This window comes from Martelella mangrovi (assembly GCF_040545495.1).
Lineage (GTDB): Bacteria > Pseudomonadota > Alphaproteobacteria > Rhizobiales > Rhizobiaceae > Martelella > Martelella mangrovi.
Genome location: NZ_JBEPLY010000012.1, coordinates 114,191 through 168,275 on the forward strand (window position 1 = coordinate 114,191; position 54,085 = coordinate 168,275).

General features: G+C 60.4%; 52 protein-coding genes, 1 tRNA gene and 1 riboswitch (1 of these 54 only partly in view). Of the genes, 33 read left to right on the top strand and 20 right to left on the bottom strand.

Translation table 11 applies throughout. From position 1 onward, the window contains the following. Positions 1-2,116: the 3' portion of a GH36-type glycosyl hydrolase domain-containing protein gene (locus ABID12_RS16065; RefSeq protein WP_354435094.1), read on the top strand. It extends 245 nt beyond the left edge of the window; only the last 2,116 of its 2,361 coding nucleotides appear in the window; the start codon falls outside the window, past its left edge; it ends in the stop codon at positions 2,114-2,116. Positions 2,117-2,271: 155 nt separating this feature from the next. Here ABID12_RS16065 and ABID12_RS16070 read toward each other — a convergent pair whose 3' ends face one another. The 3 genes from ABID12_RS16070 to ABID12_RS16080 are packed head-to-tail and all read right to left on the bottom strand — an operon-like array spanning position 2,272 to position 5,898. Continuing rightward, on the bottom strand, positions 2,272-3,984 hold the full coding sequence (locus ABID12_RS16070) for a putative bifunctional diguanylate cyclase/phosphodiesterase (protein ID WP_354435095.1): 1,713 nt from the start codon (positions 3,982-3,984) through the stop codon (positions 2,272-2,274). Continuing rightward, positions 3,981-4,454: a response regulator gene (locus ABID12_RS16075; protein WP_354435096.1), complete on the bottom strand. Its 474-nt coding sequence runs from the start codon at positions 4,452-4,454 to the stop codon at positions 3,981-3,983. The genes ABID12_RS16070 and ABID12_RS16075 overlap by 4 nt, the downstream gene beginning before the upstream one ends. Then, the gene (locus ABID12_RS16080) at positions 4,444-5,898 is read right to left on the bottom strand and encodes a PAS domain S-box protein (protein ID WP_354435097.1); all 1,455 of its coding nucleotides are present in this window, start codon (positions 5,896-5,898) and stop codon (positions 4,444-4,446) included. Before ABID12_RS16080 ends, ABID12_RS16075 begins: the two co-directional genes overlap by 11 nt. A gap of 352 nt (positions 5,899-6,250) precedes the next feature. Here ABID12_RS16080 and ABID12_RS16085 point away from each other — a divergent pair, with 352 nt between their 5' ends. The 4 genes from ABID12_RS16085 to ABID12_RS16100 all read left to right on the top strand — a co-directional run bounded on the left by ABID12_RS16085 (position 6,251) and on the right by ABID12_RS16100 (position 9,508). Next, positions 6,251-7,165 (top strand): sulfurtransferase, encoded by a 915-nt coding sequence (locus ABID12_RS16085; protein ID WP_354435098.1) that lies wholly within the window; start codon positions 6,251-6,253, stop codon positions 7,163-7,165. 98 nt (positions 7,166-7,263) lie between these two features. Then, on the top strand, positions 7,264-8,475 hold the full coding sequence (locus tag ABID12_RS16090; RefSeq protein ID WP_354435099.1) for a YeeE/YedE family protein: 1,212 nt from the start codon (positions 7,264-7,266) through the stop codon (positions 8,473-8,475). Continuing rightward, a complete protein-coding gene (locus tag ABID12_RS16095) occupies positions 8,472-8,879 on the top strand; it encodes a hypothetical protein (RefSeq protein WP_354435100.1) in 408 nt (135 codons plus the stop codon). Before ABID12_RS16090 ends, ABID12_RS16095 begins: the two co-directional genes overlap by 4 nt. An 11-nt stretch (positions 8,880-8,890) precedes the next feature. After that, positions 8,891-9,508: a DUF6969 family protein gene (locus tag ABID12_RS16100; RefSeq protein ID WP_354435101.1), complete on the top strand. Its 618-nt coding sequence runs from the start codon at positions 8,891-8,893 to the stop codon at positions 9,506-9,508. An 8-nt stretch (positions 9,509-9,516) separates the two neighbouring features. Here the strand turns inward: ABID12_RS16100 and ABID12_RS16105 are convergent, their stop codons facing one another. Further along, on the bottom strand, positions 9,517-10,812 hold the full coding sequence (locus tag ABID12_RS16105) for an alpha/beta fold hydrolase (protein ID WP_354435139.1): 1,296 nt from the start codon (positions 10,810-10,812) through the stop codon (positions 9,517-9,519). 165 nt (positions 10,813-10,977) lie between these two features. Beyond that, on the bottom strand, positions 10,978-11,364 hold the full coding sequence (locus ABID12_RS16110) for a DoxX family protein (protein ID WP_106302656.1): 387 nt from the start codon (positions 11,362-11,364) through the stop codon (positions 10,978-10,980). 270 nt (positions 11,365-11,634) lie between these two features. On the opposite strand from ABID12_RS16110, the gene ABID12_RS16115 reads away from it, so the two are divergent. After that, a complete protein-coding gene (locus ABID12_RS16115; protein WP_354435102.1) occupies positions 11,635-13,953 on the top strand; it encodes an NADP-dependent malic enzyme in 2,319 nt (772 codons plus the stop codon). A 454-nt stretch (positions 13,954-14,407) separates the two neighbouring features. Beyond that, positions 14,408-15,064, top strand: a complete 657-nt coding sequence (locus ABID12_RS16120) for a helix-turn-helix transcriptional regulator (RefSeq protein WP_354435103.1) — start codon at positions 14,408-14,410, stop codon at positions 15,062-15,064. Between the two features lie 179 nt (positions 15,065-15,243). Here the strand turns inward: ABID12_RS16120 and ABID12_RS16125 are convergent. After that, positions 15,244-15,318, bottom strand: a tRNA-Thr gene (locus ABID12_RS16125). Positions 15,319-15,470: 152 nt separating this feature from the next. Between ABID12_RS16125 and ABID12_RS16130 the strand changes: the two genes are divergently transcribed. The 9 genes from ABID12_RS16130 to ABID12_RS16170 all read left to right on the top strand — a co-directional run bounded on the left by ABID12_RS16130 (position 15,471) and on the right by ABID12_RS16170 (position 21,357). Continuing rightward, positions 15,471-15,650: a hypothetical protein gene (locus ABID12_RS16130; RefSeq protein WP_319519041.1), complete on the top strand. Its 180-nt coding sequence runs from the start codon at positions 15,471-15,473 to the stop codon at positions 15,648-15,650. 214 nt (positions 15,651-15,864) lie between these two features. Beyond that, positions 15,865-17,157, top strand: a complete 1,293-nt coding sequence (gene murA, locus ABID12_RS16135; protein ID WP_354435104.1) for a UDP-N-acetylglucosamine 1-carboxyvinyltransferase — start codon at positions 15,865-15,867, stop codon at positions 17,155-17,157. 118 nt (positions 17,158-17,275) lie between these two features. Then, positions 17,276-17,716 carry a DUF2948 family protein gene (locus ABID12_RS16140; protein WP_354435105.1) on the top strand — a complete coding sequence of 147 codons (441 nt, stop codon included), beginning with the start codon at positions 17,276-17,278 and terminating at the stop codon, positions 17,714-17,716. Between the two features lie 53 nt (positions 17,717-17,769). Then, positions 17,770-19,074: a histidinol dehydrogenase gene (hisD, locus tag ABID12_RS16145; RefSeq protein ID WP_354435106.1), complete on the top strand. Its 1,305-nt coding sequence runs from the start codon at positions 17,770-17,772 to the stop codon at positions 19,072-19,074. Positions 19,075-19,076: 2 nt separating this feature from the next. After that, the gene (locus ABID12_RS16150) at positions 19,077-19,550 is read left to right on the top strand and encodes a UPF0262 family protein (protein WP_354435107.1); all 474 of its coding nucleotides are present in this window, start codon (positions 19,077-19,079) and stop codon (positions 19,548-19,550) included. A gap of 263 nt (positions 19,551-19,813) precedes the next feature. Beyond that, on the top strand, positions 19,814-20,032 hold the full coding sequence (infA, locus tag ABID12_RS16155; protein ID WP_024708546.1) for a translation initiation factor IF-1: 219 nt from the start codon (positions 19,814-19,816) through the stop codon (positions 20,030-20,032). Between the two features lie 36 nt (positions 20,033-20,068). Continuing rightward, entirely contained in the window at positions 20,069-20,701 is a 633-nt protein-coding gene (locus tag ABID12_RS16160; protein ID WP_354435108.1) for a Maf family nucleotide pyrophosphatase, read from the top strand. Next, positions 20,691-20,891 carry a DNA gyrase inhibitor YacG gene (gene yacG / locus ABID12_RS16165; RefSeq protein WP_354435109.1) on the top strand — a complete coding sequence of 67 codons (201 nt, stop codon included), beginning with the start codon at positions 20,691-20,693 and terminating at the stop codon, positions 20,889-20,891. The genes ABID12_RS16160 and yacG overlap by 11 nt, the downstream gene beginning before the upstream one ends. A 196-nt stretch (positions 20,892-21,087) precedes the next feature. Continuing rightward, the gene (locus tag ABID12_RS16170) at positions 21,088-21,357 is read left to right on the top strand and encodes a hypothetical protein (protein ID WP_354435110.1); all 270 of its coding nucleotides are present in this window, start codon (positions 21,088-21,090) and stop codon (positions 21,355-21,357) included. Between the two features lie 37 nt (positions 21,358-21,394). On the opposite strand, the gene ABID12_RS16175 is transcribed toward ABID12_RS16170, so the two are convergent. After that, positions 21,395-22,192, bottom strand: a complete 798-nt coding sequence (locus ABID12_RS16175) for a tetratricopeptide repeat protein (protein ID WP_354435111.1) — start codon at positions 22,190-22,192, stop codon at positions 21,395-21,397. Positions 22,193-22,320: 128 nt separating this feature from the next. Between ABID12_RS16175 and ABID12_RS16180 the strand changes: the two genes are divergently transcribed. Further along, positions 22,321-23,709, top strand: a complete 1,389-nt coding sequence (locus ABID12_RS16180) for a leucyl aminopeptidase family protein (protein WP_354435112.1) — start codon at positions 22,321-22,323, stop codon at positions 23,707-23,709. A gap of 5 nt (positions 23,710-23,714) precedes the next feature. Next, the gene (locus ABID12_RS16185; protein WP_435528246.1) at positions 23,715-24,572 is read left to right on the top strand and encodes a C40 family peptidase; all 858 of its coding nucleotides are present in this window, start codon (positions 23,715-23,717) and stop codon (positions 24,570-24,572) included. 81 nt (positions 24,573-24,653) lie between these two features. On the opposite strand, the gene adhE is transcribed toward ABID12_RS16185, so the two are convergent. Further along, positions 24,654-27,320 (bottom strand): bifunctional acetaldehyde-CoA/alcohol dehydrogenase, encoded by a 2,667-nt coding sequence (gene adhE / locus ABID12_RS16190; RefSeq protein ID WP_354435114.1) that lies wholly within the window; start codon positions 27,318-27,320, stop codon positions 24,654-24,656. Positions 27,321-27,353: 33 nt separating this feature from the next. Between adhE and ABID12_RS16195 the strand changes: the two genes are divergently transcribed. Then, positions 27,354-27,662, top strand: coding sequence for a hypothetical protein (locus ABID12_RS16195; protein ID WP_354435115.1), 309 nt, complete (start codon positions 27,354-27,356; stop codon positions 27,660-27,662). A gap of 73 nt (positions 27,663-27,735) precedes the next feature. Here the strand turns inward: ABID12_RS16195 and ABID12_RS16200 are convergent, their stop codons facing one another. Then, complete coding sequence (locus tag ABID12_RS16200) at positions 27,736-30,225, bottom strand: heavy metal translocating P-type ATPase (RefSeq protein WP_354435116.1); 2,490 nt, start codon at positions 30,223-30,225, stop codon at positions 27,736-27,738. A gap of 342 nt (positions 30,226-30,567) precedes the next feature. Beyond that, complete coding sequence (locus ABID12_RS16205) at positions 30,568-30,777, bottom strand: copper ion binding protein (RefSeq protein ID WP_354435117.1); 210 nt, start codon at positions 30,775-30,777, stop codon at positions 30,568-30,570. 4 nt (positions 30,778-30,781) lie between these two features. On the opposite strand from ABID12_RS16205, the gene ABID12_RS16210 reads away from it, so the two are divergent. From ABID12_RS16210 to ABID12_RS16225, 4 genes are all read left to right on the top strand, one after another. After that, positions 30,782-31,372, top strand: coding sequence for an NUDIX hydrolase (locus ABID12_RS16210; protein WP_354435118.1), 591 nt, complete (start codon positions 30,782-30,784; stop codon positions 31,370-31,372). A gap of 67 nt (positions 31,373-31,439) precedes the next feature. Further along, a riboswitch (SAM riboswitch) is annotated at positions 31,440-31,517 on the top strand. Positions 31,518-31,584: 67 nt separating this feature from the next. Beyond that, positions 31,585-32,517 (top strand): homoserine O-succinyltransferase, encoded by a 933-nt coding sequence (locus tag ABID12_RS16215; protein ID WP_106303273.1) that lies wholly within the window; start codon positions 31,585-31,587, stop codon positions 32,515-32,517. A gap of 67 nt (positions 32,518-32,584) precedes the next feature. Further along, positions 32,585-33,607 (top strand): aldose epimerase family protein, encoded by a 1,023-nt coding sequence (locus ABID12_RS16220; RefSeq protein WP_354435119.1) that lies wholly within the window; start codon positions 32,585-32,587, stop codon positions 33,605-33,607. 45 nt (positions 33,608-33,652) lie between these two features. Continuing rightward, positions 33,653-34,450: a YdcF family protein gene (locus ABID12_RS16225; protein ID WP_354435120.1), complete on the top strand. Its 798-nt coding sequence runs from the start codon at positions 33,653-33,655 to the stop codon at positions 34,448-34,450. 37 nt (positions 34,451-34,487) lie between these two features. Here the strand turns inward: ABID12_RS16225 and irrA are convergent, their stop codons facing one another. Continuing rightward, positions 34,488-34,904: an iron response transcriptional regulator IrrA gene (irrA, locus tag ABID12_RS16230; RefSeq protein ID WP_354435121.1), complete on the bottom strand. Its 417-nt coding sequence runs from the start codon at positions 34,902-34,904 to the stop codon at positions 34,488-34,490. 302 nt (positions 34,905-35,206) lie between these two features. On the opposite strand from irrA, the gene fabA reads away from it, so the two are divergent. From fabA to ABID12_RS16250, 4 genes are all read left to right on the top strand, one after another. Beyond that, complete coding sequence (gene fabA / locus ABID12_RS16235) at positions 35,207-35,716, top strand: 3-hydroxyacyl-[acyl-carrier-protein] dehydratase FabA (RefSeq protein WP_106302784.1); 510 nt, start codon at positions 35,207-35,209, stop codon at positions 35,714-35,716. A 62-nt stretch (positions 35,717-35,778) separates the two neighbouring features. Beyond that, entirely contained in the window at positions 35,779-37,002 is a 1,224-nt protein-coding gene (gene fabB, locus ABID12_RS16240) for a beta-ketoacyl-ACP synthase I (RefSeq protein ID WP_354435122.1), read from the top strand. A gap of 7 nt (positions 37,003-37,009) precedes the next feature. Next, a complete protein-coding gene (gene fabI, locus ABID12_RS16245; protein ID WP_354435123.1) occupies positions 37,010-37,819 on the top strand; it encodes an enoyl-ACP reductase FabI in 810 nt (269 codons plus the stop codon). A 478-nt stretch (positions 37,820-38,297) separates the two neighbouring features. Continuing rightward, a complete protein-coding gene (locus ABID12_RS16250; RefSeq protein ID WP_354435124.1) occupies positions 38,298-39,368 on the top strand; it encodes a porin in 1,071 nt (356 codons plus the stop codon). A 102-nt stretch (positions 39,369-39,470) separates the two neighbouring features. On the opposite strand, the gene ABID12_RS16255 is transcribed toward ABID12_RS16250, so the two are convergent. Genes ABID12_RS16255 through ABID12_RS16270 form a run of 4 tightly spaced genes read right to left on the bottom strand, consistent with a single transcriptional unit; the run spans position 39,471 to position 43,742 of the window. Beyond that, on the bottom strand, positions 39,471-41,057 hold the full coding sequence (locus ABID12_RS16255) for a 5-guanidino-2-oxopentanoate decarboxylase (RefSeq protein ID WP_354435125.1): 1,587 nt from the start codon (positions 41,055-41,057) through the stop codon (positions 39,471-39,473). Then, positions 41,054-42,250 (bottom strand): pyridoxal phosphate-dependent aminotransferase, encoded by a 1,197-nt coding sequence (locus ABID12_RS16260; RefSeq protein ID WP_354435126.1) that lies wholly within the window; start codon positions 42,248-42,250, stop codon positions 41,054-41,056. The genes ABID12_RS16255 and ABID12_RS16260 overlap by 4 nt, the downstream gene beginning before the upstream one ends. A 6-nt stretch (positions 42,251-42,256) precedes the next feature. Beyond that, entirely contained in the window at positions 42,257-42,892 is a 636-nt protein-coding gene (locus tag ABID12_RS16265; protein ID WP_354435127.1) for a TetR/AcrR family transcriptional regulator, read from the bottom strand. A 1-nt stretch (position 42,893) separates the two neighbouring features. Continuing rightward, on the bottom strand, positions 42,894-43,742 hold the full coding sequence (locus ABID12_RS16270) for a dimethylarginine dimethylaminohydrolase family protein (protein ID WP_319519017.1): 849 nt from the start codon (positions 43,740-43,742) through the stop codon (positions 42,894-42,896). Positions 43,743-43,924: 182 nt separating this feature from the next. On the opposite strand from ABID12_RS16270, the gene ABID12_RS16275 reads away from it, so the two are divergent. From ABID12_RS16275 to ABID12_RS16290, 4 genes are all read left to right on the top strand, one after another. Further along, entirely contained in the window at positions 43,925-44,722 is a 798-nt protein-coding gene (locus ABID12_RS16275; protein ID WP_354435128.1) for an ABC transporter ATP-binding protein, read from the top strand. Positions 44,723-44,787: 65 nt separating this feature from the next. Beyond that, the gene (locus ABID12_RS16280) at positions 44,788-45,564 is read left to right on the top strand and encodes a transporter substrate-binding domain-containing protein (RefSeq protein ID WP_354435129.1); all 777 of its coding nucleotides are present in this window, start codon (positions 44,788-44,790) and stop codon (positions 45,562-45,564) included. Positions 45,565-45,809: 245 nt separating this feature from the next. After that, positions 45,810-46,532, top strand: coding sequence for an ABC transporter permease (locus ABID12_RS16285; RefSeq protein WP_106302811.1), 723 nt, complete (start codon positions 45,810-45,812; stop codon positions 46,530-46,532). A gap of 89 nt (positions 46,533-46,621) precedes the next feature. Further along, positions 46,622-47,356: an ABC transporter permease gene (locus ABID12_RS16290; RefSeq protein WP_354435140.1), complete on the top strand. Its 735-nt coding sequence runs from the start codon at positions 46,622-46,624 to the stop codon at positions 47,354-47,356. 36 nt (positions 47,357-47,392) lie between these two features. Here the strand turns inward: ABID12_RS16290 and ABID12_RS16295 are convergent, their stop codons facing one another. Further along, a complete protein-coding gene (locus ABID12_RS16295) occupies positions 47,393-48,424 on the bottom strand; it encodes an alpha/beta hydrolase family protein (protein ID WP_354435130.1) in 1,032 nt (343 codons plus the stop codon). 132 nt (positions 48,425-48,556) lie between these two features. Between ABID12_RS16295 and ABID12_RS16300 the strand changes: the two genes are divergently transcribed. Next, the gene (locus ABID12_RS16300; protein WP_354435131.1) at positions 48,557-49,558 is read left to right on the top strand and encodes a helix-turn-helix domain-containing protein; all 1,002 of its coding nucleotides are present in this window, start codon (positions 48,557-48,559) and stop codon (positions 49,556-49,558) included. Between the two features lie 18 nt (positions 49,559-49,576). On the opposite strand, the gene modC is transcribed toward ABID12_RS16300, so the two are convergent. The 4 genes from modC to ABID12_RS16320 are packed head-to-tail and all read right to left on the bottom strand — an operon-like array spanning position 49,577 to position 52,967. Then, positions 49,577-50,671, bottom strand: coding sequence for a molybdenum ABC transporter ATP-binding protein (gene modC / locus ABID12_RS16305; protein ID WP_354435132.1), 1,095 nt, complete (start codon positions 50,669-50,671; stop codon positions 49,577-49,579). After that, a complete protein-coding gene (gene modB, locus ABID12_RS16310; protein ID WP_106302820.1) occupies positions 50,668-51,333 on the bottom strand; it encodes a molybdate ABC transporter permease subunit in 666 nt (221 codons plus the stop codon). The genes modC and modB overlap by 4 nt, the downstream gene beginning before the upstream one ends. Positions 51,334-51,377: 44 nt before the next feature. Then, entirely contained in the window at positions 51,378-52,127 is a 750-nt protein-coding gene (gene modA, locus ABID12_RS16315; RefSeq protein WP_354435133.1) for a molybdate ABC transporter substrate-binding protein, read from the bottom strand. 36 nt (positions 52,128-52,163) lie between these two features. Beyond that, positions 52,164-52,967 carry a TOBE domain-containing protein gene (locus tag ABID12_RS16320; protein ID WP_354435134.1) on the bottom strand — a complete coding sequence of 268 codons (804 nt, stop codon included), beginning with the start codon at positions 52,965-52,967 and terminating at the stop codon, positions 52,164-52,166. 352 nt (positions 52,968-53,319) lie between these two features. Between ABID12_RS16320 and ABID12_RS16325 the strand changes: the two genes are divergently transcribed. After that, positions 53,320-53,994, top strand: a complete 675-nt coding sequence (locus tag ABID12_RS16325; protein ID WP_435528244.1) for a DUF1254 domain-containing protein — start codon at positions 53,320-53,322, stop codon at positions 53,992-53,994. Positions 53,995-54,085: the final 91 nt, after the last annotated feature.

Genomic DNA, 54,085 nt, shown 5'->3' on the forward strand with positions numbered 1-54,085 from the left:
CCGCGACAATGAGACCGGCGATCTGTTTTCCGCCCCCTACGAGCCGGTGCGCGCGAAACTCGACCGCTTCAGTTTCGAGCCCGGCGTTTCAGATATTCGCTGGGTGATCGAAAAGGACGGCGTGCGCGTTGAACTGCGCCTCGACCTGCCGGTCGATGATGTCGCCGAGATCTGGTCGGTGCGGATCACCAATCTGACCGACACGAAAAAGTCGCTCTCCTTCGTTCCGTTCTTCCCGATCGGCTATTCCTCATGGATGAACCGCGGCGGCCATTTCGATGCGGCGCTGAACACCATCGTCTGCACCAGCGTGACGCCCTATCAGAAGGTCGAGCAATATTTCAAAAACAAGGGCCTGAAGGATATCACCTTCTTCGCCGCTGACCGGACGCCCGATTATTTCGAGGTCGCACAGGTGGCATTCGAGGGTGAAGGCGGATTGCATAACCCGTCCGCCCTGCAGGATGGCGGGCACCTTGGCGGCGGCGACGCCAGCTACGAGAACCCGGCCGGCATCATGCAGTGGGACCTTACGCTGGGTGCCGGCGCATCGGAGGATTTTCGCTTCCTGTTCGGCCCGGCCTTCGACAAGGCCGAGATCGCAGCGCTTACGGAGAGATACATCAAGGGTGCCCTCGAGCCGGTGCGGCAGGATTACGACAACTATATCCGCTCCGGCCTCGGCAGTCTGGAACTGCATTCGCCTGACGAAGACCTCGACCACTTCGTCAATTACTGGCTGCCCCGTCAGGTCTTTTATCACGGCGACACCCATCGGCTGACCACCGACCCGCAGACCCGCAACTATCTGCAGGACGGGCTCGGCATGATCTTCATTGCGCCGGAGAAGACGCGCACCGCGATCCTGAAGACCGCCAGCCAGCAATTCTTCACCGGAAAGGTGCCGGACGGCATTCTGCTGCGGCCGGACACCGAGCTGAAATACATCAACCAGATCCCGCATACCGACCATGCCGTCTGGCTGGTGATCGCCACCAAGGCCTATATCGACGAGACCGGCGACCGCGAGATCCTCGAAGAAAAGATCGCCTGGACCGACAGCAACGAAGAGGCCACGCTCTACGAGCATGTGACGCGGGCGCTGCGTTTTCTCGCCGGTGAAGTCGACGACCGCAACCTGCCCTATATCGCCCAGGGCGACTGGTGCGATCCGATGAACATGGTCGGTTACAAGGGCAAGGGCGTTTCCGGCTGGCTGGCCGAAGCCTCAAGCTATGCGATGACGACGTGGGCGGATATCTGCCGCACGGAAAACGACAGCGAAACCGCCGACTGGCTGGCGCAACAGGCCGGCAAGCTCAACGACAGCATCAATCGCTATCTCTGGGACGGTGCATGGTATGCCCGCGGCATCACCGATGACGGTGTGGCCTTCGGCGTTCAGGCCGACAAGGAAGGCCGGATTTACCTGAACACCCAAAGCTGGGCATTTCTCGCCGGCGCTGCTGATGACGCTCAAAAGGCCAGCATGCTGCAGGCGATCGACGACCAGCTCGACACGCCCTATGGCGCGACCATGTTTGCGCCGGCCTATACGGCGATGCGCGACGATGTCGGCCGGGTCACGCAGAAATGGCCCGGCAATGGCGAAAACGGTGCAGTCTACAACCACGCCGCCGCCTTTTATGCGGCATCGCTCTACCATATCGGCGAAAAGGAACGCGGCTTCTCCGTTCTCTCCAAGATGCTGACGCGACCGGACGCACAGGACATCAAGACCCGCGGGCAATTACCGCTTTACGTCCCGAATTATTATCGCGGCGCCTATTATCAGTATCCGCGCACGGCCGGCCGCTCCAGCAACCTGTTCAACACCGGAACCGCCTCCTGGTACTACCGGCTGGTGATCGAACAGCTTTGCGGCCTGCGCGGCGATGGCGAGGGTGTGATCATCGCGCCGCAACCACCGGCCGACTGGGAGACCTTCCGCTTCACCCGCATTTTCCGGGGCGCGACGTTCGAGGTCCGCGTCGACAGGGATGCAGAAGCGGAAACCCCGACTGTGACGGTCGATGGCCGGCAGTTGGAGAGCAACAGGCTCGATCGGATCGAAACCGGCAAGCGCTACGACGTTCTGGTCCGTCTGCCGAAATAGGAAGATAATCCTTGCGGTCGGTCATACGCCGGCCGCAAGTTCCGTCTTGTACATACCCGTCACGCTCAACGCGCGCTATGGCAGAAGGGCGGCGGATGGCTCTTGCCGAACCGGGTTTGCCGGCCGACAGGTCTGCAGCCAGTACCGTCAGTACGTCACGCCCCGACAGGCAGGAAACCATCGGCGAACGCCGGGGCGGGTCTCGGGCGTCCAAAGAAATATCCCTGCAATGTATCGGCATTGTAGGATTGGCAGAGCGTGCCTTGTTCCTCGGTTTCTATGCCTTCGGCCGTGACATTGAGGTCGAGGCTGTGAGCCAGCATGATCAGCGTTCTCAAAAGCCGGCAGTCATCTTCGTTTCCCGGCGTATTCGCGATGAAGGTCCGATCGAGCTTGACCGTATCCGCCGGCAGCTGCCGGAGGTAGGAGAGCGATGAGTATCCGGTTCCGAAGTCGTCAATGGCTATGCCGACACCGTGATTGCGCAGCTCCAGCAATTGCCGTGCGGCATGGTCGAAATCGGCAATGAGGTCGCTTTCGGTAACCTCGAGCTCCATCGAGGTCGGCGGCACCCCGGTTTCGGCGATAACCTTGAGAAGGTGAGCGGCAAAATCCTTCTGCCGCAAGGTGGCCGCACAGATGTTGAACGACATCCGGAACTCCGCCCCCACGCGCCCGTCCCTGAACCATGCAGCCGTCTGCAGGCACGCAGCCCGACGGCCCCAGAGATCGATTGTCGTCATCATGCCGGTCTCCCGCGCAACCGGCAGAAATGCCCCCGGCTCCAGAAGTCCGTGGTCGGGATGGTGCCAGCGCACCAGCGCCTCGGCGCCCTGAAGTGTCAGCAGGGCGGCACTCACCAGCGGCTGGAAAAACAGTTCAAGCTGTTCGAGAAAACCGGGGCTTTGCATGTCGCGCGCCAGTTCCGCGCGCAGTTGCGCCTGTTTCTGCATATCGGCAGAAAAGCACCGAAAGGTGTTCTTGCCGCTTTTCTTGGCAATCTCCAGAGCCACACCTGCGGCCTTCAGCAGGTCTTCGGCAGAGGAGTCGACCGTCGACAACAGCGCTATGCCGCTTGAGATGTTGACCATGATGGAATTGGGGCCAAGCGTGAGCGGCACACCGAAAGCCTGCCGGAGCTTTCCGGTGAAATCCGTCAGCCTGTCGGGCGACCAGTTGCCGGGCGCGATGATGGCAAATTCATCGCCGCCGAGACGGCACAGAACATGCGAAGGCGCGATCTGGGTCGAAAGCCGCGCCGCCGTCTGCACCAGCAGTTCGTCACCCGCGTGGTGGCCCATGCTGTCATTGACGAGTTTGAAATTGTCGATATCGATCAGCAACAGCGCGATATCATCCGCACCGCCCTTCCGGCACCGTTCCGTCTCACTGGCCAGAACCTGTTCAAAACGATACCGGTTGCTGATGCCGGTCAGCGCGTCTGTTTCTGCCATGCGCTGCAGCCGGGCGCGGCTTTCCCGCAGGTTTTCCTCCAGCGTGTGGCGAACGCGGCTGTGCATCAGCGCCCGGCGCAGGCGCCTGTCGCTGATGTCGCTTTTGAGAACGAAATCCTGCGCGCCGGCCTCGATGCAACGGCGCTCCTCTTCCTCGCTGGCCATTCCCGTCAATATGATGACGGCAACGCTTTGCTCCGGATCGGCGTTGATTGTCTTCAAAACATCGATGCCATCCATGTCGGGAAGGCGATAGTCAAGCAGAACCACATCGAAACTGTCCTGCCGGAGGCATTCAAACGCCTCTGCCGCGGTCGTCGCAGCAGAAATTTCAAGGTCCTGCGGGCCTGCGGCCAACAGGCGCGTCACCGTCATCCGGTCAACTTCGTCGTCATCGACAAGCAGAAGTTTCATGACGTACTGTCCCTCGGCGAGGGTAATTCCACCAGCCGCCAATAATGCTCGATCAGTCCTATGAGGTTCAGAAAGTCATCGCCGACACGCTGTTTCAGCATATAGCCCGCAACATGGTCGCGGTATGCCGCGGTAATGTCCTCATCCGCCTGCGACGTGGTCAGTACGAAAACGATCGCGTTTGTCAGCACCGGGTCACCGCGCAGGATGCGCAGGAATTCCAGCCCGCCAAGCCGCGGCATATTGAGATCGAGCAGAATGATATAAGGGGCCGGCACCTGACCGCCGCGCAGCATATCAAGTGCTTCCTGCCCGTCGCGCGCCCTGACAACCGGGTTGAGCAGGCGCAGTTTCTTCAGATTGCGCTGGATTGAAATCACATCGACATCGTCATCATCCACGACAAATATTGTTGCCTGGCGCAGGAGTGATGGATCAGCCGACTGGTTCACATTCCGATTATTGCTCATTGACGTCCTCGCTTTCTATGACCCGTGGCCATGTGAAATGAATTGCACAGCCCCGGCCCTCTCCTGAGCCGATCCATATTCTCCCCCCGAACGTCGTGACGATCTTGCGTACCAGCGCGAGCCCGATACCGCTGCCTTCGACCTCGTCGCGCGGACGCAAGGTCTGAAACATGCCGAAAACCCGGTCGTGATATTGTGGTGCGATCCCCGGTCCGTCATCGATAACGGTGAATTCGAAAAAAAACGGAGACACGTGCCGACAGCTAAGCGTGATCGTGCCTTCGGCCGGCCTGTCGTGATGCTTGATCGCGTTGGAAAAAAGATTGTGCAGGATCTGTTCGAGCGGCGTTCGCAGCGTCTCGAAGGTGGGCATCTCTCCTTCAAGCTGCAGCGTCATGCCGGCGGGCGGCGCAAGCAGTTCGAAGATATCGCGCGCCATCGCCTGAACATCCACCCGGCCGCGCCCGCCGGCGCCGCGGCCGGCGCGGGAATAGGCCAGCAGATCATTGAGCAGCCGCTCCATCCGCCCGATGCGATTGCGCAGCAGGTTCAGGTGGCCGGTGACGGTTTCCCGATCGGCAATATCCTCCTCGATCCACTGCGCAATCTGGATAACGCCGCGCAACGGCGATTTCAGATCATGCGAGGCGACATAGGCGAAGGTGGACAGTTCCTCGACGGAGCGCTCGAGTTCGGCCTGCTGCCGGCTCATCCGGCGCTCGGTTTCCACCCGCTGCGAAATATCGGTGACGAGGGCGAGCACCTGTTTGCCGGATGGCACCGCAAGTGCGCTCAGACCGATTTCAACGGGAATTTCAGTGCCATCGGCGCGGCGCAGCTTCAGATCCCGGCCATTGCCCATCAGCCGCGGAACAGGATTCTCATTGTATCTTGTTCTGTATCCGGCATGGGCCGCGCGGTGGCTGTCCGGCACCAGCCGCTCGACCTTCATCCCCTTCAGTTCATCGCGGGCGTAACCGGAAAGATACTCGAAATGGCGGTTGACCATATCGACGCTCCCCGCCTCATCCACGACAAGCACACCTGTGGGCATTGCCTCGATGATCGCGACAAGCCTGTCCGCATATCCGCTGCGTATCGCGGTGTCTTCCACCATCATGGTGAAGCCGTCAATCGTGCCGCCTGCACCGACGATCGGCGCAATAACGGCAGAAACGTCAATCACGCGGTTGTCACGATGTACGCAGGAAAAGCCGACGCTGACAGCGTCCATCCCGGGCGCGGCCCCTTCAACATGCTTGCGAAGCGCGGAAGCGTGTTCCGGCGCGACAAGCCGGTCGAACAATGAACAGTCGACGATTTCGGCTGCCGTGTAGCCGAACAGCCGTTGCGCGCCGTGGCTCCAGTATGAAATGCGACCATCCGGCAGGATGTTGAGAGCAGCTTCGCCGAAAGAACCGGTTTCGGCCGTCCTGGATTTCATCATGCTTCCCGTTCATCCCAAAAATGTGCCTATGGACTTATATACGAAAATACTTAAGTTACCCGATGGGCGTCATTCAAGCAATTTTTCGCGTAAAAATTGCTTGCACATAGAATAGTCTGCTTTGCACATCATCGCCCCGACTCCAAGCCCCGCCGGCGATTGTGACGGAACGGAATAAAGAAAACCTTCCGAAACGGCTTTCTCCGCTGCAAATGCAGTTTCGTTCCATCAGGCAAACTCTGCAAAGAACCGATTTTCTTCATAAGGCTCTAATTTAAAACGCCCGGGCACGCACTTGGCGCGAATATGTCGCATAACACCGCGAGTTTACAACAAAGCGGAGTCTCTCATGCGCCTCTCCATCATTTCCGTAGCGTTTGCGATTGTCGCCGCATTCGCCGTCCCGGCATCGGCCGAACGGCTGACCGATGCCCCTCTCGTTGACGCGGCATGGCTTCAGGATCATCTCGGCAGCGACGGGCTGATCGTCCTTGACACCCGCGCCCCGACGGATGACGCCAATCCCTATACTGCGGGCCACATTCCCGGCGCGATCTGGGCGCCCTATGGCAAGTTCGGCTGGCGGGCGACCGTGGACGGTGTTCCCGGCCAGCTTCCGGAAATCCCGGAAATCGAAGGCCGGATCAAGAGCCTCGGCATCAATGACGATACGCAGGTCATTATCGTGCCGGCAGGCGCATCGTCTTCAGAGTTCGGTGCTGCAACCCGCGTTTACTGGACCTTCAAGGTGCTGGGTCATGACAATGTCACCATCCTGGACGGCGGCATGCGGGACTGGCAGGCTGCCGACGGCGCGCTTGAAACCGAAATGGTCATTCCCCAGCAGGCCGGCAATTTCACCGCTGATTTCCGTCCGCAATACTACGCCTCGACGGAAGAGGTCGCCGCGGCTGAAGACAACGGTGTCCGGTTGGTCGATGGCCGTCCCGTCGATCAGTTCGAAGGCAAGGCGAAAAGCCCCGTTGTCCGCGCCCCCGGCACGATCCCCGGCGCGATCAACCTTCCGCAGAGCCGGTTCTACAATGCCGAGACCGCCAGCTTCGTAAACCAGAGCGAGGCACAGTCGCTTGCATCCGATGCCGGCCTTTCCGAGGATGACGAAACAATCGCATTCTGCAATACCGGCCACTGGGCCTCGATTGCCTGGTTCGGTCTTTCCGAAGTCGACGGCAAGGAAAACGTCAAGATGTATGACGGCTCGCTGGCCGAATGGGCTTCCGACGAAAGCCGCCCTCTGGAATAAGCGGCAACGCCCGCGCGGCGCACCGGATGATCCTTTAAGCAACAGGCCTCCCGCTTTTTTTGGCGAGAGGCCGCCGGTATTTTTCAGGACCTGAATTCATGGCTATTGCCCAACCGACCGCTTCCGACACACTGAAAAGCCCGGCGCCCGACCGGGGGACGGCGCTGGTTCTCGTTCTCATCTTCGTTCTCGGCGAGGTTCTGATTGCCGCCGCCGCAGGCGCGCGTCAGTCGGCGCTATTCCTGATCGGCGGGGTTATGGGCGTGACGCTCTTTCATGCCGCATTCGGATTTACCGGCGGCTGGCGGCGGTTTTCGGTGCAGCGGCGCGGCCGCGCCATTCGTGCGCAAATGCTGATGATTGCGGTTGCGGCCCTGTTTTTCATTCCGCTTTTGAAGCTGGGCACATTCGCAGGTCATCCGCTAGCGGGGGCGTTTGCGCCGGTCGGCGTTTCCGTTCTGGTGGGCGCGGCCATGTTCGGCTTTGGCATGCAACTCGGCGGCGGCTGCGGTTCGGGCACACTGTTTACCGTCGGTGGTGGTTCGGCGCGCATGCTGGTCACGCTTGCGGGTTTCGTTGCCGGTGCGCTGATCGGCACCGCGCACCTGCCGTGGTGGCTCTCGCTGCCATCGCTGCCGCCGGTCAATCTCGGCGCTTCACTGGGCGCGGCCGGCGGACTAGCGGTGACGCTTGCCGGCCTCGGGCTCGTCGCCCTGCTGACCGTCCTGATCGAACGGCGCGCGCATGGCAATCTCGAACAGGCCCCGCGCCCGGATACCGCCGGGATCGCGCGGCTGCTTCATGGTCCGTGGCCGCTGATCGGCGCCGGGATCGTGCTGGCGCTTGCCAATGTCGCAACCCTGCTGGTTGCGGGGCATACATGGTCGATCACCTTCGGTTTCGGCCTTTGGGGCGCGAAGATCGCCGAGGCCGTTGGCGTGCCGGTCTCCGACTGGGCCTTCTGGCAATGGCCCGGCCCGGCAAAGGCGCTGTCGGCCAGCGTTCTCGATGATACGGTTTCGGTGATGAATTTCGGCATTCTGGTCGGATCGGCGGTCGCAGCCAGCCTTGCGGGCAAGTTCGCGCCCAAGGCGGGCCTGCCGCTGCTGTCGCTGACAGCCGCCATTCTCGGCGGCCTGCTGATGGGCTATGGCGCGCGGCTTTCATTCGGCTGCAATATCGGCGCCCTGTTTTCCGGCATCGCCTCGGGCAGCCTGCATGGCTGGCTATGGTTTGCGGCAGCCTTTGGCGGATCGCTGGCCGGTATCGCGATCAGACCCCTTTTCGGACTGGATGGCTTCAGGAAATGAGCGACCGCAACACCTTTCTTTTCGGCACGGCGCTGACCGTCGCCGTCGTCGGCATCACGGCGGATTATGTCACCCATCGCACAGCGCCTGCAGCCGCGCCGCAGGCGGGATACAGCGCCGCCTCGCCCTGCGCTGCGGGTAGCCCGTGCGCGGCAGGCGCGTCGGTTGCGGCAAGCCCGTGCGCTGCAGCACCTGCGCCTTCCGCCAGCCCCTGCGCAGCAGCCCCCGCCCCTTCGGCCAGCGGCTACTCGCCGTTTGCGGGGCAGCAGAGCAAACCCGCCATGCCGGCCAAACCATCAGCATCGGGCTATGCACCATTTGCCGATGACCAGAAAGCACCGGACGCAACCAAGACGACAGGCTATGCTCCCTTCGCGGAAGATCAGGAGCCTTCGGACAGGTAAGGGAGCGTTTCATGACGGAAGACCATCAGCGGGCGGCAGCCGAAGCCCTGTTTTGCGAGCGGGTCCTTGCAAAAACCGGAGACAGCGTGCTTCTCGAAACGCTTGCCGGCGTCGACACCCCGACAAGCTGGGAACACTACCCGAAGGGCGAAGTTTACGACCCGGAGACCGGCGCTCAATGGTACTATCACTGCCACGAGCCGGCGCATGAAAGCGGCGAGCACGGTCATTTCCATTGTTTCCTGCGCCCCCTCGGCCCCGACGGCCCCATCCACCATCTCATTGCAGTCGGCGTCGATGCGCATGGCAGGCTGAAGCGGCTTTTTACCGTCAACCAATGGGTTGTCGGTGATGACTGGCTCAATGCGGAGGACACGATCGCACTTCTGCCGCGTTTCGATGTCCACCTCGGCCGCCCGTCCTACCTCGTCAATCGCTGGCTGACGGCCGTCATCCGTCTGTATGACGACGAAATCGCCAGCCTTATCCGCTCCCGGGACGATGTCATCGCCCACCATCAGCCGACCGACCCGTCTGTCTCGACCCACGAAGACCGGGCACTGGAGCTGACATCCGAGTTTTATGCAAACCTTCAGGACAAGGCCGAAAACCTGGACGTTTCGGCCTGACGCCGTGGCTACAGCAGCGGCCCGCCCTGCTCCTCGATCAATCCACGCAGGCGGCGGAAGACGTCGACATCCTGGCGCAGCCCGTCATGCTCGTATTCATTGGTGACCCATGTCTGGCAATTGCCAAGCCGCGCCGCCGTCTCCAGTGACAGTCCGGCATCGACATACATGTCATCGTGATAAACGGCCGCGGCGACGGGGATGTCATTGGCAAAGAGCCGGGTCGCATCATAAAGCGGCGGATAAGCCTCCCGCGCAGCCAGCGCCTCGACGGCGGGTCGGAACGGCCGCAGCGAGCGAATTTCCTCGAACATCCATGGATAGATCATTTCCCCGGTCAGCATCAGCGGCCGTTCGCCGGGATCGAACTTCGAAAACTCGGCACGCACCCGCTCGGCGGCCCAGTTCGTCGGCGCGCTGCCCTGCCCGTATATGCTCTCATGCAGAACGGCAAAAAGCGGATTGGTATCAAAACCGGTCTCGGCCATGACCGAAAACAGAAAACTGTCGGAAAGCCGTGTCTCGTCGGGATCGGCGAAAGCCTCGTCCATCAGCCAGTGCACATTCTCGAAGCCCGGCGCCATGCCGAAGGCAAGACCCAGTGACTGCAACCGGCGCACACTCAGCCGGTCACCATCGGGAAGGCGAACGTCATTGGCGGCGATATGATCGGCGATCCGCGAGACGAGCGCCGCATCATGGGGATAACGCCGGTGATATTTTCGGTTCTTGGCCAAAACACGCGGATAGGTGCGCCGGTAGACATCCTCGGCGGACGCGGAAAGACCGGACAATCCACCCGTCACATAGCAGGCCGAAAGCCCTTCCGGCGCCATCGAAAGATAGGTCAGCGTGATGAACCCGCCAAAACTCTGACCGAGCGTCTCCCACCTGCCGTCGCCCAGCAGGTTTTTGCGCACATGCTCACAATCGGCAACGATGCTGTCGGCACGGAAATGCATCAGATAGTCCGCCGCCGCCTCGCCGGTATCGAAACGGGACATGGTTCCGGCCTCGATCCGGTGGCTGCGCCCCGTGCCGCGCTGGTCGATCAGGATCACGCGATGGGTCTTCAGCGCCTCGGTGAGCCAGGCCGGTCCGCCGCCGGTAGGCCGCGGCGACTTGCCGCCGGGCCCGCCCTGCAGGAAGGCCAGTGTCGGCAGGTCATCCCGTCGGCGTGCCGGGTCCACGATTTCGCGCACGAAGATCTGGATGATCGCACCGTCCGGATTTGACCAGTCAAGCGGCACCGGCACCAGCATGTCCCGGATCATCATGCCGGGAATGATATATTGCTTTGGCATCATCGCGCTTCATCCTGGTTCGTTCACATGGCCTGCCGGCCCGTCTTCGCAGGACTATCCGCTTTTGCGGCTTGCGGAAAGGGCAGTCGGGTGAAACGCACCAAAAGAAAAAGACGGGCCCCGAAGCGCCCGCCTTTGCGATCATCTGCAGCTTGAGAGCAGTGTTCAGCGCTTGATCTTGCCGTCGAGGCTGAAAGCGCCGGGGCCGGCAAAGACAAGATACAGGAAGACGAAGCAGAACAGGATTGCAGCATCACCGCCGTTGAGCACCGGGAAAAAGCTCTGGGGCGCATGCACCATGAAATAGGCAACCGCCATTGCGCCTGAAAGCACAAAGGCCGAAATGCGGGTGTAAAGGCCGACGATGATCAGCACGCCGCCGACAAGTTCCAGAATACCGGCGACCCAGAATATCGAGAACATCGGCGGATGCATTTCGGAAATCGGAAAGTGGAGGATTTTCTGGGTGCCGTGCTCCAGATAGAGAAGGCCCGTGACCACCCGAAGCAGGGCCAGGAAATAAGGCGCCAGCGGCTGCAGCATTTTATTCATCGTCTTTGACTCCATACGGTCTTTGTAAGCAATCGGCGTCTGCAAGAGACCGCCCGGTGTGATCGGCACAATACCCAAAAACGCGCCAAGTGAAATATACACCTTTGTGAACAGACCGTCGACGGAACGTTGCCCACATCACCCGCAATACCGGTGCGAGACAAACACGGCCCTGCATGACAGCGGCGGATTGCAGTTCCCGGATTCCGACCATATAGTCGCCGGCACTGGGGAGACCGGATAGCCGGCGCCGGACAAGGAGACGAAACAATGAGCGAACCCAACGAAACCAAGGGCGCCGGAGAAGACCTGCAGCAGCAGGCTCTGTTCTATCACCGCTATCCGCGGGCCGGAAAACTGGAAATTCAGGCGATAAAACCGCTGGGCAACCAGCGCGACCTGGCACTGGCCTATTCGCCGGGTGTCGGCGCACCCTGTCTCGCCATCCACGACAACCCTTCCGATGCGGCGAAATATACATCGCGCAGCAACCTCGTTGCCGTCGTTTCAAACGGCACGGCCGTGCTCGGCCTCGGCAATATCGGGCCGCTCGCGTCCAAACCGGTCATGGAAGGCAAGGCCGTCCTGTTCAAGAAGTTCGCCGGCGTCGACGTCTTCGATATCGAAATCGACGCGCCGACCATCGATGAAATGGTGTCCACGATCTCCGCCCTCGAGCCGACATTCGGCGGCGTCAATCTGGAAGACATCAAGGCCCCGGAATGTTTCGAGGTCGAGCGTATCCTGCGCGAGAAGATGCAGATCCCGGTATTCCACGATGACCAGCACGGCACCGCCATCATCGTCGCCGCGGCAATCCTCAACGGCCTGGAACTGGCCGGAAAATCAATCGAAAACGTCAAGATCGTCGCTTCCGGCGCCGGTGCGGCAGCACTTGCCTGCCTCAATCTTCTGGTCTCTCTGGGTGCGCAGCGCGAAAACATCTGGGTGTTCGATATCGATGGCCTCGTTCATCCCGATCGCACCACCAATATGGACCGGTGGAAGGCAGTCTACGCCCAGAAAAGCGACGCGCATGCGCTCGCCGACCATATTGAGGGCGCGGATGTGTTCCTCGGCCTGTCCGTTGCCGGTGCGCTGAAGCCGTCACTGCTGGAAAAGATGGCGGACAAGCCGATGATCATGGCGCTCGCCAATCCCGTGCCGGAGATCATGCCGGATCTGGCCCGCGCCGAACGCGCGGATGCGATGATCTGTACCGGCCGGTCGGACTTCCCGAACCAGGTCAACAACGTCCTGTGTTTCCCGTATATTTTCCGCGGCGCACTCGATTGCGGCGCCCGCACCATCAATGAAGAAATGAAGATGGCCGCCGTCAGGGCGATTGCCGGGCTTGCCAGAGAGGAAGTCTGGGAAGTGCCGCATTCGTCCTCGGGCGAGCCGCTGATCTTCGGGCCGGACTACCTGATCCCCTCCCCCTTCGATCCGCGCCTGATCCTGCGCATTGCCCCGGCCGTGGCGAAGGCCGCCGCCGACAGTGGCGTCGCAGAGCGCCCGATCGAGGATTACGAAGCCTATTTCGACCAGTTGAACCGCTTCGCCTTCCGCTCCGGTCTTGTCATGAAACCGGTATTCGCCGCAGCCAAGGCAGCAGAGCCGAAACGGGTGATCTTCTCCGACGGCGAGGACGAACGCGTGATGCGCGCCGCCCAGGTGCTGATTGAGGAGGGTATTTCCCGGCCGATCCTGATCGGCCGTCCGAATGTGCTCGAAACCCGCCGCAAGCGCTATGGCCTCCGTATGCGCCCGCAGGAAGACTTCGAGATCATCAACCCGGAAAGCGATTCGCGTTTCAGGGAATATGTCGACGAATATCTCGCCTTTGTCGCCCGCAAGGGCGTCACGCCGGATCGCGCGCGCACCATCGTGCGCACCAACACCACCGTGATCGGGGCGCTGGCCGTCAAGCGCGGCGACGCCGATGCCCTGCTGTGCGGTGTGGAAGGCCGTTTCGAACGGCATCTGCGCGACATCGGCAACATTATCGGCAAGCATGAAAACGTACGGGACTTTTCGAGCCTCGGACTCCTGATTTCCAACCGTGGTGCAACGTTCTTTGCCGATACCCACGTCACCTACTGCCCGTCTGCCGAGGAAATCGCCGAAACGACGATCCAGTCCGCTCGCGCGGTTTCGCGTTTCGGCATGACGGCCAAGGCCGCACTGGTCTCGCATTCGAATTTCGGTTCGCGCGATTCCGAAACGGCCGCGCGCATGCGTGCCGCGCTGGCCATTATCCGCGAGCGCATGCCGGACCTGGAAGTCGACGGCGAAATGCACGGCGACACCGCGATTTCCGAAACGCTCAGAAACCGTGTCATGCCCAACAGCACGCTTTCCGGCGAGGCCAACCTGCTGGTTTTCCCCTCGCTCGATTCCGCCCATATCACCATGACCGTGGTGCAGGGCATGCTCGATGCGCTTCACGTCGGGCCGATCCTGCTCGGCAGTGCGCTCCCCGCCCATATTCTCTCGCCCTCCGTCACCTCGCGCGGTATCGTCAACATGGCAACGCTGGCCGTGGTAGAGGCCAATCTGGCGCAAAAAGAACCGCGCGGCACGGATTAACGGCACTCAGGGCATAAGCCCGCAACGCCATCGACACCCGAAAGCAGCCCCGCTTGCAGCAGATGCAGGCGGGGCTGCGGCGTTTTGCCCGATGGCAAGCCCCAATCCCGGACAATTGCTGCTGTAAACGCCTGCCCCAGCGTGAGCCGTTGCGGTCATTTCAGCTTCAGGCTTTCGCCAGCACGCATGGCTGCGACCAATGCTCGCATTAAGAGATACTTACTCAATATACAACTCGACTTTACCTAGGGTTTATGTATATTACAGGTTGAAATCATGAATTGACTGACTGGCTCTTAGCCACTTCACCCTTCTCTCCGGTCGCTGAAACAGTCGGATGATTTATATGAGATATCAATAAAATAAGGCTTGGTGGGAAGAGCTTATGAATTTATCTGACGAAGACAGATTGCTTCAGTTTTCGCACGATATAGACCGAGCAGCACAACCTGAAATGTTTGCAAAAATACTCGCATCGATTGCATCACATTTCGGACTGGTCCAGTTCACCCTCATGGATATTCCCGGGTCAAAAGAGGCGCCGATTTCCTCATTGATTCACTTCACGACCCTGCCGCGACCATTCGTCGAATCCCGTGACCTGACCGGCCTGTTTCATATCGCGCCCTGTCGGGACAGGCACCGGCCGGCAGGCGCACCATTGCAGTGGGCGCTGGAAGACATCGAGGCCCGCGATGACCGCAGCCGCACCGACTTTGCCCAGCGCATGCGCGCACTCAGGATCAGCATGGGCATCGTGTTCACCTGCACCACCAGCAGCCAGCAACAGATGGGCCTGCTGTTTTTCGGAGATCGGGAGCCACTCGGCAGCAAGGAAGAGGCAGCGCTTAACAACCTCGCACGGCGCGCATTGCGGCGCTACGCTGAACTGAAAGACCATCCCGGCACGCAGCTCGGAAGCCTCTCGGCACGCGAGATGGAGGTCATCCGCTGGACGGCCGAGGGCAAGACATCGCATGAAATCGGCGGGATTCTCGGTCTTTCGGATCACACGGTCAATGCCTACCTCGCAAATGCGATCCGCAAGATGGATTGCGTCAACAGAACGCAGCTCGTGGCGAAAACCATCCGACTCAGCATTATCGATTAAAACAAGCCGTTACGGCTATGCACAGCATTGCCATACTCCGCGCATCGATCCTTCACGCGTTCGGCGGCAGGCCGGGTAGCGACGATGATGGCCGACTCAGAGATATCAACTTCGCGAAGACAAACGATCTTCAGTCACGCAGTGCTGAATGGGAACATTTTGGAAAACAATGACATAACTGGTGCTGCCGGAGAGATTTGAACTCTCGGCCTCTCCCTTACCAAGGGAGTGCTCTACCCCTGAGCTACGGCAGCCCGTTTCCGTTTGACGGAAATTACCCGGCACCGTTCGGTGCAGGCAAGCGGCCTATTGCCATAGCTCCGCTTCGAGTGCAAGACGGTAAAAACAATTCTTTTCCGATATCCGCCGTTTCGGCGACCAGAATGCTTCAGGAGGGTATGGCAGCATGGACGACGCCAAACCGAAGAACAGACAACCCGACGCAGCGGAACTGCGCAGGGAACGTGCGGCACAGAAGCTGCGCGAAAACCTGGCACGCCGCAAACAGCAGTCCCGTGCGCGCCGCAAGGGCGCCGAAGATGAAACAGACGGCCTTCCCGCCGCGAAAGGCAACGGCGAACACTGAAAACGCCCCGATACCCCTGTCCGACCTTAGGCGGGTATCTGCGGACAAGCGCCATCTTTTGCCGGCGCCGAACACGCCCCTGCCATTTTTCGCTGGTTTGTGCGGCCCCGTTCAACAACTTGTCAACCATTGCAATTGATCATGGCGGGCGTTTCGTTTAATGCGACGCGCCTAAGCTTCAAGGAGAGGCCGGGTTTTGCCCGGAAAATGTGGAATGGATCAAATCAGAGTCGTCGGCGGCAACCCTTTGAAGGGTGTCATTCCCATTTCCGGCGCGAAAAATGCAGCACTGCCGCTGATCATTTCCTCGCTTCTGACCAGCGACACGCTGACGCTGGAAAACGTGCCGCATCTGGCCGATGTCGAGCTCTTGATGCGCATCCTCGGCAATCACGGCGTCGATATCTCCGTCAACGGCCGGCGCGAGCGCCAGCAGGACGGCTATGCGCGCACCATCCATTTCAACTGCCCGACGATTACCGACACCACCGCTTCCTATGAGCTTGTGCGCAAGATGCGCGCCTCGTTCTGGGTCATCGGTCCGCTTCTGGCGCGCGAGGGCATTGCCCGGGTTTCGCTGCCGGGCGGTTGCGCCATCGGCACGCGCCCCGTCGACCTTTTCATTGATGGACTGAAGGCGCTGGGCGCCGAAATCGAGATCGAACAAGGCTATGTCGAGGCCAAGGCGCCGAAGGGCGGGCTTGTCGGCCGTCACTACGTGTTCCCCAAGGTTTCCGTCGGCGCAACCCACACGCTGATGATGGCGGCAACGCTTGCCAACGGCACGACGGTGCTTGAAAACGCCGCGCGCGAGCCGGAAGTGGTCGACCTTGCCAATTGCCTGAAGGCCATGGGCGCGAAGATCGAGGGCGCCGGCTCACCGACGATCACGATCGACGGTGTCACCTCGCTTTCCGGCGCGCGCCACACCGTTCTGCCGGACCGGATCGAAACCGGCACCTATGCCATGGCCGTTGCCATGGCCGGCGGCGAGGTTACGCTGGAAAACACCGATGCCGCGCTTTTGAGCTCCGCAATCGAGGCGATCCGCGCGGCAGGCGCCGAAATCACCCCGACGGAAACCGGCATCCATATCATCGGTCACGGTGACGATATCCGCCCGGTCGATGTTACCACAGAACCCTATCCGGGTTTTCCGACAGACCTGCAGGCGCAGTTCATGGGTCTGATGACCCGGGCCAAGGGCACTGCACGCATTGTCGAGACGATTTTCGAAAACCGGTTCATGCATGTGCAGGAACTGGCCCGCCTCGGCGCCGACATTTCGCTTTCCGGCCAGACGGCAACGATCAAGGGCGTTCCCGAACTCCATGGCGCTCCGGTCATGGCGACCGATCTGCGCGCCTCGGTCTCGCTCGTCATCGCAGGCCTTGCCGCCAAGGGCGAAACCACCGTGTCGCGGGTCTACCACCTCGATCGCGGTTTCGAGCGGCTGGAAGAAAAGCTCACCCGCTGCGGCGCGATTGTCGAGCGGATCGGCGGCTGACGCGGTCCCGGACATCATTTTCCTGTCGACCCCAGGCATTCCCGGCACAACAATGGTTGCGAAACGGCCACGACCGCCTTATTTCGGTTAAAACCACAAACCCGCCGGGAATTTTGTCATGTCCACCGATCAACTGAAGCTTATGGCGCTGGATGAAGAAGACCTCGCCATCATCTCTGCGCATGTGCAGGATGCCGTGTTTCTGTCGCGGGACGTCACCTTTTCCAGGGTTGCGGGTCAGTTTCAGCTTCTGTGCAACCGCTTTGTCTGGGAAAAGAAACGCGGCTTCTTCAAGAAACCGGAGCGCCGCCGCGCAGCTCTGGTGTTCAAGCGCGTGAATGCGGTGCGCAGCATCGGGCTTGATCGCAAGGCCGATGACGAGGTTTCCAACCTGCTGTCGGTACAGTTCGAAAAAAGCGGAGATGGTCCGGAAGGCTCTGTGATCGTCACACTTTCAGGCGGCGGTGAAATCGTTGCGGATGTGGAGTGTATCGAAGTGCTTCTGACCGACCTTTCGGAAAGCTGGGAAGCACGCGGCAAGCCGCACCATCCACGGTGAGACGATCCGCAGACGAGGACAGAGTTTTCCCGAATCATTTGAGTGAGGCAAATATGGCCATCTGGCTTGACGCAGCCGACGATCGCTTCGAAAGCGCTTTCAGATCACTGCTTTCGATGAAGCGCGAAGTCTCCAAGGACGTTGGCGACACGGTTGATGAAATTCTTGCCGATGTCCGTGCAAACGGCGATGCGGCCCTTGCCACCTATTCCGCCCGCTTCGACGGCGTCGATTTTTCCGATCCGGCAACACCGATGAAGGTCGACGCGCAGGCGATTGACGAAGCCATGGCCGCCGTCGATCCGAAGGTTGTCGATGCCCTCAGGCTGGCAGAGGAGCGGATCCGCAAACACCATGCGCGCCAGCTGCCGCCCGATGATTTCTACAAGGACGAAATCGGTGTCGGCCTTGGCCATCGCTGGACGGCGGTGGAAGCCGTCGGACTTTACGTGCCGGGCGGCACGGCGAGCTATCCCAGTTCCGTTCTGATGAACGCCGTCCCGGCAAAAGTCGCGGGCGTCGAGCGCATCGTCATGGTGGTGCCGACGATGAAGGGCCAGATCAATCCAGCCGTGCTGGCGGCGGCCAGGATTGCCGGCGTTACGGAAATCTACCGGATCGGGGGTGCACAGGCCGTGGCGGCCCTTGCCTATGGCACCGAAACGATTGCACCCGTTTCCAAGATCGTCGGCCCCGGCAACGCCTATGTCGCCGCGGCCAAGCGCGCCGTGTTCGGCACGGTCGGCATCGACATGATCGCAGGCCCCTCGGAAGTTCTGGTGATTGCCGACGGTGAAAACAACCCGGACTGGATCGCGGCTGACCTTCTTGCCCAGGCCGAGCACGACACGGCCGCACAGTCGATCCTGATCACCACCGACCGCGCCCTTGGCGAGGCGGTTGAACAGGCCGTGGAACGGCAGCTGAAAACCCTGCCGCGCGGTGAAATTGCCGGTGCAAGCTGGCGCGACTATGGCGCAATCATCACCGTTTCCGACCTCGACACGGCGCTGACACTTGCCAATCGCGTCGCCCCGGAACATCTGGAACTGGCCGTTGACGATCCCGACGCCCTGATCCCGAAAGTGCGCAATGCCGGTGCGATCTTCGCAGGGCATTATACGCCGGAAGCGATCGGCGATTATGTCGGCGGTTCGAATCACGTTTTGCCGACCGCGCGTTCGGCGCGTTTTTCCTCGGGCCTGGGTGTTCTGGACTTCATGAAGCGCACATCCATCCTAAGTCTGGGGCCGGAGCAGCTGAATACACTTGCACAGCCGGCCATTGACCTTGCAGAATGCGAAGGGCTGGGCGCCCATGCGCGCTCGGTTGCCATCCGCCTCAACCGCAAGGAATAGACATGACCACGGGCGAATACAGGCTGATCGATGTTGTTCTCGACGAGAGCATCGGCCGCGCCTCGCCCGATGTCGAGCACGAGCGCGCCGTCGCCATATTCGATCTTCTCGAGGAGAATTTTTTCAAGCCGGTCGGTCATGAGGGCGGCCCCTACAAGCTCACGCTTTCGATCCTGGAAAAACGCCTGATCTTCGACATCACGCTGGAAAACGGCGACAAGGTCGCGACCCACATCCTGTCGCTGACGCCGTTCAGGCGGATCGTGAAGGACTATTTCATGATCTGCGAGAGTTATTACGAGGCGATCAAGACGGCGACACCGAACAGGATCGAAGCGATCGACATGGGCCGGCGCGGCGTCCACAACGAAGGATCGCAAACCCTGCAGGACCGGCTGAAAGGCAAGATCGAGGTGGATTTCGATACCGCGCGGCGCCTTTTCACGCTGTTCTGCGTCCTCTACTGGCGCGGTTGAGGGCGGCCACCGCCGCCATTTCGAACGTCACGTGAACAAAAAACGGCGACGGGAGCAAACATGGTTCACAAACGTTGAACTATTGTGTAGGTTCCGCCGCAATTGGGCAGCGCCGCGCGTTTTCAACGCAGCCGCCACGCTGCCGACAAGTAAAGCAACTGCATCCCCGTCTGTCTTGCCGGCAACGGCCTGACGGGGAGAGCGGCGTTTGGGCAGTTCCAGGATATGGGCCCCGAGCGCATGGAAGAAAAGAAACGACATAGATGGCTAAAGAAGAAGTACTGGAATTTCCGGGCGTCGTCGTCGAGCTTCTGCCGAACGCGACATTCCGGGTGAAACTTGAAAACGACCACGAGATCATCGCCCACACGGCAGGCCGCATGCGCAAGAACCGTATTCGCGTTCTGGCCGGCGACAAGGTGCTTGTGGAAATGACCCCTTACGACCTGACCAAGGGCCGGATTACATATCGCTTCAAATAGAAGCGCACGATCCCTTATGACCGATCGGGAACGGGCTTGACCGTGGCAAAGACAAAACTTGTCCTGGCGTCGGCATCGCCGCGGCGTGTGGACCTTCTGGCCCAGATCGGCGTGACGCCCGACCGGATACTCCCGGCGGACATCGACGAGACCCCGGTGGCAAGGGAAACGCCAAGGCTTCTGGCCGGACGTCTGGCCCGTGGCAAGGCTGGCGCCGTTGCCGAAATGCTAGATGCGGACAATGCCTGGCGCGGCTCCCTTATCCTTGCAGCCGATACCGTGGTTGCTGTCGGACGGCGCATCCTGCCCAAGGCAGAGACCGAAAACGAGGCCATCGAATGCCTCTCGCTGCTTTCGGGACGCAATCACCGGGTCTTCACCGGTCTTTGTGTCAGAACGGCCGGCGAGAGCACGGACAGCCTCCGTGTGGTTGAAACCCGCGTAACCTTCAAGCATCTTTCAAAAACAGATATCGAAGCCTATCTCGCAGCAGGCGAATGGCACGGCAAGGCCGGCGCCTACGCCATCCAGGGGCGTGCAGCAGCGTTTATCGAGCGGCTTGTCGGGTCCTATTCCGCCGTCGTCGGCCTGCCGCTCTATGAAACGCAGTCCCTGCTGTCGGGCCGTGGCTACGATATAGCAGCACAATGGAGCGAACATGGGCAATGAAAGCAAACCCCGCGTCGAGCCTTTGAGAAAACCGCGCGAGTGCCCGGAATGCGGCCGTCCCTCGACACGGGAAAACTACCCGTTCTGCAGCGACCGTTGTCGTCAGCTCGACCTTTCCCGATGGCTGACGGGTTCTTATGCCATTCCCGTGGCCGAAGACGAATCGAAGCCCGACAGCGAAGAATATTGACGCTTGGTGCGGCTACGCTAACCTACTCAAATGATTAAATAAATCGAAATCCATGTCCCTTTTTCGCCGGATTTCGGCTCTATTTGCGCGTCCTTGTTGCAATCAACGTTGGTTTTGTGAAATAATCCCCTTATACTTGTATTCGAAAGCGTGCGCTGCCGCTCGGCAGAAACGAGAGATCCAGGGGAACAAGGCGGTGAGAAGCAAGACCCTACACCACCGGCCTTCAACAACGGCCGGCGTTGATGCCATTGATCCGCAGGAAAATGTTAGCGCTACCTCAAAACAGGCAGAAGCCGATCGCGGGGCCGATGCCGCGCGAAAAATTTACCTGTCCAGACATGGCTACAAAAAGGGCGTGAACTGGGCATTCTGGCTCACGCTTGCCGGCAGCCTGGTGTTTTTCGTTATCTGTTTCACAGGCCTTTTCGCACTCGTACGCGTTCTGATGCCCGCGCTGGTCTGATCCACGCTTACAAAACCTGAGTACCTGTTGCCGGCGATTACCCGCCAGCGCCAACGGCAAACTGCTCCCAGGCACCACCCGGCGCAGTCGCAGCCTGAAGGGCCGCCAGGTTGATCTGCGCCTGCTCGGCGGAGACACCGGCCGTAGCCACCCGTTGCGCTTCCTGCTGCTTGCCCTGAAGCGCCAGCACCAGCGCGAGATTGATCTGCACTTCGGAGCTTGCGCCACGCCGGTCGTTGGCTTCGCGCAGATAATTTTCCGCCGTCGCCAGGTCGTGGGTCAAGACGTAGGAGACCGCCATGTTCGACAGCACCTCCGGGTTCTTCGGCGACAGCGACAGAGCCTGCCGGTATCGCATGCGCGCTTCCATCGGCTGGCCCATCTGGTCAAGGATCAGACCTTCCTGGGAAAAGGTCCGCCAGTCGCGCGGTGCAACGCGTTCGGCATCGCGGATCGTGCGCAGCGCGTCGGGATAATGGCCGAGTGCCGCCTGCGTTTCGGCATAGTGCAGCAGCGCATCGCCGGAATCGGGATTGCGCGCGGCAACCTCACGCATCACCTGATTCGCTTCCGAATAACGGCCTTCCGCTTTCAGATATTCCGACCACGCGACACCCGATTTGACATTGCCGGGCCGCGACAGAAATGCCGTTTCGAGCCGGTAATTCATCATCTGCCGTTGGGACGGCGAAAGGGTCGCGATTTCTTCGGCCGACATATACTGATACTGACCAGCGGTCATCGGCTTGCGCACGCTGGCGCATCCGGAAAGCGCAAGTGCTGCAAGCACGACGGCCAGCGCCGTTTTTCCCGAAAGTCCGCTGCGATCGATCATTTCCGGCAATCTCCGTCTGTTCTCAATGCCTCGATCGGCGTATGGAATCATTTTCGAGGCTTTCCGACACTTTACAGAAAGTTTTTTACCGCGAAAGTAGGCGGACACACAGTTACGAGTGACCTTTCATGCCCAGTTTCCAATTCATCGAACACCCCTTCCCTTTCTGCGAGCCCGGCGAGGCTTCAAATCCGCTTTATGCGGTAACGCCATCCGACCTCGAAAATCCGGACATTCTTCCCGAAAATGTTCGTAATTTTGTCCGTTCGGCGAAATTTTCCGCGCGCGAAGGTGAGGTCCTGCTGCTTCCCGGTGCAGACGGTACGCTTGCAGGCGCTCTGCTTGGCCTCGGATCACGGGCAGAAAACCCATTCGTTACCGGCAGGCTTTCACGGCTTCTGCCGGGCGGAGACTGGCACCTTGCCCGCTATCCCGGTGACAGGACGCAGGCTCTGATCGGTTTTGCAGCCGGCGGCTACCGCTTCGAGCGCTATCTCAAACCATCGAAAGCCGCGCCGGTCCGCCTTGCCATCCCCGAAGACTGCGATGCTGACGCGATCAAACGCAATGTCGCCGCGATCCGGCTTGCCCGCGATCTGATCAACACGCCGGCAAACGACATGCAGCCCGATCACCTGGAGCAGGCCTTCGGGGCCCTTGCCCGTCACTATGATGCCGATTTCAGCGCTGTTCGCGGCGACGATCTGCTGACGAGCGGCTTTCCGCTGATCCATGCGGTTGGCCGCGCCGGGGAAAAGGCGCCGCGTCTGATGGAGATGCGCTGGGGCCGCAAGGGTGCAAAGAGCATCACGCTCGTCGGCAAGGGCGTATGCTTCGACACCGGCGGCCTCGACATCAAGTCGGCGGCCGGCATGGGGCTGATGAAGAAGGATATGGGCGGGGCCGCCAATGTCATGGCGCTGGCGCTGATGATCATGGATGCGGGCCTCGATGTCGACCTGCGCGTGATCGTGCCAAGCGTCGAAAACGCCATCGCCGGCAATGCCTTCCGGCCGGGCGACATCTATCGCTCCCGCAAGGGGCTGACGGTGCAGATCGACAATACCGACGCCGAGGGACGGCTTATCCTCGCCGATGCGCTGGCCTATGCCGACGAGGAACAGCCCGACCTGCTGATCGACATGGCAACGCTGACGGGTGCTGCCCGCGTGGCGCTCGGCCCTGAGGTGATGCCTTTCTACACCGACAGCGACGCATTGTCCCATGCGCTTCATCAGGCAGGCGAACGGCTCTCCGACCCGGTCTGGCGCATGCCGCTTTATCCCGGCTATGACGCCAAACTGAAGACCGGTCTTGCCGATCTCACCAATGCGCCGGCCGGCGGCATGGCAGGATCAATCACGGCTGCGCTTTTCCTGAAGCGCTTCGTCGGCCGCGCCGGAACATGGGCGCATTTCGATATTTACGGCCACGCCCCCGCCGATCGCGATTTCGGCCCGGCCGGCGGCGAGGCTCAGGCAATCCGTGCGATCTTCGAAACAATCAGGACTGTCTGATGGTTATGGAACTCGACAGAAGGCTTCATGCCTTTCGACCGGATCTGGCCGATGCAAGGCTTTCCGGCATGGTGCATGCTGATCATTTCGCCGTATCGGAACCGGCGCAGATCATCGTTCCCGTCGCCCCGCTCCGTCCGCAACCGTCGGAAGCCGCGGTGATTGACAGCCAGCTGCTCTTCGGCGAAGGCGTTGATATTTTCGAGCGCAAGTCCGGCTGGGCCTGGGTCCAGTCGCATTTCGACGGTTATGTCGGCTACATGCCGGAGGCGATGCTGGCCGAGGGCGAGCGCCAGGCCTCGCATTTCATCGCGGTTCCGCGAACCTTTCTCTACCCGGAACCCGACGTCAGGGCGGGACCGGTCTGCGCCCTTTCCATGGGCTGCCGACTGACCTTTGTCGATGAAGTGGAGATGCGCGGCAGCCGGTTCTATCTCTGCTCGGATGGCACGGCCGTGTTTGCCGATCATTGTTTTCCGCTTGACCGGCCATTTGAGCGCGACCCGGTCAAGACGGCGCTGCGGTTTCTGGAAACGCCCTATCTGTGGGGCGGACGTTCGGGCTTCGGCCTTGACTGCTCGGCTCTGGTGCAGATTGCAATGATGATGGCCGGACGGGCGGTACCGCGCGATTCCGACATGCAGGAACTGATGGATGGAGAGCCGGTATCACGCCGCGCCCTGAAACGCGGTGATCTCGTCTTCTGGAAAGGCCATGTCGGCATGATGGAAGACGGCAAGACGCTGGTGCACGCCAATGGCGCGGCCATGCGGGTGACCCGCGAAAGCCTTGACCATGCCATCACCCGCATTGCTCCGGTTTACGGCAATCCGACATCTTATCTGCGGCCCGAGAAAGGCTAAACGCTCTCTCGCAATATATCGAACGTAAAAACGCCGCCCTGATGAGGCGGCGTTTTCACTCATGCCTTGCAGTGCACGCAATTACTTGCGGGCGCTGAGCGGCACGACCGAACCTTTTTCGTCGGTTGCTTCCGGCTCGTTGACGACGCCTTCTTCGTAGGCGCGACCATAGAAGGTGTCGAGCAGGACCTGACGGATTTCCGAGATCAGCGGATAGCGCGGATTGGCGCCGGTGCACTGGTCGTCAAAGGCCTTTTCGGCAACTTCATCGAGGTGATCGAGGAAGTCGGCTTCGCCGACGCCGGCCGCCTGGATCGATTCGGGGATATCGCAGGCCTTGTTGAGGCTTTCGATCCACTTGACCAGGTTTTCAACCGACTGTTCGTCGCTCTTGCCGCCAAGGTCGAGATGGCGGGCAATCTCGGCATAGCGGCACAGTGCCTTCGGCCGGTCATACTGGCTGAAGGTTGCCTGCTTGGTCGGGTTGTCGACCGCGTTGTAGCGGACCACATTGGCCAGAAGCAGGGCGTTCGACAGGCCGTGCGGCAGGTGGAACTGCGCGCCGATCTTGTGCGCCATCGAGTGGCAGACACCGAGGAAGGCGTTGGCAAAGGCCATGCCGGCAATCGTTGCCGCATTGTGAACCTGCTCGCGGGCCTTGGGATCGGCAGCGCCGTTCTTATAGGCCGAGGGCAGATATTCCTTCAGCAGCTTCAGGGCCTGCAGCGCCTGACCGTCCGAATACTCGTTCGCCATGATCGAGACGTAGGCCTCAAGTGCGTGGGTCACGGCATCGATACCGCCATGGGCCGTCAGCGACTTCGGCATGTTCATGACCAGATCGGCATCGACGATGGCCATGGTCGGCGTCAGTTCGTAGTCGGCGATCGGATACTTCACGCCGGTCTTCTCGTCGGTGACGACGGCGAACGGGGTGACTTCCGAACCGGTGCCCGAGGTGGTGGGCACGGCCACGAACTTGGCCTTCACGCCGAGTTTCGGGAAGTGGTAGATGCGCTTGCGGATATCCATGAAGCGCAGCGCCAGATCGGCAAACTCGACTTCCGGATGCTCATACATCACCCACATGATCTTGGCCGCATCCATCGGCGAGCCGCCACCTTGGGCCAGAATGATGTCCGGCTCGAACGAACGGGCCAGTTCCCAGCCTTTGCGGACAACGGCAAGCGTCGGGTCGGCCTGAACGTCGAAGAAGGTCTCGACCTCCATGCCGAGGTTCTTCAGCACCCGGACCGTATCGTTGACATAGCCGTTTTCGAACAGGAAGCGGTCGGTGACGATCAGGCAACGCTTGTGGCCCTTCAGCTCTTCAAGCGCGAAGGGAAGCGAACCGCGACGGAAATAGATCGACGGGGGAAGCTTGTGCCACAGCATGTTTTCTGCCCTCTTGGCGACCGTTTTCTTGTTGATGAGGTGCTGCGGACCGACATTTTCCGAGATCGAGTTACCACCCCACGAACCGCAACCAAGCGTCAGCGACGGCGCCAGGCGGAAGTTGTAGAGGTCGCCGATCCCGCCCTGCGAGGCAGGCGTATTGACGAGAACACGGGCCGTCTTCATCCGTTCGCCGAAGGTGGTGACGCGTTCGGGCTGCAGGTCCTGATCGGTGTAGAGAACCGAGGTGTGACCGATACCGCCGAGCGCCACCAGTTCCGATGCGATGCGGCTGGCGTGATCGAAGTTCTTCGCCTTGTACATGGCCAGCGTCGGCGACAGCTTTTCATGGGCGAAGATTTCTTCCTCGCCGGTGCTTTCGACTTCGGCAATCAGCACCTTGGTGCGCGGCGGCACCTCGATGCCGGCCATGGCCGCGATCTTTTCGGCCGACTGACCGACGATGCCGGCATTCAGTCCGCCGTTTTCCTTCATGATGACGCTGCGGACAGCACCGGCCTCATTGCCCGACAGCACATAGCCGCCATGACTGATGAAGCGTTCGCGCACGGCATTATAGACCTTGTCGACGGCAATCACCGACTGTTCCGATGCGCAGATGACGCCGTTGTCGAAGGTCTTCGACATCAGGATCGAGGCAACGGCACGCTTGATATCGGCATATTCGTCGATCACGGCCGGCGTGTTGCCGGCACCCACGCCGATGGCGGGCTTGCCCGACGAATAGGCAGCCTTGACCATGCCGGGACCGCCGGTGGCAAGGATCAGGTTGATGTCCGGGTGGTGCATCAGTGCGTTCGAAAGCTCGACCGAGGGTTCATCGATCCAGCTGACGATGTCCTTCGGCGCGCCGGCCTTGACGGCGGCTTCCAGCACAACGCGGGCAGCCTCGCAGGTCGAACGCTTGGCGCGCGGATGCGGCGAGAAGATAACCCCGTTGCGGGTCTTCAGGCTGATCAGCGCCTTGAAGATGGCGGTCGAGGTCGGGTTGGTGGTGGGGACGATGGCGCAAATCAGGCCGACAGGTTCGGCAACGGTGAAGATGCCGTATTCCGGCTCCTCCGAGAGGATGCCGCAGGTCTTGTCGTCCTTGTATTTGTTGTAGATGTATTCCGAGGCGAAGTGGTTTTTGACAACCTTGTCTTCCATGACGCCCATTCCGGTTTCCTCATGCGCCATACGGGCAAGGGGAATACGGGCGTCGGCCGCGGCAAGTGCGGCGGAACGGAAAATGAAGTCGACCTGTTCCTGGGTATAGGTCGCAAACTTCTGCTGCGCTGCCTTCGTCCGGGCAACAAGCTGGTCAAGTTCGGTCGTGCTGATGGCCGGCATGGGACTACTCCTGCGCTTTAGCCGAACCGGAAAATGGCCCGGCAATTGCTTAAAAACTGGCGAATAATGGCGGCCGATCTTGGGCTCGGCCTGCCGGCGCGCCTTATCCTTGAAATGCTTCTTTTGTTTTTACCGGCCACTGGCCACAAGAAGCTTGGGAAATCTGTCCGGATAAGGGCCGTCCGTTCTCGCCACGATGTGTGTTTAGGTCGGTTTAAATCGTTTTGTATTGATCGTGATCAAAGAAGCGAAGCTTTTGCGGAAGCGCATGGCCGGATGTGCAAAAGCGCCACAACACCGCCGCCTTCGGGGCGGCTTTCCGGCACCGGCGAAGGGGCGTGACAAAGGATACGATGACGGCCGCAATATTGAAACCGCCTTCGGCAGATTCTTGCCGGAGGCGGTTTCGAAAGCGTCAGTGCGCGGGGTTGAAGCGTTTCAGGCGCAGCGCGTTGGACAGCACGAAGACGCTGGAAAGCCCCATGGCGCCTGCCGCCAGCATCGGCGACAGCAGCGTGCCATTGACGGGAAAGAGAATGCCCGCCGCCACCGGAATGAGCACGGCATTATAGGCAAAGGCCCAGAACAGGTTCTGCGCGATATTGCGCATCACCGCACGCGACAGCGAAATCGCGCTGACAACGCCGGACAGTTCACCCGACATCAACACGACATCGGCGGTTTCAATGGCAATATCGGTGCCCGTGCCGATGGCAATGCCGGTATCGGCAGCGGCCAGTGCCGGGGCGTCATTGATGCCGTCGCCGGCAAAGGCGATGGCGCCATGCCCGGCCTTCAGCTTTTCAAGCGCTTCGACCTTTCCATCCGGCAGCACATCGGCAACCACGGTATCGATACCCACCTCACGGGCAATGCTTTCTGCGGTCTTCCGGTTGTCGCCGGAAATCATCGCCGTTTTCAGCCCGGCGGCATGAAGCGCAGCGATCGCGGCCTTCGCCGAGGGTTTGACCGGGTCGGCAACCCCGATGACACCGGCAGCCTTGCCGTCGACCGCGACGAAAAGCAGGGACCGGGCATTTTCGGCAAGCCTCTCGGCATCGCCGTCCAGCGCCTGCGTGTCGACGCCTGCCCGCGCCATGAAGCGGCGTGCGCCAACGTTCACCTTGCTACCATTGACCGTTGCCGATACACCAAAACCGGGCACGGCAGAAAAGTCGGCCGTTTTTGCAATGTCCAGCCCCTCGTCCTTCACGGTCGTCAGAACGGCTTCGGCAAGCGGATGTTCGGAGCCCTGTTCGACGGCGGCGGCAAGGCCAAGGACCGTGTTCCTGTCAAAGCCATCGGCGGTGACGACGTCAGTGACGACGGGGCGTCCTTCCGTCAGCGTGCCCGTCTTGTCGAATGCGACGATCTTGGTGTCCTTCAGCGTCTGCAGCGCCTCGCCGTTTCTGAACAGCACCCCGATTTCGGCCGCCCTGCCGGTTCCGACCATGATCGAGGTTGGCGTGGCAAGCCCCATGGCGCAGGGGCAGGCGATAATCATCACCGCAACCGCATTGACCAGCGCGAAGGAAAGCGCCGGCGACGGACCGAACACCATCCAGATGACAAAGGTGATGGCAGCGGCCAGCAGAACCGCGGGCACGAACCATGCCGTGACCTTGTCCACCAGCGCCTGCACCGGCAGTTTCGCGCCTTGCGCATTCTCGACCATCTTGACGATGCGCGCGAGAACCGTATCGGCGCCGATGGCGCTGGCCCTGAACGTGAATGTGCCGGTCTTGTTGATCGTGCCGCCGGTTACCGCATCATCGGTGTTCTTGGCGACGGGAACCGGCTCGCCGGAAATCATCGATTCGTCGACATAGGACGTGCCGGAAACAACAACGCCATCGACGGCGACTTTCTCGCCCGGACGGACGACGACGACATCGCCGAGCTTCAGCTCTTCAATCGGCACATCGGCCTGTTCGCCGTCACGTTCGACACGGGCGGTTTTCGGCTGCAGGCCGAGAAGATGGGTGATGGCAGCCGATGTACGCCCCTTGGCCTTGGCTTCCAGAAACCGGCCCAGCAGAATGAGGGTGATGATAACGGCGGAGCTTTCGAAATAGACCTGTGCCGCCCCTTCCGGGAAAATCTGCGGCAGGAAGGTCGCGAATGTCGAATACCCCCATGCCGCCGTTGAACCCAGCATCACCAGCGCATTCATATCCGGCGACAACCGGCGGAAGGACGCTATGCCGTGTCGGTAGAACCGCCGGCCGGGGCCGAACTGAACGATTGTCGCCAGCACGAAATAGAACACATGCAGGGGATAAACGCCGACAGCCGAGGTGAGTGCAGACCCGAAGGCCGGAATGAAGTGCGATCCCATTTCCAGAATGAAAAGCGGCAGGGTGAAGACGAAAGCCGTCAGCAGGTCGCGCTTCAGCGCCGCCCGCTCCTTCTCGCGTGCGTCTTCCTGCGTGGAAACAGCACCGGTTTCAGCACCCAGACGGCGCGGTTCATAGCCGGCCTTTTCTATCGCCGCTTCCACCGTTGAAAGCGTCGTTGCCTTGTCGACCGCGACGGTCGCCTGTTCGGTGGCCAGATTGACCTTTGCCTCCAGAACGCCCGGCACGCGCGAAAGCGCCCGCTCGACGCTGGCAACGCAGGAGGCACAGGTCATGCCGCCAACGCCGATCTTGATGGTTTCAAGCGGAACGCCGTAGCCCGCCTTTTCAATCGCGGCGACGACATTGGCCTTCGCCTTGCGATCGGCCAGCGCAACATCGGCGGTTTCGGTCGCCAGATTGACGGAGACGGTGTCGACGCCGTCAAGCTTGCGGACAACCCGCTCGACACTCGAGACGCAGGAAGCGCAGGTCATGCCGGAAACCGGCAGCACAAGATGCTGCACCTTCCCTGCCGTTGCGGGCTTTTTTGTAACCGTCTGTTCCATTGCGCATTCCTTTTTTTCAACCCGCCGGGTTCCATTCAGCCGGCGCCGGCAAACACCCCGACCGGGCAGCCGCCCCTTCCACGTGCATCACGCTCGGGCTTGCCCCGAGGGTATCCGGCTTCGCGAACCGGCTCTTATTCCGGCCTGTCTGTTACCCGCCCCACTCACCACTTGAGTCATTCTCGTGCCTGACACGAGAATCCATGGGCCTCTCCCCATGCGACACCGGTCGCCGGTTCAATGCCTTGAATCATAAGGCCCAACCGTTTTCCTGCCGCAATCGTGACTGGATCCTCGGGTCAAGCCCGAGGATGACGCAGGAGAAAAAGGCGGGCGTTTTCACTACCCCGCAACGTCGTAACCGACATCTTCAATCGCCTCGACGGCGCTTTCACGGGTCGCAGGCGCAGCAAGGGCAAACGAGGCGGCATTGTTGTCGAGGCTCACTTCGATTTCGGAAATACCGTCGATATCACCCAGCGCCTTTTCAACCTTGTCGACGCATTTGCTGCAGCCCATGCCCTCGATTTTCAGCGTCATTTTCTCAGCCATCATCATGCTCCTTGCTGTTGATGACTGGGAAAATGGGGCTTCCAGTGGCTGGAAGGTCAAGACCTTTGTTTATTTTCCGGGACCATCCCGCTTGTCATGCGCGCAAGGACCTGTCTTTGCTCGGAACATTCAAAAACAGGGAAGCGTGATGATACCGGACGCGGAAAAAGTGCTCATCTACGCACGACGGGGCAGCAGGGTGCTCGTCTTCGATGAGCCGGACTTTCCGGAGGTTCCGCTTCAGGTTCCCGGCGGGACGCTGGAGCATGCGGAAATCCCGATTGCGGCGGCAAAACGGGAATTTCACGAGGAGACCGGACTGCGCCTGAATGAAGGCTGGTCGGCACTTGGCAGCATTGACTATAGCTTCAGAAAAAACGGCGCGCTTCTGTGCCACCGGCGCCATATATTCACGGTTCCCATGCCGGAGGATGCGCCCGAAAACTGGTTTCACACAGAAGAACACGCCTCTGACGGCGGCGGGCCTATCCGCTTCCGGCTGTTTTTCCTTGATTGGAAAGACGCGGCCGGAAACATTGGACTTGGCATGGAAATGCCGCTTTCGTGGCCTGCCTTGACAGCATTTTTCACCTGAAGCGACAGCCCGGCAACAGATTGTCTTTCGCGCCAAGATTGACGTCCGGCAAATGCGGCGTTATCTAGCTTTTCCCTGTGGTGATTTGGCCGGCCGGCTTGCAGCCACGTAAAACAACTCGCTAAAGGGCCGATGCGAGCGGAAAATTCCTGCCCCATCCGGACCGGTAGCGTGTTGAAGGCGGCCGGTTTTTGTTCGGGATTGGAATGAACATGCCTATCAAGATTCCAGATACGCTGCCTGCCTTCGAGACGCTGATTTCCGAAGGCGTGCGGGTCAAGACGGAAACGGTTGCGGAACGGCAGGATATCCGGCCGCTGCATTTCGGGCTGCTCAATCTCATGCCGAACAAGATCAAGACCGAGCTACAGTTCGCGCGGCTTCTGGGCGCCTCCCCGCTGCAGATCGAGCTTTCGCTGGTGCGCGTCGGCGGGCACAAGGCCAAAAACACGCCGATCGAGCATCTCCTGTCCTTCTACCAGACCTGGGACGAGGTGGCAGAACGCAAGTTCGACGGTTTCATCATCACCGGCGCACCGGTTGAGACGTTGCCCTTCGAAGACGTCACCTATTGGGACGAAATGAAGGAAATTCTCGACTGGACCACCACCAATTGCCATTCGACGATGAATATCTGCTGGGGCGCGATGGCAGCTGCATGGCATTTTCACGGCGTCCCGAAGAGGCTTCTCGACAAGAAGGCCTTCGGCATATTCCGCCATCGCAACCTGAAGCCCGCATCGATCTATCTCAACGGTTTTTCCGACGATTTCCAGCTTCCCGTTTCACGCTGGACGGAGGTGCGCCGCGCCGATCTGGAAAACGTGCCGGGCATCGAAATCCTGATGCATTCCGATGAAGTCGGGCCGTGCCTGGCTTATGAGAGCTTTGCCAACCGGCTCTACATGTTCAATCACATCGAATATGATTCCGGTTCGCTCGGTGACGAATACAGGCGCGATGTCGACACCAATGTGCCGATCGAATTGCCGTTCAACTATTTCCCGGCAGACGATCCGAACCGGGCGCCGCTCAATCGCTGGCGCTCGCATGCCCATCTCCTGTTCGGCAACTGGATCAACGAGGTTTACCAGACCACGCCCTACTCTCTGGAAGAAATCGGCAAAGAGCGCGCGGGCGCTTGAAGGTCCGGACATTCCGGCGCAATATCCGCGCTGCAATGCAACATTTTAAATGTGGAGGATAAAAACAATGAGCGCGCCACAACCGGAAACCTTCGGCCAGACCAGCGACGGCAAGACTGTCAGCCGTGTCACGATTGCAGGTGGCGGGCTGACCGCGAAGATCATCAACTGGGGCGCTGTGGTTCAGGACCTGCGGCTTGAGGGGCATGACCATTCCCTGGTTCTGGGGTTTGAGAATTTCGATCACTACCCGGCCTTCTCTCCCTATTTCGGGGCTACGCCGGGGCGCTCCTCCAACCGCATCGCAAACGGCCGCTTTACCATCGACGGGACGGAATATCAGGTCGACTGCAACGAAAACGGCATCACCAACCTGCATGGCGGCAGAGACGGCATCGGCGTCAGCATGTGGGAATTCGAAGAGATTGCCGAAAACCGGGTGACGCTGAAGATCGTCGATCCGGACGGTCGCGGCGGCTTTCCGGGAAACACCACCATCCGTGCCCATTTTCATCTCAAGCCACGCGGCGTTTTCTCGATCGTCTACGAAACCACGACTGACAAGCCGACAGTCGCCAATATCTGCAATCACACCTATTTCAACCTCGGCAACGGCACGGATACGCTCGAGCACACGATGATGATCATGGCCGATCATTATCTGCCGACCGACGAACGGCAGATCCCGACCGGCGAGATCAGGTCGGTTGCCGGCACGCCCTTCGACTTCCGCAAGCCACACCCGCTCAAGCGTGAGGACAAAAATGGCCGGCAGGTTCTGTTCGACCACAATTTCTGTCTGTCGCCCGAGCGCACGGAAAAACGTCCCGTCATCAGCGCCTATGCCCCCTCCTCGCATGTCACCATGGATGTGCTGACCACGGAGCCGGGGGTTCAGCTTTACACCGCCTCGAAACTCGACGAAACGCCGGAGGGGTTGAACGGCTTTCCCTATGGTCCGTTCGCCGGCTTCTGCCTGGAAACACAGGTCTGGCCGGATGCGGTCAATCAGCAGGGCTTTCCCAATGCGGTCCTGCGGCCCGGCAAGACCTTGCGCCAGGAAACGGATTACGTTTTCCACAAGGGCTGAGGACGCGACGGCCCGGCCTTTTGGCTGGCGGCGGGAGGCAGCATAGTGTTCGTTCTGTCAAAGCTGTTCTGGCTGGTGTTCCAGCCGCTGGCCTTTGCCTTCCTGTCGGTCGTGGCGGCGCTTTTCTGCCTGCTCATTGCACGAAGCGGTGCAGCGGCAGTGTTTTCCGGCCTCGCCGCGCTGACACTTGGCATAACCTGCTTCACCAATCTCGGCACGGTTTTGCTGGCCGATCTTGAAACCCGTTTCGCCCGGCCGGAACTTTCCGGACCGCCCGCCTGCGCCATCGTGCTCGGCGGAGGCATCAATACCGGGGCCTCGGCCCGCCGCGGCACGTATGTATTCACCCGCGCGGCCGATCGGTACATCGAAGCACTCCGCCTTGCCCGACTTTATCCGGATATGAAAATTCTGGTCACCGGCGGCGATAACGCGCTGACCGGCGCCAGAAATGGCGAAGCAGAACCGGCAGCCCGGCTGTTTGCCGATCATGGCATTGCGTCCGCGCGCCTGCTCTATGAGCCCGATGCCCGCAACACCGCGGAAAATGCCGCCAATACGGCAGCCCTGATGGCAAGACAGGCAATGGAAGGGCCATGCCTGCTGGTGACATCGGCCTACCACATGCCGCGTTCCGTTGCGCTGTTCGAGAGAACGGGCATGAGCATCACGCCCTGGCCTGCCGACTACCGGACGGATGGAAAGCTCCGCTTTTCCGCAAGTTTCGACCGGCCGATGACCAATGCCGCCATGCTTTCCACGGCGCTGCGTGAATGGGCCGGCCTTATCACGGCGCGGATACGCGGCCACACGGCACAGCTTTCGCCCCGCCAGAACGGATAAGTTCAGCAGGGTGTCTCAGGCTGACGGTCTTCAAATTTCAGGATTTCTTCGGGCGCAGCCGGACAACCACATCGATATGGGCGATTTCCATCCCGTCCGGCGGCGTCGGCAGACCGTTTAGGGAAATACCATCCGCAGGCATGTCGACGACATGGTTTTCACCTTCGATAAAGAAATGGTGATGATCGGAGGTGTTGGTGTCGAAATAGGTTTTTGCGCCCTCGACGGCCAGAACCCGGATCATGCCGGCATGGGTGAACTGATGCAGCGTATTGTAGACAGTGGCAAGGGAAACCGGCACGCCGGCTTCCTGGGCCTCGCCATGCAGTTCCTCGACGGTCACATGACGATCACCCTTGGCGAAAAGCAGATCGGCCAAAGCCACGCGCTGACGCGTCGGCCGAAGACCGCTTGCACGAAGCTTTTCTTCTGATACACGATTTCTCGGTGTCATATCCACTTTCAGGGCTTCATCTAACAAAATGCAAATATAGCTCCGTATAACGGTATTGAGAATCGCTTTCAATAGGGCAAGGGCTTGCAGCGTTTGAAATTAAACTGCAAATACCCGGCTAAAACACGTTTCACTCTGGTCGCGGAAGTCGGCTTCCTGTATGGCCACGGTGAAGAGAATAACAATTGAGTTGCGGGATTTCCGGCCAACGACATATCGGCGCATTGCTGCAACAGGGATACGCCCCTATCTTGAGCCCGGTACCGAAAACCCCTCGAGGAACGAAGGGAAGCAGAGTTTTAATGAGCACAAGACAATCGCATTTCGATTACGAGGACATCATCAAGTGCGCCGAAGGTGAACTTTTCGGCCCCGGCAATGCGCAGCTTCCGATGCCGCCGATGCTGATGTTCAACCGCATCACCGAAATTTCGGAGGACGGCGGCGCCAACGGCAAGGGCCATGCCCGCGCCGAATTTGACATCACACCCGACCTCTGGTTTTTCGATTGCCACTTCAAGGGCGATCCCGTGATGCCGGGATGCCTGGGTCTTGATGCGCTGTGGCAGCTCACCGGATTTTATCTCGGCTGGCTTGGCGAGCCCGGCAAGGGCCGCGCGATTTCCACCGGCGAGGTGAAGTTTTCAGGCATGGTCACGCCGAAAAACAAGCTTGTCGAGTATGGCGTCGACTTCAAGCGCGTCATGCGCGGCCGTCTGGTCCTCGGCATTGCCGATGGCTGGGTGAAGGCCGATGGCGAAGTAATCTACAAGGCCTCCGATCTCAGGGTCGGCCTGTTCCAGGAACAGTAAGCCGCAATGCGCGGTTACGCCGGTCGCCCGGTGAATGCGGAGGAGAAAGAGAAGGATCGAATATGAGACGTGTTGTCGTTACGGGATTGGGAATCGTTTCCTCGATCGGAAACGATGCCGCCGAAGTCACCGCTTCGCTGCGCGAGGCAAAATCAGGCATCTCTTTCTCGCCGGATTTCGCCGAGCACGGCTTCAAGTGCCAGGTCTGGGGGCGGCCGACGCTCGACCCCACCGATCAGGTTGATCGTCGCGCCATGCGTTTTCTGTCGCAGGGCGGTGCGTGGAACCACGTCGCCATGAAACAGGCGATTGCCGACAGTGGCCTCGAAGACGGCGATATCACCAATGAGCGCACCGGTATCATCATGGGTTCCGGCGGTCCGTCGACACGTACGATCGTCGAGGCGGCACTGACTACGGAAAAGAACGGTTCGCCCAAGCGTATCGGCCCATTCGCCGTGCCGAAGGCAATGTCTTCGACGGCATCGGCCACGCTTGCCACATGGTTCAAGATCCACGGCGTCAACTATTCGATATCCTCCGCCTGCTCGACATCCGCACACTGCATCGGCAACGCTGCCGAAATGATCCAGTGGGGCAAGCAGGACGTGATGTTTGCCGGAGGCCATGAAGATCTCGACTGGACCATGTCCAACCTGTTTGACGCCATGGGCGCCATGACCAGCGACTTCAACGAGGACGCCGCGCACGCCTCGCGCGCTTATGACGCCGCCCGTGACGGCTTCGTCATTGCCGGCGGCGCCGGCGTTGTCATTCTCGAGGAACTGGAACACGCGAAAGCCCGCGGCGCCAAGATCTATGGCGAAATCATCGGCTATGGCGCAACATCGGACGGTTACGACATGGTCGCGCCTTCCGGCGAAGGCGCCGTGCGCTGCATGCGCCAGGCGCTTGCGGATATCGGCGGCGGAGAGATCGACTATATCAATACGCATGGCACCTCGACACAGGTCGGCGACAGCCAGGAAATCGGTGCGATCCGGGAGGTCTTCGGCGACAAGATCCCACATATCCAGTCAACCAAGTCGCTCACCGGGCACTCTCTGGGGGCTGCCGGCGCACAGGAATCGATCTACTCCCTGCTGATGATGCAGGAAGGGTTTATTGGCGAAAGCGCCCATATCGAAGAGCTGGACCCCGAATTCGAAGGTGTCCCGATCGTACGTCAGCGCATCGACCATGCCAAAATCGACACCGTTCTTTCAAACTCGTTCGGCTTCGGCGGCACGAACGCCACGCTGGTTTTCCGGCGTTACAATGGATAATGCGTATATGACCGGACTTATGCAGGGCAAACGCGGCCTCATCATGGGTGTTGCCAACAACCACTCCATTGCCTGGGGCATTGCCAAGGCCGTCCATGCCGAAGGCGCGGAACTTGCCTTTACCTATCAGGGCGAAGCACTCGGCCGGCGGGTTCATCCGCTTGCTGCCGAACTCGGCTCGGATTTCGTCGTGCCCTGCGATGTGGAAAATATCGAGAGCGTTGATGCGGTCTTCGATGCCATCAAGGAGCGCTGGGGCAAGCTCGATTTCGTGGTTCATGCCGTTGGCTTTTCCGACAAGAGCGAACTCAAGGGGCTCTATGCCGACACCACGCGGGAAAACTTCGTCCGCACCATGGTGATTTCCTGCTTCTCCTTTACCGAGATCGCCAAGCGCGCGGCAGACCTCATGACCGATGGCGGATCGATGCTGACGCTGACCTATGGCGGGTCGACGGCGGTGGTGCCGAACTACAATGTCATGGGCGTGGCAAAGGCAGGCCTAGAGGCGTCCATGCGCTATCTTGCCGGTGACTATGGTCCGCGCGGCATTCGCGTCAACGCCATTTCGGCGGGCCCCGTACGCACGCTGGCCGGTTCGGGCGTCGGCGATGCGCGTCTCGTCTATGCCTGGCAGCAACGCAACGCACCGCTGAGACGCTCGACCACGATCGAGGACGTCGGCGGCTCCGCACTCTACCTCCTCTCTGACCTCGCCTCCGGTGTCACCGGAGAGATTCATTTCGTCGATAACGGCTACAATATCCTGTCAATGCCGATCCCTGAAATGATGCGCAGAGGCGATCCCGAGACCTGAGCGCCTGCGTCACCTCTAAAAAACACAACCAAAAATAGAAAAGGCGCGACCAAATTGACGGTCGCGCCTTTTTCTTGATTCGGCTCAACTCTCATTTCCGTGATCAGCAAACCAAAACCCCGGAAAACTTCCATCTGGATTTTTCGATCGTGTTTTTTTGCACCCGTGCCGATTTTAGTCACTTAATCAAACGATTGATTTTATTGATTTTTCGACTCCTGAATCAGTCAAATCAGAGGCCCATTCTGTCATTGAATGAAGCATAAACCTCCGAAATTACCTTGTCTTCTCAAGGCATTATCGTTGCAGAACCGCAACACCGGGGTGTTAATCATTCGATTGATCCAGAATTCCATCAAAGGTTTATTGCTCTGAACGGCCTATGCGGGTTTGATGCGGATGGATGCAACGCAACGAACTGCTTCCAGCCCAGGGCAAGATTAAATGCCCCGTTTACATTCAACGAGGAGTTAACTTCATGAACCTCAAAAGCCTCTTTCTTGGCTCTGCTGCTGCGCTTGCAGCCACAACCGGCGCGCAAGCTGCCGACCCGGTCGTCGTCATCGAACCGGTTCAGAACAATTATGTCGAAGTTTGTGACACTTTCGGGGCCGGCTACTTCTACATCCCCGGCACCGAGACCTGCCTTGATATCGGCGGTTACATCCGTTTCCAGGTTGAAGGCTCGAACGGCGGCAATGTCGCAGACACATGGAACGTCTTCACGCGTGCTCAGCTGAACATCTCGTCCAAGACCGATTCCGAACTCGGCACGGTCACGGGCCTGATCTCGCTGCGTAGCGAAGCCCACTCCAACGACACCGGCAACCGCACCTACATCAACGAAGCCTACCTCGGCGTCGGCGGTTTCCAGGCCGGTCGTTTCCTGAGCTACTGGGATGAAGGTCTCGTCGGCGAAATCGACGATCTTGCCGGTAACACCCGCTTCAACACCATCCGTTACGTCTTCGCCGGCGACGGCTTCGTAGCAGGCCTCGCCCTCGACGCCCTCGAGCCCGACCAGGTCGGCATTGACAAGGACATCCCGAAGCTCGGCGTTTCCGGTCGTGTTGGCTTCCAGGCCGGCGGCGTTGGCGCCAAGTTGGACGCTGCTTACGACACCTACAACGAAGAAGCTTCGTTCCGTCTGATGACCTCGCTGGCGCTTGGCCCGGGCCAGTTGGACCTCGGTGCTAACTACTCCACCGGTTGGAACGCATACTCCAACAACTTCGAAGACGGTGAGTTCTTCGATTATTCGCTGACAACTCCGACGACTCTGCCGGGCGTTTATGCTGAATGGGCACTGGCTGCCGGTTACCAGCTCGACGTTACCGAAAAGTTCTCGGTTACCCCGGCTTACCAGTGGACCTCTGCTAACGTTCCCGGCCAGGACAACGAAGACTTCTGGTCCGCTGGCGTCCTGTTCGACTACACCATCGTTGACGGTCTGAGCGCCAAGCTGAACGTCGGTTACACCGACCTGCCCGACAGCTACTCGGACGACGACTACTGGTCCGGTTGGTTCCGTCTGCAGCGCGACTTTTAATCCAGGTTGCTCTCGGAGAGGCTCTGCAAGGAGCCTCTTCATTTATTCCCGGAATACGCCAAACGGTGCATTCCGGGATTTTTTTATCTGAATTTCGCTGATTTATCCGGCCCGGAATTCGACCAGATGCACGCCGCCACGCTCAACAGCGGCAGCGACGGCAGCAACAAGCGCTTCCGCGCTCGCCACACTTGAAAAGCCCGTCCCGAAGGCCCCGGCGATTTTTTCCATGTCGGGCGGTGTCGGCGTTACCCCCTCGGGCACAATACCGGCTTCTTCCATGTAGATCTCGATTTCGCGGTAGCCGCGATTGTTCCAGACCAGGAAGACAATATCGGCATCTTCATCCACCGCCGTTCCAAGCTCTGCCAGAGAAAACTGAAGCCCCCCATCGCCGACAATGGCGATAACCGGGCAATCCGGCGCGCCGTTCGCTGCGCCAATAGCACCCGGCGGCACATAGCCGAGAGCGCCATAGCCGGTGGCGGAATTAAACCAGTGCCCGGGTGCGCCGGCTTCAAGATAAAGATTTGCGGCATAAACCAGCTGCGTGGAATCACCGATAAACCGCGCGTCGGGAACCGCGTCGCGCAGGCGATGCAGCAATGTGATTTCGTCCTTGATCTTGGCGGAGAGCGCGCCCCAGGCCGCCGCCCTTGTCTGCCCGGCCCGCCGGACACCGTCGCCTTCATGCTCGCCGCACAGCGCCGCCAACCGCGAAAGCGCCGATGCACTATCTTCCACAATGAAGACGTCGGCAGCAGGACCGGTTGTCTCCTGCCCACCGTCCACATCAATGCGGACAAGTTTTTGAAGCGCCGGAAAGCCGCCATCGACATAGACGTCATAATCGGTCTGACCGAATTCGGTTCCAACTGCGATAACCAGATCGCTGGCGGCAATCAGCGCCCGCACAGGGGCCAGACTTGCGCTCGCCGGCACCTGCAACGGATGGCCCGCCATCAGGCCGCGGGCGTTTGCCGTTAAGATGACAGGCGTATCGCAGCGCGCGGCGAAAGCCCGAAGAGCGACATCGGCGCCAGCCGCGCCACCGCCCGCCAGCACCACAGGTGCCCGCGCCGCACCGATCAACTCTGCCGCAGCTTTCAGCACATCCTCTTCTGCAAATGGCCTTGCAGCGGGCAAGGCCGCGACTGCGGGCGGTGCAATATTTTCGACCATCACATCGGTCGGGATTTCCAGATGCACCGGCCCCGGACGCCCGGAAACGGCAAGTGCCAGACAATGCGCCAGCGCCCCGGCAAGATCGGCGCCATCGGTTAGCGTTACGGAATCCTTGGCAAAACTTTTCATCAGCGCCTGCTGATCCGGCAGTTCATGCAGACATCCCTGCCCCCTGCCCAGCGTCGGGCGGGCATTGACACCCGAAATCACCAGCATCGGCACACTATCGCCACGCGCCTGCGCCATGGCCGTAATCGTATTGGTCACCCCCGGCCCGGTGATGACAAATGCCACGCCCGGCTTGCCGGTGACACGGGCATAGCCATCGGCCATGAAGCCGGCGCCCTGTTCGTGGCGGGGCGTGACATGGCGGATCGTCGAAGCTGCAAGCCCGCGATAAAGTTCGGCCGTGTGCACGCCGGGAATGCCGAAGACGACCTCGACACCATGCGCTTCAAGAAGACGAACCAGGGCCTCGCCAACGGTGATGGTTTCGCCGCTCATGCTCCGGCCGCCGTTTTCCGGCTGGTCAGCGATGCCGCAAAATGACCAATGCGCCGCGCGGCCTCGACGATGTCGGCGTCCGGCACGGTCAGGCTGATGCGGATGAAACTATCGGCTTCGGCGCCGAAGGACGACCCCGGCATCACGGCCAGATGCTGGGCCTCCAGCAATCCGAGCGCAAAGGCCTCACCGGACAGCCCGCTTGCCGAGACGTCGGCAAAGGCAAACATTCCGGCCTCGGGCATGGCACAGGCAATACCGGGGACCGATGACAGGCCATCGACCAGCAGTGCAGCCCGACGCTTCAATGAGGCCCGCAAGGCGGTGGAAACACCGCTTGGCCGCTCGATTGCCGCCGCTGTCGCATCGGCGATGAAGGGCTGGTTGCCGAAAAGCATGGTTTCAGCCACCGGCAAAAGCCGGGCGCAAAATTCGGCGGGGCCGACCGCCCAGCCGCTGCGAAACCCGGGGGCTGCATGGGATTTGGAAATGGAGGACACCGAAATCGTTCGCGCGGCCAGCACTTCATTATCAAGGGGTGAGGCAAAGTCGCCGCCGAAAATCAATTCCTCATAGACCTCGTCAGCAATGATCCAGAGATCATGTCTGCGGCAGACCGCGCCGATTGCCGCAAGCTCTTCAGCCGTCAGCACGGCGCCGGTCGGATTATGCGGCGTATTGAGCAGAAGCACGTGGGCATTGGGCGTGATCGCCTGTTCCAGAATGTCGGCGCGCATGTGAAATCCGTCTTCCGGCTTCAGCGGCACCGGCACCATCACTGCGCCCGTGGAGCGGATCACGCCTTCATAGGTGGCATAAAGCGGATCGCCGACAAGCACGGCGTCCCCGGCCTCCACCAGCGTCAGCATCACCGCAAAAAGCGCAGTCTGGGTGCCCGGAAAACAGACGATATTTTCGGGCCCGACCGGTCGCCCGGTCCGCGCCGTGTACCGTTTCGAAAGCGCATCGAGAAGCGATGGTTCACCGCGCCCGTTGGAATAGCCGATCCGGCCTTCGGCAAGGGCGCTTGCCACGACATCGGCAAGGATCGGATCCGGGTCGACATCCGGCTCGCCGATCGTCAATTCCAGGATCGGCGTTCCGGCTTCCTTCATCGCGCGCGCCTTCAGATGGACGGCCCATTTGTCGGAGCCGAGCCCACCGAGACGATCCGAAATCCTTGCGTAGTGCATCTCAGTTCACCCTTCAATTTCATCGAGCGAAAGGCCGGTAATCGCCCCCACCGAATGAAGCCCCGCCTTCAGCAGCTCCCGGTCTTCGAAGATGTCGCCGGCCAGCGACCCCTCGAGCCAGAGCCCGTCCAGCACGGCGTTGATTTCAATCGCCAGCCGCCGGATTTCGGATGGATCGACCACCCGTCCGGCTTCCCGCCAGGCATCGGCGAGCAAGCGTTCGATCAACGCCCGGTATTCAAGATAGTTTTCCCGGTGGATCGCCCCCATGGCCGGATCGATCCGCGCCATGGCGATAAACGCCGCCCAGAGCGAAAGCCGTCGCGCGTCGATCATCGGCGGCGTCAGGCAGGCGGCAACGAAGTTTTTCAGCTTTTCCCGCCCGCTCTTGCCGTCTGCTATTCCGGCCGTGGCCGAAATCTCCGTCATCGCCGCCATGGTCTGCCGATAGGCGGCATGAAGAAGCTGTTCCTTGGTCGCAAAATAGTGGCGGATCAACCCGCCGGAAACGCCGGCGCGCTCCGCCACTTCCCTCACCGTCGCGTTCTGGATGCCACCCTCGGCGATGCAATCCAGCATCGCCTCGATCAGGGCTGCACGTCGTTCGGCATCACCGGCGCGGCGGAAGGGTTTGCGGCTCATCTCAGTCTCGCAGGATCGGCCTCGTGAGGCAGGTCGGGCCGCCTTCACATGCAATGCAGAGCGCATCGGCTTCGAACGTGCTGACGGTGCAGCCAGCGGCTTCCATCGCGGCTTTGGTCTTGTCGAAACCGGCAACTGCAATCACATCGAACGGCTTTGTCGGCAGCACATTGAGATTGAGGCCGTTCGAGGCCCTGAATTCATCTTCCGGCGCTTCGACAAGCGTATAACCCTTCTGCTTCAACAGCTGATAAAACGGTGCTGGCAAAAGCGGCGCGAACACCAAAGCAAGCTTGTCGGCCAGCGGCGAAATCACGCTCATCAGATGCAGACAGGCCTCTTCCCCCTGCCAGAGCGGCAGATCGAAGCTCAACACAGAAATGCCATGCGGCGCCAGCAGCCTGCGCACCTGGTCGATCCCCTCGGCATTGGACCGCACACCACGGCCGATGCAAAGCGTCCGCTCATCGAGCCAGACGCAATCGCCCCCTTCGACAGTCCCCGAACCGGAAAGACGCCCGAGCACGGGAATGCCCGCATCCCGGTAGATCGCCTCGTGACCATCCACTTCGCCCTTGCGCTGCCGCTTGCCCATATTGAGCAGGATTGCGCCGCTGTCGGCAACCAGCGACGGATCATGGGTAAACATCGCATCGGCCAATCCGTCGCCATTGTCCTCGTACCAGAGGATTTCCGCGCCCGAGGCAGCGACCAGATCGGCGAAATCGGCATATTGGCGGATTGCACGTTCTGCATCGAATGTCTCGCCGTAGTGCCAGGCGGCCGGATCGGCCATTCTGAGGCTTTCTCCCGGCTTGCGCATGATCAGCCGCCGAATGGGCCGCGCCATGGTTTGGGCTCCGAAACTCATTCCATTCATCTCCAGTTCTGCGAATTCTTCCCTAGTTATACACTTGCATAATAAGCTCGCAAGTGTAGTAATAATGCGAAACAACGATTTTTGAATGCCGGGTCGAGCGCACCGCAAGAAGTGCCCGGACCGCCGGCGCACCGGGAACGGCAAAACGTTTTATGAAGGCTGAAGACAATCCGAGGGATGGTGACCTCGCAGAAGCTGTCACCGTCGATGATCTCCATAAGTCCTTTGGAGATCTGGAAGTGCTGAAAGGCGTATCGCTCAAGGCCCGACAGGGTGAGGTTATCGCCATTATCGGTGGCTCCGGCTCGGGAAAATCCACGCTCTTGCGTTGTATCAATATGCTGGAGTGGCCGACACGCGGCCGTATCCGCGTTCATGGCGAGGAAATCGCCATGAAGCCCGACGGAAACAGCGGGCTGATGCCGGCCAACCGCAAACAGATACAGCGCATCCGCACCCGGCTTGCCATGGTGTTTCAGAATTTCAACCTCTGGCAACACATGACCTTGATGCAGAATGTGATCGAAGTGCCGGTGCATGTGCTGGGCCGCAAGCGCGACGAAGTCATCGCCGAAGCTGAAACCATACTGCGCCGCGTCGGCCTTTACGAAAAACGCGACGCCTATCCCGCTTTCCTGTCGGGCGGCCAGCAGCAGCGCGCGGCGATTGCGCGTGCGCTCGCCATTCAGCCCGAGGCGATGCTGTTCGACGAGCCGACCTCGGCGCTCGATCCCGAGCTTGTCGGCGAGGTGCTGACGGTGATCCGCGATCTTGCCGAGGAAGGCCGCACCATGCTGCTTGTCACCCACGAGATGAGCTTTGCCCGCGAAGTCGCCAGCGAAATCGTCTTCCTGCATGACGGCCGCGTGGAAGAACAGGGCGCGCCGCAGACCGTCTTCGACAATCCAGAATCCGAACGGCTGAGAAAGTTCATCAGCTCCGTGCAATAGCCGGAACGGGTCGCATTCAGCGCACTCCGGACCGGGCGAAACTCACAACAGAGGGAACCGAAAACATGAAGAAATTCACATCCGCACTGATCGGCGCTTTGGCCTGCACCACACTCCTGGCCGGCGCGGCATCCGCTGAAACCGTCAAGGTCGGCGTTGCCGCCGAGCCCTACCCGCCCTTTACCGTGCCCGATGCCTCCGGCAACTGGACCGGATGGGAAGTCGACCTGATGGACGCCCTTTGCGACGAGGCCGCTCTTGATTGCGTAATCACCCCTATCGCCTGGGATGGTCTCATCCCCGCACTAACGTCGGGCAAGATCGACGCCATCCTGGCGTCGATGTCGATCACGCCCGAACGCGAGGAGCAGATCGCCTTTTCCGACAAGTATTACAGCACGCCCGGTGCCATCGTCGCAGAGAGCGGTTCCGGCATTGAACCGACCGCGGAAAGCCTTGCAGGCAAGGTGCTCGGCGTTCAGGTCTCGACCACCAATCAGGCCTATGCCGAAAAGCATTTCCCCGATGCCGAGATCAAGACCTACCAGACCCAGGACGAGGTGAACCAGGACCTTTATGCCGGCCGTATCGACGCGGAAATCGCCGACCTCGTGACCCTGCAGCCCTTCCTGACAAGCGATAACGGGCAGATGTGCTGCGAAATGATGGGCACCGTCGAGCAGGATGTCGAGATCTACGGCCCCGGCATCGGCCTTGGTCTGCGCAAGGGCGACACGGCCCTGAAGGAAAAGTTCGACGACGCGATCGCCGCCGTGCGCGAAAACGGCACCTACGAGGAAATCACCAAGAGCTATTTCGACTTCGACATCTACGGCGACTGATCAAAGGGCGGGCGGCTGCGCATGGCACCGCCCGTTACCTCGCGGATGCGCCTCTCCTGCCATTCGGCATCCCCCTCGGGTCCGGCCCGAGGGGCCACAAGGCAGCAGCTCATGGATATGCGGGCCATGCCCGGACATGGCTCTGAGGGGATTTCGAGCTTTCCAGCCGCTGGCGAACTATAAAGAGCGGCATCCGCCTTTCGGATCACCGATCCTGATACCTGCACGACAGACCGGACAGAAATTTGGAACAACTGACAGGATTTCAGCTTCTTGCCTTGTCACCGCCCGGATGGGGCGGTGCACTTCTGCGAGGGCTCGTCACCTCGCTTGAGGTTGCAGCCGGTGGCTTCGCGCTCGGTCAGGTGATCGGCATTCTCGGTTCGGCCGGCAAGCTTTACGGCGGGCCGGTCATCAGGGACCTTATGGAAATCTACACCACGGTGGTGCGCGCCATTCCTGAACTGGTGCTGATCGTCCTGCTCTATTATGCGGGCACCGCCGCGCTCAACAATCTGATGACGGCCCTTGGCTTTTCCTCTGTCGATATCTCCGGCATGCTGGCCGGCATTCTCGTTATCGGGCTCGTTCAGGGCGCCTATTCCACCGAGGTTCTGCGCGGCGCCATCCTTGCCATTCCACCGGGGCAGATCGAGGCGGGCCGGGCCTATGGTATGCCGCCGGCCATGATCATGCGGCGGATCACACTGCCGGCCATGCTGCCGCACGCTATTCCGGGCCTTGCCAATCTCTGGCTGGTGACCACCAAGGATACCGCGCTGCTGGCCGTTGTAGGCTTCACCGAACTGACGCTGGCCACGCGGCAGGCCGCCGGTGTGACCCACGAATATTTCCTGTTCTTCTCCGCCGCCGGCGTGCTTTATCTCGCCGTCACGCTGATTTCCAATGTCCTGCTCCAGCTCCTTGAACGCCGCGCCAGCCGTGGCATGAAGAGGAGGCAGACGTGAGCGAACAGCCCGACGACCTCGCCGGCATCGAAACGCCGCCGCCGCGGCCGAAGTTCTCGGCCCTGCTGCGCCCACACAGGATCGCGATCATGGCCGTGGCGCTGGCGCTGCTTGCGCTGATGGCCGTAAAGATGCGCTGGGACTGGCTGCCGCAATATGCAGATATGCTGCTGGCCGGGCTCTGGGTGACCATCCTGCTGCTGGTCTCCTCCACCGCGCTCGGTTTTCTGATGGCCGTGCCGCTCGGTCTGGTACAGGTCACCGGGCCGCGTATTCTGTCCTGGCCGGCACGGATTTTCTGCACGGTCATCCGCGGAACGCCGCTGCTGTTGCAGCTCTGGCTGCTGTATTACGGGCTTGGCTCGCTGTTTCCCGGCATTCCGGAAATCCGCCACTCCTTCCTTTGGCCTTATCTGCGGGAGGCATGGCCATACGGGCTTCTGGCGCTGACGCTTTCCTATGCCGGGTATGAGGGCGAGGTGATGCGCGGCGCCTTTGCCGGGGTGCCCCACGGCGAGCTTGAGGCCGCCCGCGCCTATGGCATGGGACGCTGGAAGGTGCTGACCCGGATATGGCTGCCGCGCGCGCTGCACCGGGCTCTGCCCACCCTTGCGGGTGAAACCGTGGTCCAGCTTAAATCCACACCGCTGGTCGCTACCATCACCGTTATCGATCTTTATGCCGTTGTCGGCGACATCCGCCAGTCGACCTACCTCACCTACGAGCCGCTGCTGTTCCTCGCCTTCCTCTATCTCTGCCTGACCGGCATTCTGGTGACGGTCTTCCGTCATTTCGAAAAGAAGATACCGTCGCGGGGCACCTGAGCACCTCGCGAACGGTTCCGGAATGAGGCGAATGCTTCAGAGCCCGGCAAATTCCGTTATGGCATCGATAATCTGCGCATGAACGTCAGCGCGATCAGCGCCCTTAGGGTCGTCACAGACCGGATCGTCCTGTTCCTCCGCCAGAAGGGCCGCGCCAGCGGGTTTGCATTCGGCCAGAAAGGTGAAGTGATGGGCGGGCGCGATCACGACACGCGCGGCATCCGGCAGGCGCGGTACAAGATTGCTGCCCTTTGCGGAAACATCTGCCGCCTTCATCAGGTTCTTCTCTCCGAGATTGATCACCAGAACCGGACGCTTCATGGCCGCAATGCTGTCTGCCGTCGCCGCATAGGTGAAGCCGGGATCGATGGCGATGACGCTCTTCACCCGTTCATCGCGGCCATCGGCCGAAAACCCTTCCGGCAGACGGTCAAGGTCGAGATTGCCCTTGCCCATGAAAACGCAGTCGAGTTGAGCCGGGCTTGCGCGGCAATAATCGGCAAACGCCGAGCCATCGAACCGCAGACCGCCGAGATTGAGCGCCGTACCGCCGCCCAGCGAAAACCCGATGGCCGTGATCGCGGAACGGTCGACATGCGGACCCAGCACCGGATCGGCCAGAAGGTTATCGAGTGCGGCCGAAAGATCGCCGGCGCGCCGGTCCAGAACGGCAGAGGCGCGCGGCGACGAATCGCCCGTCGTGCTGCCCGGATGATTGACCGCCAGCACCATGGCGCCCTTTTCCGCCAGAGCCGCCATCAGCCAGGCGCTGTTGTCCATATTGCCGCCGGAGCCGTGGGAGAAGAGAAACAGCGGAAATTTGCCATCGGCAATCCGCGCGCCCATCAGGCCGGACGTACCTTCAAAGACGGCATTGCCGCCGACAATGCCGCGATAGCTCCTGATCTTTGCCGGATACCAGAGCGTGGCTGCAAGCGGCGCCGGGCGCTCGGCACTGGCAACGATCATGCGTTCATAGCCCGGCAGCAGGTTTTCAGAGGCAAGAGCGGGCATGGAGAGCGCAAAAGCGCCGACAAGACCGACGAGGGAAAGAATGAGCCGTTTCATCAATGATACCTTTTGGTTGGTTCGAGACGGCCTTTTTTGATGTTTTTCAGCGCAGCCGGCGTCCTGTTTCCGGTTTCAGGTCGCCCGGAACCGTTTTTTGGACTATCGGAGGGCATATCGAGAGGTGAAGATATGCTGGTCCTTCCGGTTCCACTGGTCACTGCGCTGGTGCTGGGTTTCATGGTGTTGCGCATGCTTGCGGGCGAACGGCGGCCGCTGGCAATTGCCGTTCTGCTTTCCGCCTGCGCGCTCCAGGGGCTGATCGTCGCACTGGTGCAGTACTACAATGTTGCGTTTCTGCGCCCGGTGCAGCCGGTGACGGCGAGCTTCGTACCGGTGCTGGCCTGGCTTGCCTTCCGCTCGTCTTTCATCGAGCCGCTGCGCCCGCGGCGGGACTTTATCCATCTTGCCGCGCCTGCCTTCACTCTGTTTTGCGTGGTGTTCGCCGCAGCGACAGTCGACGCGATCATTCCGCTGATATTCCTGTCCTACGGCCTGCGCATATTGCTGGCGCTGAAGACCGGCGGCGATGCCCTGCCGCTTGCCCGGCTGGAGGCAGGTCGCCAACCGCAATGGCTGTGGGCCGGCATTGCCGCAAGCCTGATCATCTCCGCTGTCAGCGACACCCTGATTGCCTATGTCATTTTTGCAGGCACGCCATCGCTCAAACCGTTGATCGTCAGCGTTTTCACCTCAGCCGGGCTTCTGGCGGCAGGACTTTTAAGCCTTTCACCGAATGCCTTCGGCGAAGGCGAGCCGAAAGACCCCATCCGTCCCGCACCGGCAGAGGCCACGGAGGATGATGCTGCGATCATGACCCGGCTTGATACGTTGCTGTCAGGCGAAATGCTTTATCTCGATCCATCGCTGACACTGGCCCGCCTTTCCCGCAGGCTTTCGATACCGGCAAAAACGCTGTCGGCCGCCGTCAATCGCGTCACCGGCGACAACGTCTCACGCCATATCAACCGCTTTCGCATCGACCACGCCTGTGAACGCCTGAAGACCGGCGACAACGTCACCGCCGCCATGCTTGCAAGCGGCTTCAACACCAAGTCGAATTTCAATCGTGAATTTACCCGCGTAACCGGAAAAAGCCCGACGACATGGCTGAAGGCAAGACAGGCGGATTGAAATACGGCGGCCTGAGCTTTAGTCCACGATCGCGACGGACTTGATCTGCGCGGAAACCGGCTTTCCCGGTTCCAAGGCGAGCGCTGCGGCAGAACGAGCCGTCAGCCTCGCAATCAGCGGCGTGCCGCCGACATCGACCTTGACCGCGACAACGGCGGGGTGATCACCATCGGCGATCTCCAGCACTTTTGCCGGCAGATGATTGACGATGGAGACATTGCGCGACGGTGCAAGCGCCAGCGAAACGTCGCGCGCCAGCACCATGACCCTGACCATTTCACCGACAGGCTTTTGCGGGTCCCGCACCCAGAGCGAACCACCGGCAAAGGCGACGCGCGCAAGATGCCATTTGCTGTCGATCTCGATAATCCGTGCATCGATTGCCACGCCGGCCCCTTCCTCCCGGCGGATCGGCAGGTCAAGGCGGGCCAGTGTTTCAGTCAGCGGGCCGGAGGCAAGGATGCGGCCGTTTTCCAGCACCGCGATATGATCGGCCAGCCGGGCAACTTCGTTCGGCGCATGCGTCACATAAAGAACCGGAATGGAAAGCGTTTTTCTCAGACCATCCAGATAGGGCAGGATCTCGCGTTTGGCTTCGAAGTCGAGCGCAGACAGCGGCTCATCCATCAACAGCAGTTTCGGCGCGGTCAGAAGCGCGCGGCCAATAGCAACCCGCTGCCGTTCACCGCCGGAAAGTTTCCGCGGCGCGCGTTCAAGAAGATGATCGATACCGAGCAGCGAAACCAGTTGATCGAAACGGTCCTTCGCAACATTTCGCTCGGTCCGGCCAAGCCGTTTCAGGCCGAAAACCAGATTGTCGTGAACGGACAGATGCGGGAACAGATTGGCCTGCTGGAAGACGTAACCGACAGCGCGGCGGTGCGGCAGCAGGAAGGTCGTCCCGTCCTGCCAGACTTCGCCATCAATGGCAAAATGGCCGGTCTGAAGACGGTTCAGCCCTGCAAAGCAGCGCAAAAGCGAGGTCTTGCCACAACCGGACACCCCGAACAGCGCGGTTATGCCATTGACCGGAAAATTGAGGTCCACATCAAGCTTGAAGGCGCCGAGATGTCCCTCGAAGCGGGCGGCAAGGCCTGTTTCGCGCGCTCTCATGTCAGCCGGCTCCGCATGCGCCGCTCTATCAGCATCATCGACAGGATGACGATAAAGGAAAACACCACCATGCCGCCGGCCAGCACATGCGCCTTGCCCCATTGCAGGGTCTCGACATAATCGTAGATCGCCACCGACAGAACCTTGGTTTCGCCCGGAATATTGCCGCCAATCATCAGCACGACCCCGAACTCGCCAACCGTATGGGCAAAGCCGAGGATGGCGCCGGTGAGGATACCCGGCCGTGCCAGCGGCAGCGCGACGGTGAAGAACCGGTCAAGCGGGGAAGAGCGCAAGGTTGCCGCTGCTTCCAGCGGCTCCTCGCCAAAGGCCTCAAACGCATTGCGGATCGGCTGAACGGCAAAGGGCAGCGAATAGATCACCGAACCGACCACAAGACCGGTGAAGGTAAACGGCAGCGTGAAGCCGACAACCGACTTGATCGCCTGACCGAGCGGGCTTTGTGGGCCGAGCGACAGCAGCAGATAAAAACCCAGAACCGTCGGCGGCAGCACCAGCGGCAGGGAAACGATGGCCCCGACCGCCTCCTTCCACCAGGCTTTCGAGCGGGCCAGCCACCAGGCAATCGGGATCCCGACCACCATCAGCAAAATGGTGGTCAGGATTGCAAGTTTCAGGGTGAGAAAGACAGCTTCAGCCATCAGGTTCCGGATTTTCCTGTCTGCGTCATGTGCCGGTTGAGGCCCTATTCAACCGCGTAGCCATAACCTTCGATGATCGCGGTGGCCTTGTCACCCTTCAGAAAATCGAGAAAGGCCTTTGCGACATCATCGTCGGCACCGGCGTTGGTCAGAACACCGTCCTGACGGATCGGCTCGTACAGCTCCGCCGGCACCACCCATTGTGAACCGCTGTCATCGCCGATTACCTGCGACAGGGCAACAAAGCCCAGTTCGGCATTGCCGGTGGCGACGAACTGGAAGGTCTGCGAAATGCTGTCGCCCTGCACCAGCTTCGGCTGAAGCGCATCATAAACATCGAGCGACGTCATGGTTTCGACAGCCGCAGCTCCGTAAGGCGCGGCAGCGGGATTGGCGATGGCAAGCTTGCTGAAACTGTCGGGCGCGTTCAACACCGCGCCGTTATCGTCCACGAGGTCCGCATCTTCGCTGAACAGGACCAGCTTGCCGATGGCATAGGTGAATTCACTGCCCTCGACGGCAAAACCTTCATCGACTGCCTTTTTCGCGCGGGCCTGATCGGCGGCCAGAAAAACGCTGAACGGTGCGCCATTGGCAATCTGTGCATAGAGCTTGCCGGTGGAGCCGAAAGACAACAGCACCGTATCGCCGGTTTCCTCCGTGAAGGCGGCTGCGATATCCTTGGCCGCATTGGTAAAGTTGGCGGCAACGGCAACATTGGTTTCGGCAGCACCGGCAAAGCCTGCAGGAAGAACAGCGAATGCGGCGGCCAACAATGCGTATACGGGTTTCATGGGGTCCTCACCTTGTTGCAATTTACGTTTTATTCCTCAGCCCAGCGCCAGAATGATCTGGGAGGCCTTGATCAGAGCCGTCATCTGTTTGCCGGCGGCAATATCCATCGCTTCCGCGCTCTTGCCGGTGATGATGGCGCACAGCGTCTTGCCGCCGCCAATATCGAGCACAACCTCGGCATTGACGGCGCCGGGTTCCACGGAAACCACCGTGCCGGTGATCCGGTTGCGGGCCGATGACACGACATTGTCGCCGCCCTCCAGCAGAATCGGCGTCGATGCCTTGATCAGCGCATAGGCTTCAACCCCGGGCTCAAGAGCGAGATTGGCAACACTTGCCTCCGTGACGATTACGGCCAGGGTGACATCGGGAGCGATTTTCAGCAGGATTTCGGCATTGACGGCGCCGTGGGACACGGCCTCGACAACGCCATGATAGCAATTGCGTGCGCTGGTTCGCATGAACGGGCTCCCAAACAGGTTGTCGACGGAAAGGGCAAGGCCGGGATTTGCGGAGATGACGGTTTCCAGCCGCGCCGTCACCTCACCGAGTGCTGCCGTCAGCTGCCGGTGAACGGCAAGCGCACGCCTGCCCTCCTCCGTCACTTCGGTCCCGCCGCCGCTGGCGCCGCCCGCCCGTTTGACGATCAACGGCCGCGGAAACAGGTTGTTCATGGCATTCACCGCATCCCACGCGCCCTTGTAGGAAAAGCCCGTGGCCTTTGCGGCAGCCGAAATCGAACCGAGACGATCGATCTCCGCAAGAAGCCGGAAACGCGCTTCGCCCGCACGGTCGCCAGCGCTGGTCTCAAATGTCAGTGCCGGAACAAGCCTGCTCATCATCCGGTTCCTCGAACACGTTATGTAGTTAAACTGCATAACGCATCGGACAGAAAAATCAACCGGCGCCGAGAACGGAAATCATCGCCCGCTCCGCTCAGCGGACGTCATTTCCTGAATACCGGGCAACGGCTTCCAGCCTCAGCGGGAGATAGCCGCTCTCAAGCACGCGCAAAAGCATCGCGCGCAACTTACATGCAATAGTGGTTCACAACATACTTAAGACATATTTTAGGTTGCATAGAGCATCGCGATAGTGCGCATCAGTCGTAACGATACGACCTTTCCGTGGATGAAATCGCAGTGGCCGCCGCGCAAGGAACGCGCAGCCCTGAGCGCGAGAGGAAAACCGATGTTCAAGCCCTTCGTCACAGGCATTGCGATTGCAAGCCTTCTTCTCGTCCCGGTCAGCGGCTCTGCCGCCGGTCAACCCGCCGATACCGCCGCCATCGCCGAAGAGGCGACCGTCTACGGCCTGCCGATGGTGGATCTCTACAAGCTGATGTATGATCAGGCGATCGACACGGGCAATTCGCAGTTCAAGGCGCCATTCAACACGCTGCATAACGAATCCAACGTGTTCACGCCCGCCGATATCTCCATTGTGACCCCCAACAGCGATACCCCCTACTCGGAACTGTGGATGGACCTGCGCGCCGAACCGGTGGTGCTGTGCGTGCCGGAAATCGACAAGGATCGCTATTATTCGGTGATGCTGACCTCGCTCTACACCTTCAATTTCGGCTATATCGGCTCGCGCGCCACCGGCAATGACGCCGCCTGCTATGCCGTCGCCGGCCCCGACTGGAAGGGCGAAACGCCAAAGGGCATCGCTAAGGTGTTCCAGTCCGAAACGGAGTTCGCAACCGCGCTTTACCGGACGCAGCTTTTCAACCCCGCCGATATCGACAATGTCCGCAAGATCCAGGCCGGATACACGGCAGAGCCGCTGTCGGCCTATCTCGACGCGCCCGCGCCTGCGGCCCCGCCCGCAATCGACTGGCCGAAAATCGACGATGCGTCGTGACCTGAGCCCCTGAACTTCCTCCAGATTCTGGTAGAGTCTGTCACGACACGGAGACGGACGGCATGAAGCGTTCACGGTTCACGGAAGAACA

Coding starts and splice junctions, on each gene's coding strand:
- ABID12_RS16070 (WP_354435095.1), bottom strand. CDS start 3,984: ATGAAACTTCTGCTTGTCGATGACGACGAAGTTGACCGGATGACGGTG.
- ABID12_RS16075 (WP_354435096.1), bottom strand. CDS start 4,454: ATGAGCAATAATCGGAATGTGAACCAGTCGGCTGATCCATCACTCCTG.
- ABID12_RS16080 (WP_354435097.1), bottom strand. CDS start 5,898: ATGAAATCCAGGACGGCCGAAACCGGTTCTTTCGGCGAAGCTGCTCTC.
- ABID12_RS16085 (WP_354435098.1), top strand. CDS start 6,251: ATGCGCCTCTCCATCATTTCCGTAGCGTTTGCGATTGTCGCCGCATTC.
- ABID12_RS16090 (WP_354435099.1), top strand. CDS start 7,264: ATGGCTATTGCCCAACCGACCGCTTCCGACACACTGAAAAGCCCGGCG.
- ABID12_RS16095 (WP_354435100.1), top strand. CDS start 8,472: ATGAGCGACCGCAACACCTTTCTTTTCGGCACGGCGCTGACCGTCGCC.
- ABID12_RS16100 (WP_354435101.1), top strand. CDS start 8,891: ATGACGGAAGACCATCAGCGGGCGGCAGCCGAAGCCCTGTTTTGCGAG.
- ABID12_RS16105 (WP_354435139.1), bottom strand. CDS start 10,812: ATGCCAAAGCAATATATCATTCCCGGCATGATGATCCGGGACATGCTG.
- ABID12_RS16110 (WP_106302656.1), bottom strand. CDS start 11,364: ATGAATAAAATGCTGCAGCCGCTGGCGCCTTATTTCCTGGCCCTGCTT.
- ABID12_RS16115 (WP_354435102.1), top strand. CDS start 11,635: ATGAGCGAACCCAACGAAACCAAGGGCGCCGGAGAAGACCTGCAGCAG.
- ABID12_RS16120 (WP_354435103.1), top strand. CDS start 14,408: ATGTTTGCAAAAATACTCGCATCGATTGCATCACATTTCGGACTGGTC.
- ABID12_RS16130 (WP_319519041.1), top strand. CDS start 15,471: ATGGACGACGCCAAACCGAAGAACAGACAACCCGACGCAGCGGAACTG.
- murA (WP_354435104.1), top strand. CDS start 15,865: ATGGATCAAATCAGAGTCGTCGGCGGCAACCCTTTGAAGGGTGTCATT.
- ABID12_RS16140 (WP_354435105.1), top strand. CDS start 17,276: ATGTCCACCGATCAACTGAAGCTTATGGCGCTGGATGAAGAAGACCTC.
- hisD (WP_354435106.1), top strand. CDS start 17,770: ATGGCCATCTGGCTTGACGCAGCCGACGATCGCTTCGAAAGCGCTTTC.
- ABID12_RS16150 (WP_354435107.1), top strand. CDS start 19,077: ATGACCACGGGCGAATACAGGCTGATCGATGTTGTTCTCGACGAGAGC.
- infA (WP_024708546.1), top strand. CDS start 19,814: ATGGCTAAAGAAGAAGTACTGGAATTTCCGGGCGTCGTCGTCGAGCTT.
- yacG (WP_354435109.1), top strand. CDS start 20,691: ATGGGCAATGAAAGCAAACCCCGCGTCGAGCCTTTGAGAAAACCGCGC.
- ABID12_RS16175 (WP_354435111.1), bottom strand. CDS start 22,192: ATGATCGATCGCAGCGGACTTTCGGGAAAAACGGCGCTGGCCGTCGTG.
- ABID12_RS16180 (WP_354435112.1), top strand. CDS start 22,321: ATGCCCAGTTTCCAATTCATCGAACACCCCTTCCCTTTCTGCGAGCCC.
- ABID12_RS16185 (WP_435528246.1), top strand. CDS start 23,715: ATGGAACTCGACAGAAGGCTTCATGCCTTTCGACCGGATCTGGCCGAT.
- adhE (WP_354435114.1), bottom strand. CDS start 27,320: ATGCCGGCCATCAGCACGACCGAACTTGACCAGCTTGTTGCCCGGACG.
- ABID12_RS16195 (WP_354435115.1), top strand. CDS start 27,354: ATGGCCCGGCAATTGCTTAAAAACTGGCGAATAATGGCGGCCGATCTT.
- ABID12_RS16200 (WP_354435116.1), bottom strand. CDS start 30,225: ATGGAACAGACGGTTACAAAAAAGCCCGCAACGGCAGGGAAGGTGCAG.
- ABID12_RS16205 (WP_354435117.1), bottom strand. CDS start 30,777: ATGGCTGAGAAAATGACGCTGAAAATCGAGGGCATGGGCTGCAGCAAA.
- ABID12_RS16210 (WP_354435118.1), top strand. CDS start 30,782: ATGCTCCTTGCTGTTGATGACTGGGAAAATGGGGCTTCCAGTGGCTGG.
- ABID12_RS16215 (WP_106303273.1), top strand. CDS start 31,585: ATGCCTATCAAGATTCCAGATACGCTGCCTGCCTTCGAGACGCTGATT.
- ABID12_RS16220 (WP_354435119.1), top strand. CDS start 32,585: ATGAGCGCGCCACAACCGGAAACCTTCGGCCAGACCAGCGACGGCAAG.
- irrA (WP_354435121.1), bottom strand. CDS start 34,904: ATGACACCGAGAAATCGTGTATCAGAAGAAAAGCTTCGTGCAAGCGGT.
- fabA (WP_106302784.1), top strand. CDS start 35,207: ATGAGCACAAGACAATCGCATTTCGATTACGAGGACATCATCAAGTGC.
- fabB (WP_354435122.1), top strand. CDS start 35,779: ATGAGACGTGTTGTCGTTACGGGATTGGGAATCGTTTCCTCGATCGGA.
- fabI (WP_354435123.1), top strand. CDS start 37,010: ATGACCGGACTTATGCAGGGCAAACGCGGCCTCATCATGGGTGTTGCC.
- ABID12_RS16250 (WP_354435124.1), top strand. CDS start 38,298: ATGAACCTCAAAAGCCTCTTTCTTGGCTCTGCTGCTGCGCTTGCAGCC.
- ABID12_RS16255 (WP_354435125.1), bottom strand. CDS start 41,057: ATGAGCGGCGAAACCATCACCGTTGGCGAGGCCCTGGTTCGTCTTCTT.
- ABID12_RS16260 (WP_354435126.1), bottom strand. CDS start 42,250: ATGCACTACGCAAGGATTTCGGATCGTCTCGGTGGGCTCGGCTCCGAC.
- ABID12_RS16265 (WP_354435127.1), bottom strand. CDS start 42,892: ATGAGCCGCAAACCCTTCCGCCGCGCCGGTGATGCCGAACGACGTGCA.
- ABID12_RS16270 (WP_319519017.1), bottom strand. CDS start 43,742: ATGGCGCGGCCCATTCGGCGGCTGATCATGCGCAAGCCGGGAGAAAGC.
- ABID12_RS16275 (WP_354435128.1), top strand. CDS start 43,925: ATGAAGGCTGAAGACAATCCGAGGGATGGTGACCTCGCAGAAGCTGTC.
- ABID12_RS16280 (WP_354435129.1), top strand. CDS start 44,788: ATGAAGAAATTCACATCCGCACTGATCGGCGCTTTGGCCTGCACCACA.
- ABID12_RS16290 (WP_354435140.1), top strand. CDS start 46,622: ATGGCCGTGGCGCTGGCGCTGCTTGCGCTGATGGCCGTAAAGATGCGC.
- ABID12_RS16295 (WP_354435130.1), bottom strand. CDS start 48,424: ATGAAACGGCTCATTCTTTCCCTCGTCGGTCTTGTCGGCGCTTTTGCG.
- ABID12_RS16300 (WP_354435131.1), top strand. CDS start 48,557: ATGCTGGTCCTTCCGGTTCCACTGGTCACTGCGCTGGTGCTGGGTTTC.
- modC (WP_354435132.1), bottom strand. CDS start 50,671: ATGAGAGCGCGCGAAACAGGCCTTGCCGCCCGCTTCGAGGGACATCTC.
- modB (WP_106302820.1), bottom strand. CDS start 51,333: ATGGCTGAAGCTGTCTTTCTCACCCTGAAACTTGCAATCCTGACCACC.
- modA (WP_354435133.1), bottom strand. CDS start 52,127: ATGAAACCCGTATACGCATTGTTGGCCGCCGCATTCGCTGTTCTTCCT.
- ABID12_RS16320 (WP_354435134.1), bottom strand. CDS start 52,967: ATGAGCAGGCTTGTTCCGGCACTGACATTTGAGACCAGCGCTGGCGAC.
- ABID12_RS16325 (WP_435528244.1), top strand. CDS start 53,320: ATGTTCAAGCCCTTCGTCACAGGCATTGCGATTGCAAGCCTTCTTCTC.